This is a genomic window from Sulfitobacter sp. HI0027, from assembly GCF_001634775.1.
Lineage (GTDB): Bacteria > Pseudomonadota > Alphaproteobacteria > Rhodobacterales > Rhodobacteraceae > Sulfitobacter.
In genome coordinates this window covers 1-50,668 of record NZ_LWER01000264.1, presented here as the reverse complement: position 1 = coordinate 50,668, position 50,668 = coordinate 1, and the positions used below count along the sequence as shown (strand labels likewise).

Sequence of the window (50,668 nt, the reverse complement as noted above, 5' to 3'; positions counted from 1 at the left end):
GATCAGCCGCTCGTTATCCTCGGTGATTTTGAGCGCCCGTATCGCCCCGCTTGCCCCTTTGTCGGCCTGCGCGCGCAGCTTCCCGCGCGAGGCGGCGGTCAATGCGGTCTCGGACCCCGAAAAGAAGCCCGACAGGACGAGGAGTTTCCATCTCTACATCGGCGATTAGGAAATGTTCGTCAAAGGTCTGGCCCTCGAAAGGCAGGTTCATGCGTTTGCGGGTGGCGGACCCCGCGCCGTCGCAGGCGATGTACCAGTCTGTTTCCAGTAGGTACGGCCCGTCCGGCGTCTCAACCGTCAGTTCGACGTGATCGGCGTGGCCTTTGTGATCGGTCACCTTGTTGAGAAACCGCAGGTCGATCAGGTCGGGGAAATCTTGTGCGCGTTCAACAAGGTACTCTTCGACATAGTATTGCTGGAGGTTCACGAAGGCCGGGTATTTATGCCCCGGTTCGGGCAGCAGATCGAAATTATAGACCTCCCTCTCGCCGTGAAACTGGCGGCCCACTTTCCATGTCACCCCCTTATCCAGCATCCGCTCGCCGATGCCCAGCCTGTCGAAAATCTCCAACGTTCGTTTCGCCCAGCAGATCGCGCGAGAGCCGAGCGAGACGACATTGTTGTCATCCAGCACGACCGATTTGACCCCGCGCAGGGCCAAGTCCACCGCCATAGACAGCCCGATGGGGCCGGCGCCCACGATCACCACCGGGTGCCGTGGCTCGGGCGCGGTGAGGCCGGGCGGGGGGTTGTAGGGAAAGGGGGTGTAGGCATAGGCCATGGCGGTTTCCTCAGACAAGAGCGCGCAAAAGCAGCAGGACAAGCAAGGCCAGTGTGGTCAGCGTCACCCGTCGGCGCGACTTGCGGTGCTCTGGCGCGCGGAGCATCTTTGACCAAACCTGTGCCGTATCGCGCAGCCCGGCGTAGGGCTGCCCGCTCCGGCGCGCAGCTTGGCGGCGGTGATCCATCACCAGTGCAAAGACCAGATAGAACCAGAGCGCCAGCGCCAGTATGATCAGGCCGGTAAGGAGCGCGGGCAGCGGCATCAGTCCGACAGCGCCTCCCACATCTCTTTGTCGCGCTTAGCCGTCCAGATGCGCGGCGTGTCGATGTCGAGCGCCTCGTCATAGGCGCGGGCGACGTTGAAGGGCAGGCAGTGCTCATAGATTGCATAGTCGCCGAACTTAGGGTCGCATTCGGCGCGCACGGCGTCCCATGCCTCTTTCAAGGTGCCGCCACGCAGGGCCACACGGGCCGCCGGACGGTAGGTTGAGCGCACGAAGTCAGCGGTGCTGTCAATTGCGGCATTAACCATATCGCGGCCAATCAGCGCGTCGCCGCGACCGGGTGCAATGGCATCAAGGTCAAAGGCGCGGATGCGCTCCAGCGTGTCGGGCCAGTCGTGGAAATGCCCATCGCCGCAGTAGCAGGCGGAGTGGTATTCGACGATGTCACCGGTGAACATGACGTTCTGATCGGGCACATAGACCACCGCATCCCCCGCCGTATGGGCGCGGCCCAACTGCATGATATCGACCCGGCGCTTGCCGAGATAGACGCTCATCCGGCCGTTAAAGGTGGTGGTGGGATAGGTCAGGCCGGGGATGCTCTCGTGGCCTTCAAACAGGCGGGGGAAGCGTTCAAATTCGCTGTTCCAATCTTCTTGGCCGCGCTCGGCGACCATGGCGCGGGCTTTCTCGGACATGATGATTTGCTGCGCGCCAAAGGCCGATGCCCCCAACACGCGCACGGCGTGGTAGTGGGTCAGCACCACATGGCTGATCGGTTTGTCGGTGACCGAGCGGACGCATTCGATGACCTTATTCGCCAGACGCGGTGTGGCCTGCGCTTCGATGATCATCACGCTGTCGTCGCCGATGATGACGCCAGAGTTCGGATCGCCCTCGGCGGTGAAGGCGTAAAGTCCCTCGCCCACCTCGGTGAAGGAGATTTCCTTTTCGGTCATGTCGCCTTGGGATGCGAATTGCTTGGCCATGTGATGTCCTTCTGTCTTGGTTTGTCTGCGCGGTTGCGCGGCCTGTTCAGGAAAAGTCGATTGCCGGGCGGATTTTGCCGGTGCAGCTGCCGAAACCCACGCGGAAGCCGTCGCCCTGCGCGTGCCCGGTGAGGGTCAGCGTGTCGCCGTCTTCGACAAAGCTGCGGCTGCTGCCGTCTGCGAGGGTGATCGGCTCTTTGCCGCCCCATGACAGTTCCAGCAGTGACCCGCGTTGTGATTTTTCGGGGCCGGAGATGGTGCCGGAGCCCAGCAGATCGCCCGCGTTCATCGCGCAGCCCGAAGAGGCGTGATGGGTCAACTGCTGCGCGGCGGAGTAATACATTTCGCGGTAGTTGGTGCGGGCGATTTCTTCGGCTCCGCCCCCCTCGGGCTGGAGCAGCACCGACAGGTCAATGTCATAGAGGCCGGGTTTGGTTTCGCGCAGGTAGGGCAAGAGGTCCTTTTCGCGCTCAGGTGTCGAGGTGCGGAACGGCTCAAGCGCGTCGCGGGTCACGATCCAAGGAGAGATCGACGTGGCAAATGCCTTGGCCTGAAACGGGCCGAGGGGTTGGTATTCCCACGCCTGAATATCCCGCGCTGACCAGTCGTTGAGCAGCACATAGCCAAAGATCATCTCATCCGCCTCGTCGATGCTGACGGGCTGGCCCATCTCGGTCGAAGTGCCGACGATCGCGCCCATCTCAAGCTCGATATCCAGCCGCTGGCAGGGGCCGAAATGCGGCGCATCGGCGTCTGGGGCTTTTAGCTGGCCATTGGGGCGGGTGATCTCGGTCCCCGAAACGACGACGGTAGAGGCGCGGCCATTGTAGCCAATGGGAATGTGCAGCCAGTTCGGCGGCAGGGCATTCTCGGCCCCGCGAAACATCGTGCCGACATTGGTCGCGTGATGCTTGCTCGCGTAGAAATCCGTGTATTCCGAGACCATCATCGGCATGTGCAGCCGCGCTTCGTCCATCGGCACCAGATGCGGCGCGACGGCGGCCTGATCCGGGGCATCGGCGCAGAGCAATTCCACCAGCCGCGCCCGCAGGGAGGCCCATGCCGCAGGGCCGAGGTCCATCACATCGTTCCAATAGGGCACATCGAACACCGGCTCTTCGGCGAGGGTGATTAGCCCCTCTTCCTCCAAAGCGGCCATGTCGAGGATTTGATCGCCAATCGCCACGCCACAGCGCGCTTCCAGCCGATTGGTCGTGAAAACACCGTAGGGCAGATTGTTGAGGGGGAAATCGGTATCGGCGCTGTTGGCGCTTTCCACCCAAGAGGTCATCAGGGTCATGTCGGTCCTTTCAGGGGGCAGGCGGGCTTACTTCTTGCCAGGTGTGCCGTCGAATTTCTTCTCAAGGCTCTCCCAGCAGTCGATGTAATCGTCCTGCAGGGGTGCTTCTTTGGCGGCGAATTCGGTCAGATGCTGCGGGAAGCGGGTCTCGAACATGAAGGACATTGTGTTGTCGAGCTTATGCGGCGCAAGCTCGGCGTTTGACGCCCCTTCGAACGCATTCCGGTCCGGCCCATGCGGCAGCATCATGTTGTGCAGGGACATCCCGCCGGGGATGAACCCCTTGGGCTTGGCGTCATACTGACCGTGGATATTGCCCATCAGCTCAGACATGATGTTTTTATGATACCACGGCGGGCGGAAGGTATCTTCGGCCACCATCCAGCGGTCGCGGAACAGCACGAAGTCGATGTTGGCGGTGCCTTCGACGCCCGAAGGCGCGGTCAGAACGGTAAAGATCGACGGGTCCGGGTGGTCGAACAGCACCGCGCCCACGGGGCAATAGGTGTTGAGGTCGTATTTCACCGGGGCGTAGTTGCCGTGCCAAGCCACCACGTCGAGCGGCGAATGCCCGATCTTGGTCTCATGGAACTGGCCGCACCATTTGATCGTCACGGTCGAGGGCGCCTCGCGGTCTTCAAACGCCGCCACGGGCGTCTTAAAATCACGCGGGTTCGCCATGCAGTTGGCGCCAATCGGGCCGCGGCCGGGCAGGTGGAACTTCTGGCCATAGTTCTCACAAACAAACCCCCGCGCCGGCCCCTCCAGCACTTCGACACGGTAGACCAGCCCACGCGGGATGATGGCGATCTCTTGGGGGGCGATGTCCATCACGCCCAACTCGGTGCAAAAGCGCAGCATGCCTTCCTGCGGGACGATCAGCAGCTCGCTGTCGGCGGAATAAAAATAGCTGTCCACCATGCTCTCGGTGACCAGATAGATATGGCTCGCCATGCCGATCTGCGTGTTCACATCCCCCGCCGTGGTCATGGTGCGCATGCCGGTAAGCCACGTCAGCGGCGCGTCGGAATGCGGCACCGGATCCCAGCGGTATTGGCCAAGGCTGGTCACGTCCTGCGGCTGATGCGGGGCGGATTTCCAATAGGGCAGGTCGATCCGCTCATACCGCGATGAATGTTTGACCGAAGGCCGGATGCGGTAGCACCACGTGCGCTCGTTCTGATGAGACGGCGCGGTAAAAGCGGTGCCTGAAAGCTGTTCGCCATAGAGGCCGTAGTTGCATTTCTGCGGGGAGTTCATGCCCTGCGGCAGCGCACCGGGCAGGGCCTCCGTCTCGAAATCATTGCCAAAACCGGGCATATAGCCCGGATGCGTGCCCGAGGTGGTGGCCGCGGTTGTCATCGTTGATGGCTTTGATTGGCTGGTCATCTGTGCCCCCTTGCAGAATCTGTTGCAACGGTAATAGTTGTATTTGTAACTAACAAGCGGCGTGATATGGAAACCGACAAATTCGATTTGCAACAGTTCCTGCCCTATCTTCTGAACCAAGCGGCAGAAGCGTCTTCGCTGGAGTTTCAGCAGATCTATAAAGACCGCTACGGGATGTTGCGCACAGAGTGGCGGGTGCTGTTTCATCTTGGCCTTTATGGCCGTCTCACCGCGAGTGACATCGGCCAGCGGGCGCGGATGCATAAAACCAAAATCAGCCGCGCTGTGCATCGTTTGAATGAGCGCCGCTTTGTTGACCGCACCCGCAATGAGGATGACCGCCGGGTCGAATATCTATCGCTGACCCGGCAGGGCCAAGCGGCCTATGACGATCTGCGCGCCGTGGCACGGCGCTATGATGCGGCATTGATGGATGCGCTTGACCCCGCCGAGGCCGATGTGCTGCGTCGGGCGTTGCTCAAGCTGTCAGGAGCGGGACCGGGGGGCTTTACTTAAGCAGCGGAAAGCGCCACCGATGGCGCATGACTGATCAAACCAAAGGCCTCCTGCTCACCTTTTTCGGGGTGATGTGCATCGTTCCCGAAGCGCTTTTCGTGCGCGTCATCGACGCGCCGATGCTGACGCTGGCGTTCTGGAAAGTGACCCTCGTTGGATTGGCGATTGGCACGGGGTTGCTACTGGCCCAAGGCACCGCGCCCTTCCGCGCCCTGCGCCGCGCAGGGTGGGCCAGCGCGATTTACGTCGGCGGCGTGGCCTGCGCCGGGGTCGGCTTTGTGCTGGCGGTGCGCCTGACTTCGGTGGCGAATGTGGTCTTTATCCTCGCCTCTTTGCCCGTCTTCGCGGCGATCTACAGCAAGGTCTTTCTGGGTGAGCCGATCAGCCGACGCATGTTCTTTACCATCGCGGCGGTGCTGGCCGGGCTTGCCGTGATCGCCTTTGGCTCGGGCGAGACCGAAAATGCCTCGCGCGCGGGGGACCTGTTGGCGCTGTCGATCTCGGCGATCTTTGCCGGTGCGCTGACTGCGGCGCGCCACGCGCGCGCGGTGTCGATGGTGCCGGCGGTTGCGCTGGCCTATCTGCTGGCCGGGGCGGTCCTGCTGCCGGTGGCGCAGCCCCTGCAAATGCCCGCCGCAGAACTGCCGCAGATGCTGCTCTACGCGGTCTTTATGGCCGCCAGCGCGGGGCTCATCGCGCTCGGGCCGCGCTATATCTCAAGCGCGGAAGTCGGTCTGCTGGTCTTGTTGGAATCCGTGCTTGCCCCGCTGCTGGTCTGGGCGGTGCTGGGCGAAGATCCGGGCATCTACGCGCTGATCGGCGGCGGCATCGTCGTGGGCGCGCTGTTCCTGTCGAACCTCATTGCCCTGTCACGCCGCCGCCGTGTCGTGCCGCCGCTGCCTCATCACTAACTTCAAAAGTCGGGGGTGACGCCCGGCAGGTCCAACGCCTTGATCAATTCGCGCAGTTCCTGCCGCGCAGCGATGTTGGAGATATTGAGCTGTTTCACCCCGATATCTTTGAGGTCCAGCAGCGTTAGGCCGCGCGGAAAAAGCTCCCGAAAGATCACCCGCTCATTGAACCCCGGTGCGGTGCGAAAGCCGATCCGCTTGCTGAGATTGCCAATCGCCCGCTCCATCTTTTCTTTGTTCACCATCCGCTGCGCACCCAGACGGTTGCGCACCACGACCCAGTCAATCGCCGAAAGCCCGGCCTGTGCGCGCAGCTGCCGCGCATTCCAAACCATCTCGGAATAGACCGACGGCCCGGTGATTTTTTCCCCATTGGCATCGATATGGGCCAAGAGGTCAAAGTCGATGAAACTGTCGTTAAGCGGGGTGATCAGCGTGTCCGCCAGCGAATGCGCGACCTGGCTTAACCGGGTATGAGAGCCGGGACAGTCGATCAGAATGAAATCATTATCCGGCTCTAACTCCGCCACCGCCGCGCTGATGCGGTGGTCATACATGTTCTCGCCGGGGCGCAGGCTGCTGGCCTCCACATCCGGCAATTCGCAAAGCGTCGGACTGGCAAGCGTCAGACCGGACTCGCGCATGAAATCACGGCGGTTCTCGATATAGCGGCCAAAGGTCCGCTGCCGCAGGTCGAGGTCCAGCCCGCTGACCTTATGGCCAAGGCGCGCCAAGGCCGTCGCCACATGCATGGAAACGGTCGATTTGCCCGCGCCGCCTTTTTCGTTACCGACGACGATTATATGCGCCATACTGCTGTCCCTTCGCGCCTGCCCTTCAAAGCAGGATATTGTTGAGCCGCACTATATGTAGGGTTCTCCGCTTTGGAAAGTGGCGAGGCGGCTTGTTCAGCCCGACCGTGGCAGCGCTGCCGCGTTTGGACAACAGAGGGATTTGCCTTATTTTCACCATCTAAGGCGCAGTGTAACACCGCGCCTTACCGCCCTGACTGGCGGTCCAAGTAACCGTTCAATCAAGGCCCCCTTATGGCAGATCACAACCCCGGCACATCCAGCAGTTCAAAACCGACGACCGCGCGCGGCGTGCTGCCCTCTTTGGGCGCAGTGATCGCGGAATTCGCGCTTGTCTGCCTGCTGGTGGCTCTGGTGCCGGTCACGGTTTACCTTGATACAGCCGTTCTGGGCGATGGCGTCTCCGAAGACTCGCTGACAGAACATCTGCACAATACTTTCCTCGCTATTGCGGCTGCCATCTTCATGCTGGGCGCTTACAAACATGTGGGCATGCGGGGGTACCTCACACTGGTGGCCACGCTCTTCGCCTGCATGTTCCTGCGCGAATATGACGCCGCGCTCGACCGTATCCAGCACGGGTTCTGGATTTACCCCGCCCTCGTGACACTCGCCGTGGGCAGCTTCATCGCATGGCGCAACCGCGGTACAACGCTCCTGCCGATGCTGCACCATCTGCAAACCCGCTCTGCCACCTTTGTCTATATCGGTGTGGTGCTGCTGCTCTTTTTCTCGCGGACCTTCGGCACCGGCTCCCTGTGGGAGGCCGTTATGGGCGCCGCCTATGACCCCCAAGTCAAAACCACCGTCCAAGAAGGCACCGAGCTGCTCGCCTACCTGCTGATCGCCTACGGTGCGGTGCTTTCGCACCTGCACGGCTACGGCACCCAAGCCGCCCTCCAAGAGCGCCGCCTCTAACCCCATCAGCCTATCTGCGCGCCGGCGTCCACCGATGCGCAGCCCTCCCTCATTTCATCCTTTTAAAAATACCGCCGCACCGCCTGCCAAATACGCCCGGTCCCGGCCCCATCACCCCCAAACGCAAAAGGCGCGACCCATAGGGGCCGCGCCTTTGCATTCGCAATGTAGGGTAGGCTTAGAAGCCCAGACCTGCATATTTGTTCTTGAACTTCGACACACGGCCGCCGGTGTCCATGATGCGGCCAGTGCCGCCGGTCCACGCGGGGTGCACGGAAGGGTCGATGTCGAGCGACAGCTGGTCGCCTTCTTTGCCCCATGTCGATTTCATTTCCACAACGGTGCCGTCGGTCATCTTGACGTTGATGATGTGGTATTCGGGATGTGTATCGGTTTTCATCGACCAGTCCTTTATGCGTTCGCGCGGGGCTTGTAGTGAGCGTTTTCGACGATCCGTGCGGATTTACCCCGACGGCTGCGCAGGTAGTAAAGCTTGGCGCGACGGACGCGGCCACGACGCACAACGGTGATGCTGTCGATGTTGGTCGAATGCAGCGGGAACACACGTTCCACGCCTTCGCCAAAGGAAATCTTGCGCACGGTGAAAGACCCGGCAATGCCGTGGCCGTTCTTGCGCGAAATGCAGACGCCTTCGTAGTTCTGCACACGGGTGCGGGTGCCTTCGGTGACTTTAAAGCCAACGCGAACGGTATCACCAGCACGGAAGTCGGGGATCTCTTTCCCCAGCTCGGCGACTTGTTCCGCCTCGATCTCTGCGATCAGGTTCATCTGACCTATCTCCTATGATGTTCGCGGTATTCCACGAAATTATGTCGCGACCCAGAGCTTCGGGTTCTATCGGGCAGCGCCGGGATCATTCTCGATCATGGCCCCCCGCCGGAGGTATCGTCGTCATTGCTTTATTCGCTTGCGCCGTAACGCAAAGCACCGGAGCCGCCAAAGCGATTCCGGATGTGCGGGGTATAGGGGGCAATCGTTAAAGGATCAAGGGGGCTTTCGCCGCCTTGATCCCCAGTTTTGTAGCTCAGCGCGTCAGGCCAGCGCAATCACGCCCAAGACAACGAGCAGGAAAAGCACCAGCACGATGCCGATCAGCACTTTTGCCCCGGTCATCGCAGCCCCCGACACGCGACCAAAGCCCAAGAGAGCCGCCACAGCGGCGACGATCAGCAGAATGAGAATCAGTTCAAGCATTTGGTTTCTCCCTCCAATATGGGGGATCAACGCGCCGCGCGAGGGCGGGTTCCCTAGGGGTGGCTTGCTTAGTCTTTGCCCTCAAACGCGGCCCACATGTCGGGGCGGCGTTTGCGGGTCAGGTCTTCGGCCTGCGCTTGCCGCCATTTTGCAATCTCGCCATGGTTGCCCGACATCAGCACAGGGGGGATGTCGCGCCCCTCCCATGTGGCGGGGCGGGTGTATTGCGGGTGTTCCAACAGCCCCGAGGCGTGGCTTTCCTCTTCGATGCTGTCGGCATTGCCCAGCACGCCGGGCAGAAGGCGCACGGTGGCGTCGATCATCGCTTGGGCCGCCAGTTCGCCGCCCGTCATGACGAAATCGCCCAAGCTGACCTCGGTGATGCCGAAATGTTCGATCACCCGCTCATCGACCCCTTCAAACCGCCCGCAGAGCATCGTCACCCCTGCGCAGCTTGCCAGATCGCGCGCCATGGCCTGATCGAACCGACGCCCGCGCGGCGACATATAAAGGATCGGCCAGCGCCCATGTGCATGGCTTTGCGCGCGGGCAAGTGCGGGGCCGACAACATCGGCGCGCATCACCATGCCCGCCCCGCCGCCCGCGGGCGTGTCGTCGACATTGCGGTGTTTGCCAATGCCAAAATCGCGCAGGTCGTGGGTGTGCAGCTGCCAGCGGCCTTCGTGCAGTGCCTTTCCGGTCAGGCTCGCCCCCAGCACGCCGGGGAATAGATCGGGAAACAGCGTAACGATCCGCGCCTGCCAGACATCAGCGTAATCGGGCGTATCTTGCATCAGGGCACGAGGTTTCAGACTGGGGCGTGCGCTTTGGCGTCCGTGGGAGCGGGTGGGTTTCATGCGGTTCCTGCCTGTGTCAGTAGGGCGGTCTTGGCGCGGCGGCGCGCCTGAGGGTCATCGGCGTGTCGGCGGTTGGCGTCAAGCAGAGCCTGCAAAAGATCCGCAGGCAATCGTTGGTTTGCGGGCGGTGGCAGGGTTAACTGCTTCAAAAGGTCTTGCGGTAGCTCACATAGGTCGAGGAGCGGAGTCGCAGGCCCGAGCGGCAGATCGCGGCAATCCTCCAGCCGTGTATGGTGCACCGGGCAGGGTAGGCGGTGGGTGATCTCTTGAACCATCGCGTTCAAGTCCGACGAAGGGGCATAGCGGGCAGTAAAGTCAGCAAGGTCGAGCGTCATCGACGAGGCTTTGACATGCTCCCAATAGGCCGAGGCGATCCACTCCGCCGGGGCTCTGGTGGAGAGGTAGACCATGATATCTGCCCGGGGAAAGCGCTGGCGCAGGCTGCGGGTGAAGCTGTCCAACAACTCGGGCGCGGCGCTGTAATCGGCCAGATCGCCCCGGCCCGGCAGGTGACCGGCCAGTTCCTCAGCCGAGAGGATCAGCGTGCGGCGCGGCATCTGGGGCAGGCCGTCGAGCAGGGTCTCGAACCGATGTTCGGCTTTCAACAGCGTGAGCGGATCGCGCCATGTGGAATAGCCGCGCGTGGCGTGCAGCAGGTCTTTCATATGCCAGCGCAAGCGCAGCGCGACATGGGGTTTCAAGGCGGTGCGGTTGGCGCGCAATGTGGCTTGAAGGGAACTGGTCCCGGTCTTGTGAAAGCCGGGATGCAGGATGATCCGGCGGGGCATCATCCGGCTCCGGTCTCAGCCATCCTTGCCATCCGGCAGCACGCCCAAGGGCGGGTCGGCGACGATCCGGCCCGAGGCAAGATCGACGGTCGGCACGGCGGCCTTGGTGAAGGGCAGGAAGGTGGTGGCCGAGGTGCCCGCCAATTGCAGTTCCAGCAGGTCGTCCGCCCCGTGGTTCTGCACCGTTTTCACGCGGCCCAGCAGCGCGCCACCGGTGTCATAGACCTCAAGCCCGATGAGATCGGCGTGGTAGAACTCATCATCCGGCAGGCCGGGCAGTTGGTCGCGCGCGGCAAAGAGAGAGACACCGCGCATGTCGTCGGCCTCTTCCTTGGTGGTGATCTCGGCGATGCGGGCGGCAAAGCCGTTCTTGACCGGGTGCAGCAGAGCAAGGGTGAAGGTCCGGCTGCCATCCTCGGTGCTTAGCGGGCGGTAGTCTTCAATGTCTTCGGGCACGGCACAGTAGCTTTTCACGCGCACTTCGCCGCGCACGCCGTAAGCGCCCGCGATGGCGCCGACGCAGATCAGGTCTTGGTCACTCATTGCAACAACTCCGAATTGACACAGATCGTCCCGGTCCATCCTCCGGCCCCGGCCTTGCATTCGTCCTGCATTAACTGCCGATCATAACGGATGCCAAGGACAAAGCCGAGCACCAGCACGGCCAGAAGGAACAGTAGTTTTCTCATTAACGGGTCTCGATCTTCAGGCTTGGGGCGCGGGTCTCCCAGCCCTTGGTTTCCAGTTCCGGCGTCAGGCTGTTGTCTTCGGGCCAGCCCATGCAAAGATAGGCCACCAGCGACCAGTCCCTTGGAACGGCAAGATCACGGTTCAGCCGCGCAGGGTCAAGCACGGAAACCCAGCCCAGCCCAAGGCCATGGGCGCGGGCGGTGAGCCATAGATAGTTGATCGCACCCACCACGGAATAGCGGCGCATCTCGGGCATTGTCCCGGCACCAAGGCCACTGCCCTTGTCGGTGCTCTCATCACAGTAAATCGCCAATTGCTCCGGCGCGTCGCTCATGCCCGAAAGCTTGAGCCCGGCATAGAGCGCGGCCTTCTCGCCGTCATATCCGGCAAGGGCGCGGGCATTGGCTGTTTCGAAATTCTCAAGCGCGGCTCGGCGCGCGGTGTCAGATTGCACGCGGATGATCCGCCATGGTTCCGACAGGCCCACAGAAGGGGCGAGGGTAAAGCTGTCGAGGCAGGTTTGCACCAGTGCCTCGTCCAGCGGGTCTGTGCGAAAGCGGCGCACATCGCGCCGCCATCGCATCAGGTCGTGCAGCCCGGCACGGAAGTCTTCAGAGAATGCATCCATGCCGGGCGCTCGCGGCTTATTCTGCGGAAGCTTCTTCGGCAGGGGCGTTGGCAGCTTCGGCAGCGGCAGCGGCTTTGTCGGCCTTTTCCTGCACGCGCTCTTGAGCTTTCTTGCCCGGTGCGCCCTTCTTGGGGTTGTTACGCTCGGTCTTTTCGCGAACGCCAGCGGCTTCCAGCATACGTGTCACGCGCTCGGTCGGCTGGGCGCCTTTGGCGATCCATGCTTCGATCTTTTCAACGTCCATTTTCACGCGGTCTTCGCTGTCTTTCGGCAGCAGCGGGTTGTATGTGCCCAGCTTCTCGATGAAGCGGCCGTCGCGCGGCATGCGGCTGTCGGCTGCAACGATACGGTAGAAGGGGCGCTTTTTGGAGCCGCCGCGGGCGAGACGAATTTTCATGGCCATGATGAGTAGTCCTTTGAGTTGGTGTGCAGGGTGGGGGTGACCCCCGCCTTACGTTTGGTGGCTTTTGTGGTGCTGAATGACTTCAGCGATGATGAAGTTCAGGAACTTCTTGGCGAATTCGGGGTCGAGGTCGGCCTCTTTCGCCAAATCTTCGAGCCGTGCGATCTGGGCCGCTTCGCGGGCTGGATCGGACGGGGGAAGGTCGTGTGTGGCCTTGAGTTTCCCCACGGCCTGTGTGTGTTTGAACCGCTCGCCCAGCGTATAGACGAGGATCGCGTCGAGCCGGTCGATCGAGGCGCGATGCCCCTTCAACAGCTCGGCGGCGCGGCTGGCGGTATCTGTGGTGGTGTCGGTCATTTCTTTTTCCCGAAACCGCTGAGGCCGCCGGGCAGGCCCATGCCGCCGCCGCCCATGCCGCCCAGACCGCCGGGCAGCTTGCCGCCCATCTGCTTGGCCGCCGCTTCCAGCGCCTTGGGGTCCATCTGGCTTGGGTCCATGCCGCCGGGCATCCCGCCCTTGCCCATCATGCCTTTCATGGCCTGCTTGAGCATGCCGCCTTTGCCCATTTTGCCCATCTTTTTCATCATGTCGGACATCTGGCGGTGCATCTTCATCAGCTTGTTGAGGTCAGAGACCTCCATGCCGGCACCGCGTGCGATGCGCTTTTTGCGGCTGGCTTGCAGCAGGGCAGGGTTGGCGCGCTCTTTCTTGGTCATCGACTGAATGAGGGCGATCTGCTGCTTGAGGATCTTATCGTCGAAACCGGCGTCTTCGACCTGTTTCGCCATTTTCCCCATGCCGGGCATCATGCCCATCATGCCCTGCATGCCGCCCATCTTGATCATCTGTTCAAGCTGCATCTTGAGGTCGTTCATATTGAACTGACCCTTCGCCATGCGCTTCATCATCTTCTCGGCCTGTTCGGCCTCGATGGTTTCTTGGGCCTTCTCGACCAGCGCGACGATGTCGCCCATGCCGAGGATACGGCCCGCGATGCGCTCAGGCTCGAAAGTCTCAAGCGCGTCCATCTTTTCGCCGAGACCGACAAATTTGATCGGCTGGCCGGTCACGGCACGCATCGACAGCGCCGCACCACCACGGCCATCGCCGTCCATCCGGGTCAGGACGACACCGGTGATGCCGATACGCTCGTCAAAGTTCTCGGCGGTGTGCACGGCGTCTTGGCCGGTCAGGCCGTCGACGACCAGCAATGTTTCACGTGGATTGGCCACGTCGCGCACGGCTTTGACCTGCTGCATCAACTCTTCGTCGATGGACAGGCGGCCCGCGGTGTCGAGCATATAGACGTCATAGCCGCCCAAGCCCGCCTGCGTTTTGGCGCGTTTTGCGATTTGCACGGGGCTTTCGCCTTTGACGATCGGCAGCGTGTCGACGCCGATCTGCGTGCCGAGGATGGCAAGCTGCTCCATCGCCGCGGGGCGGTTCACGTCGAGCGAGGCCATCAGCACGCGCTTGCCGTCACGCTCCTTCAAGCGTTTGGCGAGCTTCGCGGTGGAGGTGGTTTTACCGCCGCCCTGTAGACCGACCATCAGGATCGGGGCGGGCGGGCTGTCGATTTTCAGCGCGCCGGGCTCGCCTTCGCCTTTCAGCACGTCGATCAGCGCGTCATGGACGATCTTGACGACCTGCTGGCCGGGCGTGACCGATTTGGTCACCGCTTGGCCGGTCGCCTTGTCCTGCACTGCTTTAACAAAATCGCGCGCCACGGGCAGCGAAACGTCAGCCTCCAGCAGGGCGACGCGCACTTCACGCAGGGCGGTTTTGACATCTTCGTCGCTGAGCGCGCCTTGTTTGGTCAGGCGGTCAAAGACACCAGAGAGCCGTTCGCTGAGATTTTCAAACATGGGCACAGGGCCTTTCGGGTCGGTTGCACTTGCCCCTACTTAAGGACGCGCGCGAAAATGCACAAATGCCCCAGTGGGCGCAACGCGCTGACTGGGGGCGATCCCGACGCCATGCCGGGACCGGAAGGCAATGCTTCCGGAGATTGAGGGGCGTTTACGCGCTGGCGCGGCGCGAGTCAAGCCGGGCAGGGCGGGCGGCAAAGCACCGCCATGCAAAAGCCGCGCCCCGGTGACGGGATGCGGCTGTTTCTGAGCGTGAGGCTGCTTAGGCCGCGTCGCGCAGCGCGTCGATCTGGGCGTTGGCGCGGGCGATGGTGCCTTCGGCGTCCATGGCCAATTGGTCCGCCGCGACAAAGGTCACATCGGTGATGCCCAAGAACCCCAGCACAAAGCGCAGGTAGCCGCTGGCGAAATCGGCGGCGGAATCGATGCCGGTGCCGCCAGAGGCGAAGGCGACGATGACGCGCTTGTTCTCAAGCAGGCCAACGGGGCCGTCTGCCGTGTAGTTAAAGGTCACCCCGACGCGGGCGATCAGGTCAATCCACGCTTTCAACGATGCGGGAATGGTGAAGTTGTAGATCGGCGCGCTGATGACGATTGTATCGGCGGCTTGGACCTCGGCGACCAGCGCGTCGGACAGGGCGAGGGCTTCTTGATCCAAGGTGCTGCGCTCGTCGGCGGGTTTCACGCGGGCGCTGGCCCATGTGGAATCGATCAGCGGCAGGGGCTCAATGGCGATGTCGCGGGTAACCACATCGCTGTCACCAAGGGTTGAGATGATGCGGTCTGTCAGCTTACGGGTGACAGAGTTCTCGCGGTTCACGGATGTTTCGATACGCAGGGTGGCCATTTGGCGGCTCCTTGTTCCAAGGGTCAATCTGATGACATGGAATTGGGCATTGTGCTCCCGAACGCAACTGCCAGAATGAACGTGACCATGTTCGTAAATGCACAAGTCAGGAAGGCAGGGTGAACCATGGACAATTGGGATGAGATCAGGACGGCCTATCAGGTCGCGCAACTTGGCACCGTCAGCGGCGCGGCAGAGGTGTTGGGCGTGCATCATGCCACCGTTATCCGACATATTGATGCCTTGGAGGGGCGGCTTGGCGTGAAGTTGTTCCAGCGTCACGCGCGCGGTTATACGGCGACCGAGGCGGGCGAGGATCTGCTGCGGGTGGCGCGGGCCACGGATGATCAGTTCAGCCAATTGGCCGGGCGGATCAAGGGGCGCGGCAGTGACGTGTCAGGCGAATTGGTGATCACGTCGCTTGATTTCCTTGCCCCGCAACTGGCGCCATTGCTAAGCGAATTTCAGCGCCAGAACCCCGAATTGGTCGTGCGTTACCTGATCGGGGATCGCCTGTTTCGGCTGGAGTATGGCGAGGCCCATGTCGCCATCCGCGCCGGGGCCGCGCCGGACCAGCCCGACAATGTGGTGCAGCCCTATGCGCAACTTGCGGTCGGGGCCTATGCGAGCCGGGATTACGTGGCGCAATTCGGCATTCCGCAGGGGCCGGAGGACTACCACAAACACCGTTTCATCGCCGCCGATAACCGCGACAGCCGCGCGCCCTATCACAAGTGGCTTTGGGCCACGGTACCAGAGGAAAGCGTGACGTGGCGCAGCACCAGCGGCGCGGCGATGGAGGCGGCACTGCGGGCCGGGGCAGGAATCGGTGGCCTGCCCGCTGCCATGGGGCGCAATGATCCGCAGTTGGTCGAGATTCACGCCCCCCGTCCCGATTGGAGCAGTGCCCTGTGGTTGGTCACCCATGTTGATCTGCACCGGACCAGTAAGGTGCAGGCGGTGCTGCGGTTCCTGAAGGAACATGCCGAGGATGCGGTCACATGTCCCGAATAAGCGCTTCGGCGCAGGGGCATCTAGCGATGCTCTGTTTCTCGGCGCTGGTGGCGGGGTCATTCTCGCTTGGGGCGCAGGTTGCGAATGAGATCACGCCCACGGCCCTCAATGCCGTTCGGTTCGCCTTGGCCACGGTATTGGTCGGAGCTTTGGCTTGGGGACGGGGCGATATCAACCGGGCAGGCTTTGCAGCACCTTGGCGCTATTTCGTGTTGGCGGGGCTCTTTACACTTTATTTCGTGCTCATGTTCGAAGGGCTCAAGACCGCGCCGCCGGTGGCTGCGGCGGCTGTCTTTACCCTCGTCCCGGTCATGGCGGCCGGCTTCGCTTGGGTTTTGATGCGGCAGATTATGACGCCGCGCATGGCGCTGGCATTGGCGATCGGCGGGGCCGGGGCGCTGTGGGTGATCTTTCGCGGCGACCTCGCGGCTCTGTTGGCGTTCGACATCGGCCGGGGGGAGGCGATTTATTTCATCGGCTGCATCAGTCACGCACTTTATACGCCCATGGTGCGGCGGCTGAACCGAGGCGAGAGCGCGGTGATGTTCACCTTTGGCACCTTGCTGGCGGGAACGGTGCTGTTGGGGCTGTACGGCTGGCAGGATATCCGCGCGACGGACTGGGGTGCGCTTCGGCCCTTGGTCTGGATCACGATCCTATACGTTGCGGTCTTTGCCACGGCGGCCACGGTGGTTCTGTTGCAATTCGCGGCGCTGCGGCTGCCCTCGGCGAAAGTGATGGCCTATACCTATCTTACGCCAAGCTGGGTGATCCTTTGGGAGCTGGGTTTTGGCAATGCCCTGCCGGGCGGGCTGATTTGGGGTGGCGTCCTACTGACCATTCTGGCGCTTTACCTGCTGCTGCGCGACGACAGCGCGGAAAAAACACAAAAATTCAAAAAGATGCAGATTTGATGGAACCGGACCGCGTGATCCCGCGTTGGGGCGTGAAATCAAAGTGAAGGACACAACCATGCGTAGTATTATTTACCTGATCGGGTTGATCGTAGTGGTATTGGCTATTTTGCGTTTTGCATTCGGCGTCATCTGACCGTCGATTGATCCTCCCCTTGTCTTATTTACCTCGTGGCGAGGGGGGATCACTCTCTCTACTCAGACCCTGAGCGCGTCACGCCTTCCGCAGTCTCAGGCAGTTCGATTTCCAAAAATCGCTCGAAGGCATCAAGGTTCACCGGCTCAAACTGCCCGAACCCCTGCATCCAGACCGACGCATTCCGCAAAGCATCCGGTTCCAGTTTGCACCACTTCACACGGCCCCGCTTTTCCTGACTGATCAGCCCTGCCGCCGTCAGCACGCCCAAATGTTTCGAGATCGCGGCCAGCGACATCTCGAACGGCTCGGCCACGTCGGTCACGGCCATATCATCCTCCAGCAGCATCGCGAGGATGGCGCGGCGGGTGGGGTCCGCAAGGGCGGCAAACACCTGATCTAGGTCTTGGGTCATGTGCCTGCATAGCGCGGGGCGCGGGGGTGGGAAAGCAGCCATTGCGGCTAACTTAACCACCGGGTTGAATAAGCATCCGGCGCGGTTTCACTGGGATTTGCTTGCGCTGTTTCAAGGGTGCCACCGTCTCGCTCCGGCTAACCTACTGTAAAGACCCGAAAACCTGCGATGCCCAAGGTTGTTGACTCTAACCCGCCCTGACAGTAGCACCGCAGCAGATATTCCTAAGGGGATTTTGGTGTGACCAGCCCGGACCAACGGCAGCAGATGGAGCAGCTTGAGGCCAAACTGGCGGCTGCGAAACAACGCGGCGCACCCAAGCCCCGAGCGGATGAGCATTATTCTCAGGCCAATATGGCATGGCGGATGGTGATCGAACTTGTGGCCGGTCTTGGGATCGGTTTCGGCATCGGATACGGGCTTGATGTGCTCTTTGGCACGCTACCCATTTTCATGGTGCTCTTTGTAATGCTGGGCCTTGCGGCGGGGGTGAAGACGATGCTCCGCACCGCTGAGGAAATCCAGGGCAAACAACAGGCCGAACCGGCCGAACAGGATACGCCCCATTCGGGCAAGGACGAGGGAGCCTGAGATGGCAACAGAGACAAACGGCGCTGAAACAGGCGGTCTGGAATTCCACCCGATGGACCAGTTCATCGTATCGCCGCTTTTCAGCGATGATGCTTCCGTTGCTTGGTACACCATCACCAACGCCACCTTCTGGATGGCGCTGGCGGTTCTGGCCACTTTCGCGATGCTAGTTCTGGGCAGCGCGCGCCGCTCGGTCGTTCCGGGCCGGATGCAATCGGTTGCTGAGCTGGCCTACGGCTTCATCCACAAGATGGTCGAAGACATTTGCGGCAAGGAAGGGCTGAAGTTCTTCCCCTATATCATGACCCTGTTCATGTTTATCGTCATGGCCAACTTCCTCGGCCTGATCCCAACAGCCTTTACCCCCACCGCGCATTTTTCGGTGACCGTGGTGCTGGCGCTGGCCGTGTTCATCACCGTAACCGTCGTGGGCTTCGTCAAAAATGGCGCAGCTTTCCTGAGCCTCTTCTGGGTTTCCTCGGCCCCTCTGGCGCTGCGCCCGGTGCTGGCAATCATCGAATTGATCAGCTACTTCGTGCGCCCTGTTAGCCACTCCATTCGTCTGGCTGGTAACGTCATGGCGGGCCACGCGGTTATCAAAGTTTTCGCCGGTTTTGCTGCCATCGCAGTGATCTCTCCGGTGTCGGTACTCGCGATCACCGCGATGTACGGTCTCGAAGTGCTGGTGGCCTTTATCCAGGCCTATGTCTTTACCATCCTGACATGCGTGTACCTCAAGGACGCGCTGCACCCCGCACACTAACAACCCCAACAACGGCGGGGCTTCCCGTCAAAGTTTTAACTTCCAATCGTAAGGAGATACCCCAATGGAAGGTCAACTCGCACATATCGGCGCAGGCATCGCAGGTCTCGGCACAGGCATCGCAGCCCTGGGTGTCGGCAACGTTGCCGCCAACTTCCTGTCCGGCGCACTGCGCAACCCATCGGCAGCCGCAAGCCAGACAGCGACCCTGTTCATCGGCATCGCGTTTGCAGAAGCTCTGGGGATCTTCTCGTTCCTCGTCGCTCTGCTGCTGATGTTCGCTGTCTAAGCTCTCGGAACTGTAATCCTTACGAGCGGGCAGGCGCGCATCGCCGTGTCTGCCCGGCTGTAACGGCAAAGTTTCCAAGGAGAAGCCACGATGGCAACTGTAACAACCAGCGACGGGCTGGCCGACGCGACCGGCATTGCGACCCATGCTGCCGAAACGCCAGGCATGCCGCAGCTGAACTTTGATCACTGGGGCAACCAGATTTTCTGGCTGATCCTCGCGCTGATCGCCACCTACCTGATCCTGTCGCGCGTGGCTCTGCCTCGTATCGGTGCGGTTCTGGCTGAACGCCAAGGGACCATCACCAATGACATCGCGGCTGCCGAAGACCTTAAGGTCAAGGCACAGGAAGCCGAAGCCGCCTATGACAAGGCCCTGATCGACGCCCGTGCCGAGGCACAGCAGATCGTGGCCCAAGCCAAAGCGGACATGCAGGCTGATCTGGATGCCGAAATGGCCAAGGCCGATGCCGAGATTGCCGCGCAAGTGGCGGAATCGGAAAAAGCCATCGCCGAAATTCGCGCGGGCGCCATGGACAACGTACAAGCCGTTGCCAAGGACACCGCAGAAGCGCTTGTTGCCGCCCTTGGTGGCACGGCAGATGCTACAACCGTTGATGCCGCCGTCGACGCGCGGATGAAAGGATAAGCCATGACCAAATCCATGCGCCTGACACTTTCGACCCTGCTCGCTGGCATGGTGGCTTCGCCTGCTTTTGCGGCCACCGGACCTTTCTTCTCGCTGCGCAACACGGACTTCATCGTGCTGCTGGCCTTCCTGCTGTTCCTCGGTATCTTGATCTATTTCAAGGTTCCGACGCTGTTGATCGGCATGCTCGACAAACGCGCCGATGGCATCAAGACCGAGCTGGAAGAAGCCCGCGCCCTGCGTGAAGAAGCGCAGACTTTGCTCGCCTCCTATGAGCGCAAGCAGAAAGAGGTGCAGGACCAAGCGGATCGCATCGTGTCTTCCGCCAAGGAAGATGCCCGTCTTGCTGCCGAACAGGCACGGGCGGATATGGCCAAGTCGCTTGACCGTCGCATGGCTGCCGCGAAGGACCAGATCAGCTCGGCCGAGGCCGCCGCTGTGAAGGAAGTCCGCGACCAAGCCGTGACGATCGCTGTGGCCGCTGCGCGCGATGTGATCGCCAAGCAGATGACCGCTGCACAGGGCAACAAGCTGATCGACGATGGCATCGCCCAAGTCGAAGCCAAGCTGCACTAAGCCAGCGCCCCATCGAATTTTGAAAGCCCCGGTTTCGCCGGGGCTTTTTCTTTTGGGTTAGGCTTTTATTAACCCAACCGCGACAGGCTCAAACCATGCGTTTGCTCCTTATCATTGCGGTGGTGATCGGCCTTGCGGCCTGTACGGCGCCTAGTCGGGACTTCAGGGGCATTCCGGCCCAACGCATTACCGTGGAGGGTTCGGTGTTCGATGTGCGTGTCCGGGGGGAGCGGGCGGAAGCGGTGCGGGTGAACACCCAATACGCGCCGCGCTTTGGCCCCATCCGCGGGCGGGCGGGGCGTGCGATGGCACAGTCGAGCGGCTGCGAGGTGAAAGAGGTCTTGGGCGATCAGGCGCTGGCCGTTGGCGTGTTGGATTGCGACTAGAGGGCGCTTGCTGTGGTTGAGGCGGAACACCGGGCTGTGACTTGGACGGCGTCAGAATGACGACACGCGCCGATCCGGCGGGGCTGGCGGAGGCCAGTCTCGGAAATGGCCGAGAGACGACAATATCTTGTGGATAACCGCCGACCGCCCCCTGTCCCTTGGGGCTTTTGATTGACTCGGACCCGTGCCAAACGGCAAGTTCGCCGCTCAGGCAAGAATCAATCACGGCAGGGCAAACTTGCGTTTTTCCAAACTCAGATTAACCGGCTTCAAAAGCTTCGTGGACCCGACTGACCTCGTCATTTCAGACGGGCTGACCGGGGTCGTGGGGCCGAACGGCTGTGGCAAATCCAACCTGCTCGAAGCCTTGCGGTGGGTCATGGGCGAAAACCGCCCGACCGCCATGCGGGGCGGCGGCATGGAAGACGTGATCTTTGCCGGGGCCGCCTCGCGCCCGGCGCGTAACTTTGCCGAAGTGGCGCTGCATCTCGACAACAGCGACCGGCTGGCACCTGCGGGCTTTAACGAACAAGACGCGCTTGAGATCGTGCGCCGCATCACCCGCGATGTCGGCAGCGCCTACAAGGTGAACGGCAAGGATGTCCGGGCGCGGGATGTGCAGATGCTCTTCGCCGATGCCTCCACCGGGGCGCATAGCCCGGCGCTGGTCCGGCAAGGGCAGATTGCAGAGCTGATCAACGCCAAGCCGAAAAGCCGCCGCCGCATTCTGGAAGAGGCTGCGGGCATTTCCGGGCTCTACCAGCGCCGCCATGAGGCCGAATTGAAACTTAACGGGGCCGAACAGAACCTCGCCCGTGTTGATGATGTGGTTGAACAATTGGCCGCTCAATTGGCCACGCTGGCCCGGCAAGCGCGGCAGGCCGCGAAGTACCGCGAGATTGGCGAAGCGCTGCGCCGCGCCGAGGGCTCGTTGCTCTACCGCCGCTGGCGCGAAGCAGACGAGGCGCGCGGCAAGGCCGAGGATGACCTGCGCGCCCGTGTTGCCGCAACGGCAGAGGCCGAAGCGCAGGTGCGGCGCGTGGCGGAAGGGCGGGAGGAGGCCGAGGCCGCCTTGCCCGCCTTACGCGAGGAAGAAGCGATTGCGAGTGCGATTCTGCAACGTCTGACCACACAGCGCGACACGCTGGCCGATCAAGAAACCCGTGCCGCGTCATTGATCGACACCCTGACCAGCCGCATCACCCAGTTGACCCGCGATATCGAGCGGGAAGGCGGGCTGAACCGCGACGCGGAAGAAACGATCGAGCGCCTCGAAAGGGAAGCGTCCGAGCTTGCCACAGCCGATGAGGGGCACGACAGCGCGCTTGAGGCGGCGGCAGAGGCCGCGCGCGAGGCGGCGGAAGTCTTGCAGACCCGCGAGGCGGACCTTTCCCAGCAGACCGAAGATGTCGCCCGTTTGGCGGCGCGGCACAGCTCGGCCGAACGTCTGCTTCAAGACAGCCGCAAAACGCTAGAGAAGTCGGAAGCCGAAGCCCGCAAGGCCCGCGCTGCAGTCGCTCAAAGCCAAGCGACCCTCGACAAAGCTGGTGTGGATTTCGCAGCGGCCCAGCAGGCCGAGGCGAGCGCCGTTAGTGCCTCAGCCGCGGCGGATGCGGCTCTTTTGGCTGCGGAAGAAACCCGCGCCGACACGCAGTCGCGCGAAGCCGATGCCCGTGCAGAGCGGTCCGAGGCCGAGGGCGAGGCCAATGCGCTGCGCGCAGAGGTGGGCGCGCTGGCAAAGCTGGTCGAACGCGACACGGCGGAAGGCGGGCAGATCCTCGACCGGTTGCAGGTCGAACATGGGTTTGAAAAGGCGCTTGGCGCGGCTTTGGCCGATGACCTGCGCGCGCCGGAAGTTGCTACCGATCGACCCTCCGGTTGGTCGATCTTGGCGGGCTACCTAGAGGCGCAGCCGCTGCCCGAAGGGGCGACGCCGCTGACGCAGCATGTCACGGTCCCGAAGGTGCTGGAACGCCGCATGAGCCAGATTGGGCTGGTGGATCCTGAGGCGGGCGCGCGGCTTCAGGCGCAGTTGCTGCCCGGGCAACGGCTGGTCTCGGCAGAGGGTGATCTTTGGCGGTGGGACGGGTTCCGAGCCATGGCCGAGGATGCGCCATCGGCTGCGGCCCTGCGCCTGCAGCAGTTGAACCGGTTGGAAGTTCTGAAACAGGCGCTGGAACAGGTGAGCGAACGTGCCGATGCGGCACGGGCCACGCATGAAACCCTGCAGCAGCAGTTGGCCGAGCAGGCCGAGGCCGACAAACGTGCCCGCGAAGCGCGGCGCGACGCGGATCGACAGGTGGCCGAAGCGGGGCGCGCCCTGAGCCGGGCGGAGGCGGATCGCAACCTTGTTCAAAGCCGTCTGGAATCCCTTGGCCTTGCCGTGAAGCGCCATGAGGAGGCCGCGATTACCGCGCGGGCCGAGGTGATGGACGCCGAACGTACCTTGGCGGGCTTGGACGATCTTGCCGCTGCCCGTGCGACTGTCGACGATATCCGCATGACGGTCGAAGCGTCCCGGATCACGATGATGTCGCGCCGCTCGGCCCATGACGAATTGCGCCGCGAAGGCGAAGCCCGCAGACGCCGGGTGCAAGAGGTCTCGAAAGAGGCCAGCGGCTGGCGGCACCGGTTGGAGACAGCGGGCAAGCGCACCGCCGAATTGGTTGAACGCAAAGCCGCCTCCGAGGCGGAGTTGGCCGAGGCGGGTGCCGTGCCGGCGGAAATCGCGGCGAAGCGGGAAGAATTGTCAGGTGCGATCACCGCAGCCGAAACGCGACGCACCCATGCGACCGACACGCTGGCCGCCGCCGAAGCTGCGCTGAAGGCGGCGACGGATGCCGAACGCGACGCGGAACGGCAGGCCTCGGACGCGCGGGAAGCCCGCGCCCGGGCCGAGGCGCGCAGCGATGCCGCGCGTGAGACGGTGACCCATGCGGCGGACCGTATTCAAGACGAGCGGCAAGTCACGCCCGAGGTCCTGCGCGATGCGCTGGACATCGAGGCGGATCAGACCCCGCCGGTGGACGCGCTGGAAGAGGACGTAAATCGTTACAAAAGGCAGCGGGATTCCTTGGGCGCGGTGAACCTGCGCGCCGAGGATGACGCCAAAGAGATACGCGAAGAGCACGGCGCGCTGCTGACCGAGAAGGCCGATTTGGAAGAGGCAATCAAGACCCTGCGCAGCGGGATCGCGGGCCTCAACCGCGAGGGGCGGGAGCGGCTGCTTACGGCCTTTGAACAGGTGAACGCGAACTTCTCTATGCTGTTTACCCACCTCTTTGGTGGCGGCGAGGCGAACCTCGTGATGGTCGAAAGCGATGATCCATTGGAAGCCGGGTTGGAGATCCTGTGCCAACCGCCGGGCAAGAAGCTGAGCACCCTGAGCCTGCTGTCGGGCGGGGAGCAGACCTTGACCGCGATGGCGCTGATCTTTGCCGTGTTCTTGGCCAATCCGGCGCCGATCTGTGTGCTGGACGAGGTCGACGCGCCGCTTGATGACGCAAATGTGACCAGGTTCTGCGATCTGCTGGATGAGATGTGTCGTCAAACCGATACGCGGTTCCTGATCATCACGCACCATGCGGTGACGATGGCTCGGATGGACCGGCTCTTTGGGGTGACCATGGCGGAGCAGGGGGTCAGCCAGTTGGTTTCTGTCGATCTTAAGAAAGCGGAAACCCTGGTCGCGTAAAGGTGGGAGACGCCGGTTGCGAGGACCGGCCCTTAAAGCGTGCGCGCATCAGGTTGCCGCGGGGTTGCGTGCTGCCGTGAAGCTGTTGCAAGCCGCGTGGCCGAGGCCGTAGTTAGCGTGGACAGAGAGCCGCGATCAGCTTTTGCGCGACACTGTGACGCCAGAGACGTCCTCAATAAACGTTAGAATTCGGGCCTTTACCGCATCGTCCTTGATGGAGCCGATGGCATTCACGATCTCAAGGGAGGGGTCATTGCTGTTCTCGGGGTGGTCGTCATCCAGCCCTTCGAAGAAATAGCCGGGGGTCACATTCAGTATCCGGGCAAGCTCATGCAGGCGGCTGGCGGCAATCCGGTTGGAGCCGATTTCATACTTCTGGATCTGCTGAAACGACAGCTTGAGTTCACGCGCCACATCGGTCTGGGATTGCCTTCGCAGGGTGCGGGCCTGCTTGAGTCGGCGACCGACGTGAACGTCTACAGGGTGGGACATAGTTCAATACCTCAGGTTGAGTACAATACATTCACTACCCGCAATGTGTTGAGGATCAATTGCCTAGATATGGCCCCTTTGGGTTAACCGATTTACCTTGGCTGGATGGATTATGTTGCGTTACCGGATGATTCATGTACCATCCGTTGCCTATGAACCAACATATGTCCGATATTGAGCCGGTCGCACCCGTGCCCCCGACTCCGCAAAAGGACCCTGCGCCGGCCCTTTTGTTCGAGATGATACGCTCATTCGTGACTTTGGCGCAAACGCTGAACCTCAGCCATGCGGTTGCTCAACTGGCAAGCACGCGGCAAACGGTTCGGCGGCATATCCAGCAATTGGAAAAGGCGATGGGCGCGCCGCTGTTCACGATTGAGAACCGGCGCTATTCCCTGACTAAGGCTGGCGTGGAGGCCTTGCCCGAAGCGCGCGATATCATTGACCGGGGCAAGCTGTGGCTGGATGGCAAGACGCGCCACGCCGACGGGATGCTGCGCCTTTCGCACGAAGAGCCGAACGGGTGGAGTTTTCACCAGCAGCAGCAGCCCTTGTCGCTGATCTGGGATGGGGGCTCCGCGATGATGCAGGCCGCGCTTCAGGCGTGGTGCATGAGCCGGGGAGAGTTGGAGAGCGAAGCCTTTCGCGCCATGCGCCCCTATGTGCTGGTGTATCGCGACTCGCCCAATGGATGGATCTGTACCGAAGTGGGGGAGAAATCGTTCTACACGCAGTGGTGGGGCTGGACCAACGCGCGCAGCAGCATCGGACGGCCACTGAAGCTGTTTCCGGGCGGGCCCGAGTTTGAGAATATGCTGAACTTCCCCTTTCGAGAGGTGGAGGCGACCTGTGGCGTTCGGTTGGACGAGGTGGTTACCCAAATCCCACGCGAAGAGGGTGGCGAGCCGGTGCCCTTGGCCTACAAACGCCTGCTGATGGCCGGGCGGTATCCGGACAAAAGCTTTGCCCTGATCGCGGCGGTGGACCGGTCGACCTCAGTGAATATCGCCGGTGTTGATGACAGCTTCCTGCGCGAGATGCCTTTGGACGCAAAAGTAACATTCGCAGGCTGACGAACGTTGAGGGCAAGATGCAAAAAGGGCCGCCCATCAAGGCGGCCCTTTCTGTTTTGGATGCTAACGCAAAGGCTTAGCTGATCGCTGCGGCTTTCACATCATCGTCGATATAGGGCAGGTATTGTTCAAAGTTGTCCGAGAACATCTTGACCAGTTTGGCCGCCTGACGGTCATAGGATTCCGGATCGTCCCATGTGCGGCGCGGGTCGAGCAGGATGTCGGCGACGCCGTTGACCGAAACCGGAACGTCGAAGCCAAAGTTCGGGTCTTTGCGGTATTCAGCCTCTGCCAGACGCCCCTCAAGCGCGGCACTCAGCAAAGCGCGGGTGGCTTTGATCGGCATCCGCGAGCCGGTGCCGTAGGCGCCGCCGGTCCAGCCGGTGTTGACCAGCCAGCAGGTGGCACCATGCTGGGCGATCTTCTCGCGCAGGAGGTTGCCGTAGACCTCGGGGCGGCGCGGCATGAAGGGCGCGCCGAAACAGGTGGAGAATGTGGGCTCAGGCTCGGTCACGCCACGCTCGGTGCCCGCCACCTTGGAGGTGAAGCCCGACAGGAAGTGGTACATCGCCTGCGCCGGGCTGAGCCGCGCGATCGGAGGCAGCACACCGAAGGCGTCGCAGGTCAGCATGATGATGTTCTTGGGGTGGCCGCCGACGGCCTTCTCGCTGGCGTTGGAAATATAGTGCAGCGGGTAGGCGGCGCGCATGTTGGCCGTGAGCGAGTCGTCATCGAAGTCCAGCTCGAAGGTATCGGGATCGAAGACCATATTTTCGATCACGGTGCCGAATTTAGAGGTCGTCGCGTAGATTTCCGGCTCTGCCTCGGGGTTGAGGTTGATGGTCTTGGCATAGCAGCCGCCTTCGAAGTTGAAGGTGCCGTTGTCGGACCAGCCGTGCTCATCGTCGCCGATCAACGTGCGCTCAGGGTCAGCCGAGAGGGTGGTTTTGCCGGTGCCCGACAGGCCGAAGAAAACGGCCGTATCAACGGGGTTTCCGGTGGCATGGTTGGCCGAGCAGTGCATCGGCATGATGCCTTTCTCAGGCAGCAGGTAGTTCAGCAGGGTGAAGACCGACTTTTTGTTCTCGCCCGCGTATTCAGTGCCGCCGATGAGGATCATCTTGCGGTCGAAGTTCATCGCGATCACTGTCTCGCTGCGGCAGTTGTGCTTGGCCGGATCAGCCTGGAAGCTGGGGCAGTTGATCACGGTGAAATCGGCGGTGAAGTCCTGCAGCGCTTCGGCATCGGGGCGGCGCAGCATGGTGCGGATGAAAAGCCCGTGCCATGCCAGTTCCGTTACCATCCGTACGTTGATCGCATGCTTGGGGTCTGCTCCGCCAACGAGGTCTTGGACGAAGTAGTCTTTGCCCTGCATATGGCCGATCATGTCTTGATAGAGCGCGTCAAACCCTTCGGGCGACATCTCGGCGTTGTTTTCCCACCAGATGCTGTCGGCCACGCTGTCGGTTTTGACCACATGTTTATCTTTGGGCGACCGGCCTGTGAACTTGCCGGTGGTCACCAGAAAGGCACCGCCTTTGCCAAGGCTGCCTTCGCCCCGTTTCAATGCCGCCTCGACCAGCGCAGGCTCGGTCAGGTTGTAATAGACATCGCCGAGCCCGCTGATCTGTTGATCTTCGAGGCTGAACTGCGGGTTTACCCGTCCAAATGTCATGTGATGTCTCCTGTGGTAGCGCGTGAGCAGCGCAGTACGTGTCCGAGCGGGCGCAATTGCCCTGGGCATCGGGGGCCTTGAGAGCCTCTTAACACGGGCGTTTTCAGGTTGAACAGGCAGCTTTGTCACAGTTAGCGCCATCATGTAAAACTTTGTTTCGAAGCGCTTAGATCCCGGCCCAAAGCGATGCGCACCGCCCTAGTCTTATCTTGGGTAAGAGTAATTAAAGTGCGGCAATTTAGCCATTCCTAACCAAATTATGACCGAATTGGTGCATCTCAAAGGCACGATTCGCACTTAAGGATTGATTCGATCTGTAATATTGGAGATCACTGACTCCAAAAATAAGAACGAATTGAGCAGCATAAGGAAGCAGGCAATGTCAAAGATTGCATTGGTAGACGATGACAGGAACATCCTGACATCTGTTTCGATGACTCTTGAAGCTGAAGGCTTCGAAGTGGAGACCTACAACGACGGTCAAGCCGCGTTGGACGCCTTCAACAAGAAACTGCCGGATATGGCAGTGCTGGACATCAAGATGCCCCGCATGGACGGCATGGATCTGCTGCAACGTTTGCGTCAGAAAACCGCGATGCCGGTGATCTTTTTGACCTCCAAAGATGATGAGATCGACGAGGTGCTGGGCCTGCGCATGGGGGCCGACGACTACGTCAAAAAGCCGTTCAGCCAGCGCCTGCTGGTCGAGCGTATTCGCGCCCTTTTGCGCCGCCAAGACGCGGTGGAGACGAATGAGGTCGGCGATACCGAAGAGACCAAAGTGATGGAACGTGGCGATCTGCGGATGGACCCGTTACGCCACGCGGTCAGCTGGAAGGGCAAGGACGTGTCTCTGACCGTGACCGAATTCCTGCTGTTGCAGGCTCTCGCACAGCGCCCAGGTTTCGTGAAATCGCGCGACCAACTGATGGACGTGGCCTATGACGATCAGGTCTATGTGGATGACCGGACGATCGATAGCCACATCAAGCGCCTGCGCAAAAAGATGCGCAGCGCAGATGATGAATTTTCGGCGATCGAGACGCTTTACGGCATCGGCTATAGATATAACGAAGAGTAAACCCGGCGCTTAACGCGGGTCGAAAGGAAGCTTGTGCGGGACATGGCTGCTGGCAGGGACGGTGATGTTGTACTGGGGGACGATTGGGTCACTCCTGACAGTGCCGCGCCGGATGAAATTCGGGTCAAGCGCGAACGGCGGGGGCTGTTCTCGCTCCGCTCCTCGCCGCTGACACGCAAGATCATTACCTTTAATCTCATCGCGCTCAGCGTTCTGGTGGCGGGGATCCTCTACCTCAATTCCTCGCGCGACAGTCTGGCGCTACAACGCGCCGCGGCGCTGGTGTCCGAGACGGAGCTGATCGCCGATGTGATCGAAGCGCAGCTTCCCGCAGGCGCGCCTGTGAACCTGACCACCGGCGACGGTGTCGACGTGGCCGCCACGCTTGAGGGGCTGGACCTGCGCGGCGGCATCGAAGTTTTCGTCTATGACCCGGCGGAAACGCTGGTGGCCCGCACCGCTGGCAGCCTGACCGTCGCCGAAGCCCTCGCCGCTTCCGAGGCGGGCGAGCGGACGCTGTTGAACGACGGGTTGAACTGGCTTTGGGAGCGTGTCTCGGCCCCCTTCGGCACGGATGAGGTCACCGCCTCCCCACCGCTCGAAGAACAGTTGCGCGGCATGGTCGGCACCAGCGTGACCGGCGGCACCCGGCTGGAAGGCACGCTTGCCATCGAAGGAGGCACGCTGTTCAGCGTGGTGACCCCCATCATGCAGGGCGACACCCCCGTCGGCGTGGTCGCCGTGGCCAGCGCGGCGGGAGAGATTGACCGCCTTGTGCGCAGCGAACGTGAGCGCGTTTTGCAGATGTTCGTCATCGCCACACTGGTCTCTATCGGGCTCAGCCTCGTGCTGGCCTCGACCATTGCCAACCCGCTGGCCGAACTGTCCACTGCCGCCGAACTTGGCCGCGACAAGGATGCGCGCAAGATGAACCCCGGCCGCATCCGCATCCCCGACCTGACCGCGCGCCCCGACGAGATCGGCCGCCTGTCAGGCGCACTGCGCGGGATGGTCTCGGCGCTTTACAACAGGATCGACGGTAACGAACAATTCGCCGCCGATGTGGCCCATGAGATCAAGAACCCGCTCGCCTCTCTGCGGTCTGCTGTCGGCACCCTGCGCATGGTCAAACGCGACGACCAACGCGAGAAGCTGCTGGATGTGATTGAGCATGACGTGCGCCGCCTCGACCGGCTGGTCAGCGACATCTCCAACGCCTCGCGGCTTGATTCCGAACTGGTCAAGGAAGAGGAAGAGCCCTTCGACCTGCTGCAAATGCTGGGCAATCTGGGCCAGTATCTGGGCGAGGATGCGAAATCCAAGGGCATCGACTTTATCACCGATCTGCCCGCCGCGCCGATCACCGTACATGGGCTTGAGGCCCGCTTGGCGCAGGTGTTTGTGAACCTTATCACCAACGCGATCTCTTTTTGCGAAGATGGAGATGCGATCCGGGTCTGGGCGCGCAAGCGTGCCAACCGCGTGCTGATCGTGGTCGAGGACACCGGCCCCGGCATTCCCGAACAGGCGCTTGGCAAGATTTTCAAACGCTTCTATTCGCAGCGCCCGGAAGAGCATTTCGGCAATAACTCCGGCCTGGGCCTCGCGATCTCGAAACAGATCGTCGAAGCCCACGGCGGGGTGATCTGGGCCGAGAATATTCGCCCAACTGAGGCCGACATCACCTCCGAACCGCTCGGCGCGCGTTTCGTCGTGGGGCTGCCTACATAAAGCACGGGCGCGGGGCCTGATATGACAGTCGAGCGCGAAAACCTCCACGCCAGCTGCGTGGCGATCAACGGGCGTGGGGTGCTGATCCTCGGCCCCTCCGGCGCGGGCAAATCGGCCCTTGCCTTGCAATTGATCGCCCTCGGCGCCACGCTGGTGGCAGATGACCGAACCGATGTCACCCGCCATGGCGAGCAGGTGATCGCCAGCGTTCCTGACACGATCCGCGGCCTGATCGAGGCGCGTTACGTGGGCATCTTGCGGGTCGCAGATCACGGCCCCGTGCCCTTGGGCCTTGTCGTCGATCTGGCCTATACCGAACACCAGCGCCTTCCAGAGCGCCACAGCCATCTGATACAGGGTGTCACGTTGCCCTGTTTTCACAAATGCGATAGCGCTCATTTTGCGGCAACAATTCATCTGTATATAGCAGGTGTGAAAGAACCGAATTGATCAGTCAGACCTCATCAACAGACCCCGCCACTCGGCGGTTGGTCCTTGTCACCGGCCCTTCGGGCGCCGGACGTTCCTCTGCGCTTAACGTGCTGGAGGATGCGGGCTTTGAGGCGATCGACAATCTGCCGCTGCGTTTGCTGCCCGCGCTGCTTGACCGTCCCGGTGATGCGCAATCGGTGGCCTTGGGCATCGACGCGCGCAACCGCGACTTCTCAACCGAAGGTGTGCTGGAACTGATGGGCCGCCTGTCGGCCGAGCAGGGGTGGAGCGCAGAGCTGCTTTATCTCGACTGTGCTCCCGATGTGCTGTTGCAGCGGTTTTCCGAAACCCGCCGCCGCCACCCGCTGGCCCCCGCCGACCGCCCAGTTGACGGCATCACCCGCGAGCAAGAGCTGCTACACCCGATCCGCGCCCGCGCCGATGTGTTGATCGACACGACCACGCTCAACGTCCACGAGCTGCGCGCCGAGGTGGAGCAGTGGTTCGCCCCCGGCGGCCAGCGTCACCTCACGGTCTCGGTGCAGAGCTTCTCCTACAAACGCGGCCTGCCGCGCGGCGTCGATGTGGTGCATGACTGCCGTTTCCTTAGAAACCCCTATTGGGTGCCTGAATTGCGCAGTAGCAACGGGCGGGATGCGGCTGTCGCGGCCCATGTGGCAGGCGATAAGCGCTACACAGATTTCGCCGATAAGGTGCTCGACCTTAGCCTGCTGTTGCTGCCCGCCTACCGCGAAGAGGGCAAATCGCATATCTCCATCGCATTTGGCTGCACGGGTGGCCAACACCGTTCCGTCGCCATGGCGGAAGATCACGCTTTGCGCCTTGCAGAGCAGGGCTGGCAGGTGTCAATTAGGCACCGTGAGCTGGACCGTCAGCATCGTGAGGAAAACAAGCCGTGATCGGGATCGTCATCGTCGCACATGGGGGGCTGGCGCAAGAGTATCTTGCCGCGATCGAACATGTCGTGGGATCCCAATTCGGCGTACGCGCCATCGCGATTGAGCCCGACCACGACCGCGCCGACAAAGAACGCGAGATCTGCACCGCCGCCGATGCGGTGGACCAAGGCGCCGGCGTTGTGGTCGTCACCGATCTTTTCGGCGGATCACCCTCAAACCTCAGCCTCTTGGCGTGCCGCCCGGAAAACCGCCGGATCATCTACGGCGCGAACTTGCCAATGTTGATCAAACTCGCCAAATCGAGGCATATGGATGTGCCCGATGCCGTGCGTGCCGCACTCGAAGCTGGTAAGAAGTATATTGACAGCCAGAATGTCAGCGCAGGTTAGAAGGCCCCAGTACGTCATGCCCGAATTTTCTTTAAAGATCGTAAACGAAAAAGGCCTGCACGCGCGCGCCTCCGCCAAATTGGTAGAAGTGGTCGAGGCTTTCGATGCCCGCGCCGAAGTCAGCAAGGATGGCATGTCGGCCTCAGGCGACAGTATCATGGGGCTCTTGATGCTCGGCGCGTCCCGCGGCACCTCGATTGATGTCCAAACTTCCGGCCCCGATGCCGATGCCTTGGCCGACGCTTTGACCGCCCTCGTGGCGGATAAGTTCGGCGAAGGGTACTAGGCCCGCCGGGCGGGAAAAAGGATCCTCCGACCCCATGGATGACGCGCAAAAGCAGGCGGCCAAACCGGCCCAGACAGGTGACGGTACGGTGACCTTCACCAAATACGACCGCCGCAGCCTGTCTTATGCCTCGACTTTCGATGACCCATGGAAGGCGCGTGTGATCTCCGCGATGGAGCTTTTCACAGGCAAGCTCAAAATCCTGCGCCTGATCCGCAAGTTTGAGCAACGCGGCACCCCCTCGGGCCAAGCCTTCTGGCGCGCCGCACTCGACACGATGGGCATCGATCTCACCACCCCGCAAGAGCAGCTTGACCGCATCCCCAAAGAAGGGCCGGCCGTGGTTGTGGCGAACCACCCCCACGGCATGGTCGACGGCATGATTTTCGCCGATCTCATCGGCCGTGTGCGCCCCGACTACCGTATCCTCACCCGGTCACTGCTCACGTCGATCGACGAGGTGGCCGGCAGCTACATGATCCCGGTGCCTTTCCCGCACGACCCGGATGCGCAGCGTAAAGGCGTTGAAATGCGCGCCAAAGCCATGGCCCACCTCAAAGACGGCGGCGTTGTGGCGCTATTCCCCTCCGGCGTCGTTGCCGCATCAGAAAGCTGGTGGGGCCCGGCGGTCGAAGCAGAATGGAACGTTTTCACCGCCAAGATGATCCGCCGCTCTGGTGCGCAGGTGGTCCCGATGCGCTTCCCCGGTCAGAACAGCCGCGCCTATCAGATCGCGAACAAACTCAGCCCGATGCTGCGCCAAGGGTTGTTGCTGCATGAAATCGCCCACGCCTGCGACAAGCCCCAAGGACCGATCGTCGGCCATCCGCTTGCCCAAGAAGAGATCGACCGCTGGACCGACGACCCGCGCGGCTTCATGGCTTGGCTCCGCGCCCACACTTTGGCGCTGACCAACTGATCTTCATCCTTTTAAAAATACCCGCGGGGGAATCGCGCCATTGGCGCGATGGGGGCAGGGCCCCCAACACCCTTACGGCTTAGCGCGTCGGTACCGGTGTCTCGCCCCGGTAATCATAGAACCCGCGCTGCGTTTTGCGGCCCAACCACCCGGCTTCGACATATTTGGTCAGCAGCGGGCAGGGGCGGTATTTCGTATCGGCCAGCCCATCATGCAGCACGTTCATGATCGCCAGACAGGTGTCCAGACCGATGAAATCCGCCAGTTCCAGAGGGCCCATCGGATGGTTGGCCCCCAGCTTCATCGAACTGTCGATCGACTCGACGTTGCCGACCCCTTCATAAAGCGTATAGACCGCCTCGTTGATCATCGGCATCAGGATGCGGTTCACGATAAAGGCTGGGAAATCCTCGGCCGATGCGGCGGTCTTGCCCAAGCGGTCCACCACGGCTTTGCAGGCGTCATAGGTCTCCTTATCCGTGGCGATGCCGCGGATCAGTTCGACCAATTGCATCACCGGCACAGGGTTCATGAAATGAAAGCCCATGAATTTCTCGGGGCGGTCGGTGCGGCTGGCCAGACGGGTGATCGAGATCGAAGAGGTGTTCGAGGTCAGGATCGTCGTCGGTTTCAGATGCGGGATCAGATCTTCGAAAATCGCCTGTTTCACCGTTTCCCGTTCCGTGGCGGCTTCGATCACCAGATCGCTCTGGCCCAGATCGCTCAGCGTCTGGGTCGTGGTGATGCGCGCCATGGCGGCGTCGCGCTCGGCGGCGGTGATCTTTTCGCGGCTGACTTGACGGTCCATATTGCCGGTCACGGTTTTCATCGCTTTGGCCAGCGCATCGGCGCTGACATCGTTCAGCAGCACGTCGTAGCCCGCCAGCGCCATGACATGGGCGATCCCGTTGCCCATTTGCCCTGCTCCCACGATACCGATTTTCTGGATGTCCATGGCCTGTCCTTTGCTTGAGTTCGGCGCACAATAGGGCGCGTGGCGGGGGTGCCGCAAGGGCAGCTGTTTACGAAAACTCACGGCAAATTCGCCCTTTAACAGAATCGCAGCCCCTACCGTGCAATCTGGCTTTGGGTGAACAACAAAGGTGGGTTCAATGACCTATGACGCAGTGGGGCCAGCGCCTCTGGACTATTTGCCATGCCGCTATGGCACCTCAAAGCTGATGTTTCGCGGCCCCCGCCGCAGGCTGGAGGCGCCCTATATCGCCTTTCTCGGCGGGACGGAGACCTATGGCAAATTCATTGAGGAGCCGTTTCCCGCGCGGGTCGAAGCCGAGATCGGCAAGACCTGCGTGAATTTCGGCTTTCCCAACGCGGGGATCGACGCCTTTGCGCATGATCCTTTCGTCGCGCAGGCCGCTTCGCAGGCGGATGTGACGGTAGTTCAGGTCATGGGCGCGCAGAACATGACCAACCGTTTCTATTCGGTCCACCGGCGCCGGAACGACCGGTTTGTCGGGGCCTCCGCGCTGTTGCAGACGATCTACCGCGAGGTCGATTTTTCCCAGTTCCACTTCAACCGCCACATGCTGACCCACCTCATGCAAGTCTCGCCCGAGCGGTTTGAGGCTGTGCGCGCAGAGCTGCAGCAGGCCTGGCTGGCGCGCATGCGCTTGATGCTAGGGCAGATACAGGGGCGCACGCTTTTGCTTTGGCTGGCCGACCGCCCGCCGGTCGCGGAGGCAGAGCAGCCGGTGGGGGAGTTGGGCCATGATCCGCTGTTCGTGACCCGCGAAATGTTGGACGCGGTGGCCCTACATGCCACGGCCAAGATCGAGGTCGTCTCTCCCAAAGACCCCTTTGCCGGGCCGACCGCTGGCATGGTGGTCAGCGAATTCGAGGCGCAGGCTGCGTCGGAAATGCTGGGCCCCATGGCCCATGCCAATGCCGCCGCCGCCCTGACCGATGCGCTGCAAAGCATGTCCTGACGCTCCCGGTACAGGCGCATGCAATGAAAAAGGCCCGCCGAGAACGGCGGGCCTTTGGTGTTTCACGTGAAGAGCTTTACAGCTTTTCGATCAGTTCCGGCACCGCGTCGAAAAGGTCCGCCACAAGGCCATAGTCGGCAACTTGGAAGATCGGCGATTCTTCGTCTTTGTTGATCGCGACGATGATCTTGGAGTCCTTCATCCCCGCAAGGTGCTGGATCGCACCGGAGATGCCGACCGCGATATAGAGGTCAGGAGCCACGACTTTGCCGGTCTGACCAACCTGCCAATCGTTCGGCGCATAGCCCGAATCGACCGCCGCACGCGACGCGCCAACAGCCGCGCCAAGTTTGTCGGCCAGTTTTTCGATCAGGGCGAAGTCCTCTTCGGAGCCGACGCCACGACCACCGGAAACCACGACGCCTGCGCTTGTCAGTTCGGGGCGGTCCGATTCGGCGACCTTGTCTTCGACCCATGTGGACAGGCCGGGGTTGTCGGCAGCCGAGATGGTCTCGACCGAAGCAGAGCCGCCTTCACCTGCGGCATCGAAGGTCGATGTACGGAAGGTGATGACTTTCTTGGCGTCGTTGGATTTTACGGTCTGCACCGCGTTGCCGGCGTAGATCGGGCGCTCGAATGTGTCGGCATCGACAACGCCCGAAGCATCCGAAATCACCATGACATCAAGCAGGGCCGCGACGCGGGGCATGATGTTCTTGGCATCCGTGGTGGCAGGGGCAACGATGTGGTCGTAGTCACCAGCCAGCGACACGATCAGTGCTGCGGTGGCTTCGGCCAGACGGTGGCCCAGCATCTCGTCTTCGGCGACCAGCACCTTGGAGACGCCATCGATCTTGGCCGCCGCTTCGCCTGCCGCCGCGGCAGAGCTGCCCGCCGCCAGAACGGTCACGTCGCCCAGTTTCTTGGCCGCGGATACCGCCTTGGCGGTTGCGTCCATCGACAGTTCGCCGTCGGAAATCTCTGCAATCAGAAGAACAGCCATTACACAGCCCCCGCTTCTTTGAGTTTCGCCACAAGCTCGTCAACCGAACCGACCTTGATGCCAGCGGCACGCTCGGCGGGTTCCACGGTTTTGACGATTTCCAAGCGGTTGGAGACATCGACGCCGTAGTCTTCGGCGGTCTTTTCATCCAGCGGCTTTTTCTTGGCCTTCATGATGTTCGGCAGCGAGGCATAGCGCGGCTCGTTCAGGCGCAGGTCCACGGTGACGACTGTGGGCATGGAGACTTCGATGGTCTGCAAGCCGCCGTCGACTTCGCGGGTGACTTTTGCCTTGTCGCCTTCGATGGCGATTTCCGAGGCGAATGTTGCCTGCGACCAGCCCATCAACGCCGAGAGCATCTGCCCGGTGGCGTTCATGTCATTGTCGATCGCCTGTTTGCCGCAGAGCACGAGGCCCGGCTGCTCTTCGTCGACAATGGCTTTGAGGATCTTTGCCACGGCCAGCGGCTCGATGTCCTTGTGGACATCGTCCGATGCGACCACGAGGATCGCGCGATCCGCACCCATGGCGAGCGCGGTACGCAGCGTTTCCTGCGCTTGCTTCACACCGATGGAGACAGCGACGACCTCTTCAGCCTGACCGGCTTCTTTCAGACGAATCGCTTGTTCAACGGCGATTTCGTCGAAGGGGTTCATCGACATTTTCACATTGGCAAGATCAACACCCGATCCGTCCGCTTTGACACGAACTTTCACGTTATAGTCGATCACGCGTTTGACAGGCACCAATACCTTCATGAGCGGTCTCTCTCCTCAGTTTGCGACGCGGGCTGGTGGCCCGGTCTCCCTAATTCTCCACACGGGTGTAACGAAGCGGATCGGATCAAAACAGGCCAAAATCGGCAGGTCTGCAGTTTTGAACGCGGCGTTTTCCCCGATTTTCGACTGTTAGCGCTATTTTATGCGCGGTTCGCGCCCGGCACCCAGAGCACGTCTTCCTTGCCCGCGTTATTGGCCATACGCGCGGCAACGAAGAACCAGTCGCTGAGACGGTTCAGATAGGTGACACAGGCCGGGTTGATCGCCGTTTGCTCTGACAGCAGCACTGCCAGCCGTTCGGCGCGGCGCGCCACGGTGCGGCAGACATGCAGATGTGCGGCCAGCGCGCGGCCACCGGGCAGGATAAAGCTGCGCAGCGGCTCCAACTCGGAGTTCATCACGTCGATCTCGCGTTCAAGCCGGTCAACCTGTTCTTGCGTGACCCGCAGGGGCGGGTACTCTGCATCGCGGTCGGCCGCCATATCGGGGCGGCAAAGGTCGGCGCCCAGATCAAAAAGGTCGTTCTGGATGCGGGCCAGTGCTTCGTCCGTCGCGCCGGTGGCTTCAAGCCGGGCAACGCCGACAAAACAGTTCAACTCATCCGAGGTGCCATAGGCCTCGACCCGCGCGTCATGTTTGGCAACCCGGTCGCCATTGCCAAGAGCGGTCGTACCCTTGTCCCCGGTGCGGGTATAAATCTTGTTCAGTACAACCATCAGATCGTGCCCCCTCGGAAATAGACATAGGCAAGGATCAGCAGCACGGCGATGAACTGCGCGATAATCCGCCAGCGCATCAGCTTGTTGGCGTTGCGTTTGTTGAACTTGCCCCCCGTGGCAAAGCCGCCCAGCCCCATCAGGAGCACAACGGCGACCGCCACGACGGAAAGCAGGACGATCACGAAAAACGGATCATTTGGCATGGGCTGTCCTTTCGTTGCCCCGAGATGTAGCGGCGCGGGGCAGTCGCGCAACCAAAATCAGCGGCTGGTGACCCAGTCCAGCGCCCGCGTCGGCAGGATACGCCGCAAAACACCGGCGATGTGGGTTGGGGTTGTGACGAAATAGCGCGGGTGGGGTCGGGGGGATTCGACGGCATGGGCCAGTTTCTCGACCACCGCCTCGGGCGGAAGTTCGAAACGGTCCTTTTTGCCGCTGTCATCATAAAGCCGGGGGCGCATGGTGGCCTCATACTCCGCCGCGCGGGGGCTGTTTTTCCAGTCGATCCAACGCTCGAAGCGTGGGATCGCCTTGGTCCGCAGCTTTGAGGTGACGGGGCCGGGTTCGATCAGGATCAACTCAACCCCCGTGCCGCGCATTTCAAGCCGCAGGGTGTCGGTCAGCCCCTCCAGCGCGAATTTCGTGGAGTTATACGCCCCGCGCCATGGCATCGCCACCATGCCAAGCACCGAAGAACATTGCACGATCCGCCCATGCCCCTGTTTGCGCATCACCGGGATCACCGCGCGGGTCAGGCTGTGCCAGCCAAAGAAATTCGCCTCGAATATCTCGCGCAGGGCATCGGTGGGAAGGTCTTCGACCAGTCCGGGCGTGGCGTGGGCGCCGTTGTTAAAGACAGCATCCAAGGTGCCGCCGGTTTGCTCTAGTACTTGGGCGAGGGCCGACTGGATGCTGGCCTCATCGGTATAATCGAGACGGGGCGCATCGAACCCTTCGGCGCTCAGCCGGTCGCAATCCGCTTGTTGGCGGCAGGCGGCAAAGACGCGCCAGCCGCGGGCGCGCATGCCATGGGCGGCGGCATAGCCGATGCCGCTGGAACAACCGGTAATGAGGATGGAACGGGTCGCAGACATGCAAAGGGCCCTTCATTTGAAAGGCCCTTCATCGCGCGATGCTGTAAGATTGGCAAGTTAGCCGTTGTTGAGCAGGAAGTCTGCCATCCAGCCGGATGCCGTGCCGTCGACGCTGCGAAAGCGCACCCAACCGGCACCGTTATCTTCGACCACCTCTACGGCGTCACCTTTGCCCAGTTTCCCGACCACACCGAAATTGGTGCCCGGCCCACCGCGGACATTGACGCGGGTGCCATTCACTTTGCGGATGTCGGCCTGCGTCGTGCTGACATAGGTCGTGCCGTTGTCGGTGGCGTTGATCAGGCTTGGAATGACGACCGGCGCATTGGCGCTTGTGGTCGAATAGGCGGCCTTTTCTACTTTGGGGGTGCTGGTGCTGACGGCTTTCACGACTTTCGCGCCAGCGCGGTCCGCGGGGGTGGCCACGGCCTTTTGCACCATCGCGTCATTGGCCTGCGGCAAGTCGCTGAGGGTCGTAAGGTTCAGCGCCACGCGGGTCGCAGTCACATCCCGTGCCGGTGCGCGCTCGGCGAAGGGGGTGATGGGGCTTTCGGCCTTGCGGGCTGCATTTGCCGCGGCGGCGGTGACAAGGGTGGACGAGGTTGTGCCAGCTTCTGCGCTGGCGATCAGCGCCGAGGCTGCCGTCTCAGAGCTGGCCATCTGCGGGCCTGCTGGCACGAAATCCGCCCCGCCGCTCATCTCGTAGAATGCCCAGCCCATGAAACTAAATGTCAAAAAGATGAACCGTTTCATTTTGCTGTTCCTTGTCCCGTGTCAAAACCATGTTGCTGTTGAGAGACCAACGCGAAACTTCGCGAATGGTTCAATTCCGATTGGCAAGAATTCGCATATCCGGAAAGTATTGCTTTTTTCTCACTTGAAACCGTGTTGGCGACCTTTTTCCCGAGTCGACTGCGGGCAAACGGCGGGCAATCTGTCGCTTGCCCGCTCTGCCGTGCTTGGCTAAAAGACCCGTCATGTCAGACATAAGCACACCCCCAGAACTCGACCCGAATGACCTGTCCGAGCCGCTGCGCCGCGCCTTGGGAGAGCGGTATCTGACCTATGCCTTGAGCACGATCATGCACCGGGCGCTGCCGGATGCGCGCGATGGGTTGAAACCGGTGCACCGCCGGATCCTTTATGCCATGCGCGAGTTGCGGCTGTCCTCGACGGGCGGCTTCCGTAAATCGGCAAAGATTTCGGGCGACGTAATGGGGAACTACCACCCGCACGGCGATGCCGCGATCTATGACGCGATGGCGCGGTTGGCGCAGGATTTCAACGTGCGCTATCCGCTGGTCGACGGGCAGGGCAACTTTGGCAACATCGACGGCGATAACCCGGCGGCCTCGCGCTATACCGAGGCGCGGATGACCGCCGTGGCCGAAGCCATGCTGGAAGGGCTGAACGAGAACGCCGTCGATTTCCGTGAGAACTACGACGGCACATTGACCGAGCCGGTGGTGCTGCCGGCGCAGTTTCCGAACCTTCTGGCCAATGGCTCTTCGGGCATCGCCGTGGGCATGGCGACAAACATTCCGCCGCATAACATTGCCGAGCTGTGTGACGCCTGTATTCACCTGATCAAGACGCCCGACGCCCGCGACGAGACGTTGTTGAACTACGTCCCCGGCCCGGATTTCCCCACCGGTGGCGTGATCGTCGAGCCGCCTGAGAATATCGCCAATGCCTACCGCACGGGGCGTGGCTCCTTCCGGCTGCGCTGTCGTTGGGAGGTTGAGGACCTTGGCCGGGGCGCTTGGCAGATTGTCGTTACCGAGATTCCCTATCAGGTTCAGAAATCCAAGCTGATCGAAAAGATCGCCGAACTGATCCAGACCAAGAAGATCCCGATTCTTGCCGATGTCCGCGACGAATCCGCCGAAGACATTCGCATGATCATCGAGCCGCGCTCGAAGAACGTCGATCCGAACGTGCTGATGGGGATGCTGTTTCGCAACTCGGACCTTGAGGTGCGCTTCTCGCTCAACATGAACGTGTTGATCGATGGCCAAACGCCCAAGGTCTGCTCGCTCAAGGAAGTGCTGCGCGCTTTCCTTGACCACCGGCGCGAAGTGCTGCAACGTCGCTCGCGGCACCGGATGGACAAGATCGACCACCGGCTTGAGGTGCTGCAGGGCCTGATCACGGCTTTCCTGAACCTTGACCGGGTGATCGAGATCATCCGCTACGACGACGACCCCAAAGCCGCCTTGATGTACGAGGATTGGAGCCGTGCGCATCAGGATACGCTGAGCCGCGCGATGGACGAATCCGCCTATGTCTCGCCCTTGGCGGGGGTCGATGTGTCGAAACTGGCGGTCATCGCGGATGCCGAGGCCGAAGCCACCGGCGTGCTGACTGAGAGCGGTGACACCCGCGCCATCCCGCACAGCTATGCAGGCCGCGAGAATGGCCTGTCGGATGTGCAGGCCGAGGCGATCCTCAACATGCGCCTGCGGTCCTTGCGGCGTTTGGAAGAAGACGCGCTGGTGAAAGAGCGTGACACGCTGATGACCGAACGCGCGGGTCTCGAAGACCTGCTGGAAAGCGACGACCTGCAATGGTCCACCATCGCCGACCAGCTGCGCGCGACGAAAAAGCAGTTCGGCAAGGACTGGGTGATCGACGGCATCAAACGCGGCCAGCGCCTGACCGAATTCGACACCGCCGGAGAGGTTGAGGATGTCCCGATCGAGGCGATGATCGACCGCGAACCGATCACCGTGGTCTGCTCCCAGATGGGCTGGATCCGCGCCATGACCGGCCATATCGACCTGAACCGCGAGCTGAAGTTCAAAGACGGCGACGGCCCGCGCTTTATCTTCCATGCCGAAACGACGGACCGGTTGCTGGTCTTCGGCTCGAACGGGCGTTTCTACACCGTCTCTGCCGCCAACCTGCCCGGCGGGCGCGGCATGGGCGAGCCTTTGCGTCTGATGGTTGATCTGCCTAACGAAGTGCAGATCGTGTCACTCTTTATCCACCAGCCGGGGCGCAAGCTGTTGGTTGCCTCAACGGCAGGCGACGGTTTCGTGGTGCCCGAGGATGACGTCGTGGCCCAGACCCGCAGCGGCAAACAGGTGCTCAATGTGCGTGGCGAAGGCGTCTCGGCGCTGGTCTGTCATCCGGTGTCGGGCGACAGCGTCGCCACCGTGGGTGAGAACCGCAAGGTGCTGATCTTTGGCCTTGATGAATTGCCCGAGATGGGCCGGGGCAAGGGCGTGCGCCTGCAGAAGTACAAGGATGGCGGCCTGTCGGACGCCACGACTTTCACACGGGAAGCGGGCCTCAGCTGGCAAGACCCGGCGGGCCGGACACGTACCGAGGCCGATCTGGCCGAATGGACCGGCAAGCGCGCAAGCTCGGGCCGGATGGCGCCGCGCGGCTTCCCGCGCGACAACAAGTTCACGTGAAACAGCCGCGCCTTTCGGGGCGCGGTCAGTCCAGCGGCTCGGCGGTCATCCAGACGCCGCCTTCGGGGCGCAGGGTCAGGATCATCACCGGCTCCGGGTCCTTGCCCGGCACAGGCGTGAACTTGAACCGCCCCAGCAGGGTGGCGAGAATGATCACCGCCTCCTGCAACGCAAAGCTCGCCCCAATGCAGATGCGCGGTCCGTCCCCGAAGGGCAGATAGGCATAGCGGTCAATCGCCTTGCGGTCGGCAAAGCGCTCGGGCCGGAAAGCATCGGGATCGTCCCAAAGCAGTTCATTCCGGCCTAGCGCGTAGATCGGGATCATCACCGTGTCGCCGGGGCGGATTTCGCGGTCGCAGAGCCTGTCGTGCTTTTGCGCCGTGCGCGAAATGATCCCGGCGGCGGGGTAGAGCCGCAGCGCCTCGTCAATGATCATCCGCACCAAGGGCAGCTTGTCCACATCGTCGCCGGTGCAGGCACGGCCTTGCAGCACATCGCGCACCTCTGCGCGGGCGCGCGCCTGCATCTCGGGGTCGAACCCCATGAGGTACATCGACCAAGCCAGCGTCAGCGCCGTTGTCTCATGCCCCGCGACGATGAAGGTCAAAAGGTTGTCGCGTAACTCTCCGGTGTTCATCTGGCGCTTGGTCTTGGGGTCTTCGCCCTCCAGCAGCAGGTCCAGCAGATCGGGCGTGCCGTCATGGCCGCGCGCCACCCGCGCTTCGATCGCCTGATCGGCCATCGCCTTCATCTGCTTCAGCGCCTGACCGGACATCATCCGCCCCGGACGCGGCAGCCAATCGGGCAGGCCGAGGATATCGAAGAGGCTGATCTTACCCGCCTCGGCGATATAGTCGTCGATGGCGCCATGCACTTTGTCGCGGTCAAAGGTGCCATCGCCTGAGAAGGTCACGTCGCCAATCACCTCGAAAGTCGTCGTCACCATCTCATCGAGCATATTGACCGCGCGCGGCCCCGCAGCGGCGATGCGCTTGGCCGAGCGGTCAGCGGCGGCGCTCATCACCGGGGCAAGGTTGCGCACGTTGCGCTGCGAAAAGGCAGGGGCCGCCGCCCGACGCTGCCAGCGCCAATGCGCCCCTTCTGCAATGAAAAGCGATTCCCCGATGGCCGGGCGTAGCAGGTTCTTGGTGACATCGGACTTCGGGTAGTCCTCCAGCCGGTCGAGCAGGATTTCCCGGATCGCACCCGGGTCCATCACCATATGCCAGCGCTTGCCGGTCTTACCCGAAACCATGGGCTGGGTGGTGGCGATCTTGGGGATGATGCTCAGCACGTTGCGCCGGGCCATCTGCAAACTGCCGAGCATTCCTACAGGCTCGGTCACCAGCGGTACGCGCACGGGCAGGGGGGATGGTTGGGTCATGATGCTGTCCTCACTCATATCCAAGATAGACCGGACCGGCAGGCGCGCAACTGCGGCAAATGATTGCGCCCCTCCCGGCCATCGGCTACCCCTTTTCGAAATCTTAACGCCCCCGAAGGATTGCCCATGTTCCGAGTTCTTGCCCTGTTGACCTTCGTCGCGACGCTGGCCGCCTGCAACGGGGCCTCCGACCTCGACAAAGCGCCGACCCCCCTGGGGGACTTCAATCTGCACCACAATATCGTCGTGGCGCCCAAAGCGCAGAAGGGGCCGCTGAGCCGCGAGGTCAGCAAAGAAGAATTGGCCGAGGCCGTGCGCGCCGCCACCGCCGAACGCTTCGACCGCTACGATGGGGAGCGCCTCTATCACTTCGGCATCAGCGTCGAAGGCTACGTGCTGGCACAGCCGGGCATCCCACTGGTCTTTGCCCCGAAGTCGATCCTGATCCTTAACCTCACGGTCTGGGATGACGCGAAGAACATGAAGCTGAACCCCGAGCCGCATCAGATCACTGTCTTCGAATCCCTCGATCAGGGCCCGGTTGTTGGCTCGGGCTATACCAAATCCGCCGAAGAGCAGCTCAAGAACCTCAGCCAGAACGCGGCCAAGTCGATCGAGACCTATCTGGTCAAGCAAAACCGCGAAGAGGGTTGGTTCAGCGGTGGTGTGGCATCGTCGCCTGCCGGGGAGCCGGAGGATAAATAACCCCCGTCGGGGCGCGCCGAACCGCTGCCGCATGGGCCCGATGGGCTTTAAGTGGCCCCAAGACGCAAGTCACGCTTGATTTTACCGCCCGAACCCAATACATCGCCCGCCAGATAGGGTTCGGGTCCCCGTTGGGGCCCCTCAATTAAAAGGGCGCCACCATGGCAAAGGCAAAGTTTGAACGTAACAAGCCACACGTCAACATCGGCACAATCGGCCACGTTGACCACGGTAAAACCACGCTGACCGCGGCGATCACCAAATACTTCGGTGACTTCCAAGCGTACGACCAGATCGACGGCGCGCCCGAAGAGAAGGCCCGCGGCATCACCATCTCGACCGCGCACGTTGAGTATGAGACCGAAGCACGTCACTACGCCCACGTCGACTGCCCCGGCCACGCTGACTATGTGAAAAACATGATCACCGGTGCCGCTCAGATGGACGGCGCGATCCTGGTTGTGAACGCGGCCGACGGCCCGATGCCCCAGACCCGCGAGCACATCCTGCTCGGCCGTCAGGTTGGCATCCCCGCCATGGTCGTCTTCATGAACAAAGTTGACCAGGTTGACGACGAAGAGCTGCTTGAGCTGGTTGAGATGGAAATCCGCGAGCTGCTGTCTTCCTACGACTACCCCGGCGACGACATCCCCGTTGTGCCCGGTTCCGCTCTGGCGGCGATGGAAGGCCGTGACGAAAACATCGGCGAGAACGCGATCCGCAAGCTGATGGAAGAAGTCGACAACTACATCCCGACACCTGAGCGTGCTGTTGACCAGCCGTTCCTGATGCCCGTCGAAGACGTGTTCTCGATCTCTGGTCGTGGTACCGTTGTGACTGGCCGTGTTGAGCGTGGCGTGATCAACGTTGGCGACGAAATCGAAATCGTCGGCATCCGCGACACCAAGAAAACCACCTGCACCGGTGTGGAAATGTTCCGCAAGCTGCTGGACCGTGGTGAAGCTGGCGACAACATCGGCGCGCTGCTGCGTGGCGTTGAGCGTGACGGCGTTGAGCGCGGTCAGGTTCTCTGCAAGCCCGGTTCCGTGAACCCGCACACCAAGTTCGAAGCCGAAGCCTACATCCTCACCAAAGAGGAAGGTGGCCGTCACACGCCGTTCTTCGCGAACTACCGTCCGCAGTTCTACTTCCGTACAACTGACGTGACTGGCACCGTTCAGCTGGCAGAAGGCACCGAGATGGTCATGCCCGGCGACAACGTGTCCTTCGGCGTTGAGCTGATTGCACCGATCGCCATGGAAAACGGCCTGCGCTTCGCGATCCGCGAAGGTGGCCGTACGGTTGGCGCGGGCGTCGTTTCCAAAATCACCGAGTGATTTTGGGCGGGGCCTTCGGGCCTGACGTCTGAGAGATTTGAAAGGCCGCAGCGTTTGCTGCGGCCTTTTGCATTTAGGGGGGGGCACCTACGGCCCTTGAAACGAAAAAAGGCCGGCTCCTGTAAGAGCCAGCCTTTCTCATTCATATCTATCGCTTTCACGCGGCGTCTGCGTTCACACCGCCCTTGGTCGCGATCTCTGTCATGCGGCGGTCGCCGTCATAGGTGTGATTAAGCTGTTCTTGCAGCTGCGCGCCGTCTTCGTCCTCGCCCAAGCGGTTGGCAAAGGCCACAACGCAGCCGTATCCGGCCAATGCGTAATGCACCATGCGCTGATACTGCGTGATGATCATCGCATCGCGGGCGTCGTTGTCGCCGAAGTCTTCTTCCAGCACATGTTTATGCGCCTCTTTCACAAGGCCCTCCATGCCGTGGCAGTGCTCTGCCTCGGGATCGAGGTCATGTTTCGCGCAAATGGACTTCAGCACATCCATCCCCTTGGCGATTCCGTTGCTGCCATCGATCAGCGCTTCCGACAGCTCCTTGTCCTCCGCCGCGCGACCCAGAGCGTTGGTCGCTTCAAGCGACTGCTTGCAGGCAGAGTAGAGGTCTTGCAGTTGGTCGGTGTAGACGTCTTTGAGATTGTTCATAGTCATCGGTCGTCCTCCAATTTCGGGCTTGGTTCGACGAGAAAACGTAAGCTGGCCGTGCAATGTTCCCCAAAGAAGAGAATATCACCGGAAAGGTCAGATCTGCTCTTGATCCGCCGCCCGTTTGCGACTACCCAAACCCCCGGCATAGGGGTTTAGCTCAGTTGGTAGAGCATCGGTCTCCAAAACCGAGGGTCGTGGGTTCGAGTCCCTCAGCCCCTGCCACATCTCTTCAAATCTGCAATGATGACCTGCGCTTCTAGCGGGGCGGTTGGTTTGTTTTCGCCGCTTGGTGTCTCATCGGCGTGGGACGCGCCGCCTGAAGGGCTGTTGTGGGTCGCCGCATTTCTTACACTTTAAACTGCTCCCCTGCTGTAGCGCGAAGAAAATGTTGGCATAAAAACGAAGTTTAATTGTCAGCACTTTTGTCAGCCGGTGGCATGCCGGGTAAAACGGGCGGTGAACTTAGCCGTTAAAGCGCTTTGCCAGCACCTCTTCAGCGATATTGTATGTTCGACGAGCACATTGCAGACTGGGGTAGTTTCTCTTTGAGTGCTGACAACATCTGGGTGTGGAGATCAGAATGGCGAAAATTCCAGCTATCTGCAAAAATTGCGGATTGATGTTTCCGTCTGATTTCGACGCACTACCAGGCATGAGGGTCCAAGACTGCGCTAGCGATTGTCCGCGATGCCGCAAAATGGCACCCGTTTTGAATGGCTACGTTGCTATGATCAATGGAATCGTCACATTCATCACAGCGCCCGAGAATACCCGCGAGGAAAAGCAAGCCCTAATTGATGCTGCTAAATGAGTGGCAAGTGGCAAAGTCAAAGTAACCGATGCTATTCAAGATCTTGGTGGGACCAGCACAAAAGGCGGCATGCTTTTGCGCGATTGGGTCACTGTAGGCTCGCTGTTCGTTTCGGCTATGGCGACGGTGGGCATGTTCCTCCTTGACTATATCGACAACAGAGGCAACGAACCCCCTGAACGGCTAGCCACGGAGGTTGTGGACAAATTCTTACGATCTGAGCCACAACCAGATAGAAGAGTGAGGCGCGCGCAACTTACTTCATCAAGGCCACCTTTCTTCTTAGGAGCTCAACCAGAACTGAAACATGGTCAAACTAACCGTGCCAGCGCCGAACCCCCAAAGGAAAACCGTCACACGCGTCGGGCGCGCATTAAAAAAGAGACGTCTAAAGCCAGAAAAAGATAACACTATCACTCCTCGTCTGTCATTCGGTCAGGCTTAGCGAGATTGATAGAACTGCGCTTTGACCGTTTGCCACCGGCGACGAGAACTGCACATCAAGCGTGTTTGTCCCTCGGTTTATATGAAATGGCGAAGCCGTTCTCGCAAACCCGTTCAGTGCAGTTGCGTCCACAAAGTAAGGAGCGTCTCCAATGCCATGAGGGACGGCATACGAGCTTATGGAACCGTTTCCTGCAAGGGTTGCAATGATCTTCTGTTCTGTTGGTGAAATTCCTGTACCATAGAAACTATTCCTCCACTTCACGTTGCGCTCTGAGGGACGCCCGCAGCGCAACCATGAGTCCTCGACACCGACGCGATCAAACTGTCCAGTGACCGAAGCCCACTGCGTCGAACCGTCACCCTGCGCCCAATCAACCCCATTCACTTGGAAAGACCTTAGGTCACCAACGCGGTTGATTGTGCCTCCTGAGACATAGGCAGTGTATCCGCTGCTGTTGATTGCTGCGGACGGCGTGGTGGCAGTTCTAAGCTGGAAGGTGTCAGCCGTTTTATCACTGACTATATGCCTCTTGCCGTTGAGCTCCGTTGTACCGACTATATCGGTGATGACGATGACATCGCCGTCCTGGAACCCGTGGCCCGTGGCAGTGACTGTCGTCGTTGCGCCCAGTGTGATTGCAGAGATGGATGCTGTACCGCTCTTATCGCAGGCAACGATTTGTTTAAGACCTGTGCCCTGCATAGGGCCGTCGAAGAGCACAGCATCAATGTTTCCTCGGTCGATCTCTCCTGCGAGCATAAGCGCGCCCGGCTGGCTTGTCGCACCCTCCATGTATCTCCACAGGCCCCCTTTCCAGCGGATGTTGGTCACGTCAATCTGAGATGCGTAGATCAAGCGAGCCTCGCTAGACATACCAAGAAAATGAACGCCATCAAATTCCGGTACCTGATAGGTAATCGCCTCGTTGCCCGCAGTTGCCCAGATCGCAAAAGGAACGTCGTCGCCAGTGTGCTCAATCGAACCACCGACCGCACGCAGCCTGTGCTTTGCCTGTGAAAGCAAGACACTTCGACGCGTGGCGTCATCCGGGTTCAGTTTCTCAAGATCGGCGCGGATACGTGGGTTGTCGATAATGGTCGCTGCTTCAACGTCAGCCCGATCAGCGAATACAGAACCTGTGTTCAACCCAGTAACAGGGTTCTGCTCGATATTGCTGACCACTGGCCTCGTGACAGTCACACCACTTAGTGCGAACATTCCGCTCTCGGCGTAGCCAGCGCCTTCGGGGTCTTCCAATACACTATCGGGGTTTACATCCCCGTAGTACAGATGGTCGATCAGGCTGTTTTTCCCGAAGGGCCGTTTAAGGTAGACTTTACTAGCCCGATTAAAAACGTAACAATTCCTGGGGCAGTTCACGGAGCTAGGGTCAATAAGGGTCACTTTCTCCGGCGCGCGGACCCACGTATTGGCAACTGCGAGCGCATCCTCAGCAAACGAAAAGCCATTCGCTGCCATCAGGAATTTATTAAGGCCCCCGCTACCATTTTTAAATCTGTTCATATCGTCTACGATGAAATCCCAATGTTCTTCACATCTCAGATCAACACCGACATTCGACCACTGAATGTGCTCCAGTCCGGTTGTGGGTGTAGGACCGGGCCCGTTTGTCACACCGAAAAGGCGCGGATTGCCCCAGTAATTGAGCGCAGGGTCCGGGTCGAGGCCATCCATCGTTTTGGTCTGCACTTTGAGCGACAAGATTGCCCGGCCGCCAACTGCCTTTGACGAATATACATGACCCCCTTGGTCAAAAATCGCGGTGAACTGGTAGTCACCATCGATCCCTTTCCTCAGTGCCCCGCTGTTCATAAGGCACTGCAGATGCGGGCTGTTGTCGTCGTTATCCAATGACGCCCCGAACCAAGCGGCATGGGCTTCGGTTTGTGTGCGCAAGCCTCCATTCATGGTCCAAGACGAATAGTGGGCGTTCTTTGCTTGGCCTTGCACTGGTGTAAGCGCAGAAATGTCAAAGACCCGCACGCCTGGTGGTGCTTGGATGTCAGCGGTCAGAAAAACGCCGTCGTCCAGCTTGATGATGCCGCCCTGCCAGATGATGGGAATATCCAGCGTCAGAGAAGACCGCAGGCGGTAGATTTGACCCGCTTTCAGGCAAATCGAGCGCCCGGTGGCCTTGATGGCCAGAAAGGCAAAGGCGGCATCGGCGATCCCGTTTCCGACGCCGTCTCCGGTTCCGAAGCTGGCGGGATCCACGGCATCCTCAAGGAACGTCAACTTCACGCCACCCAGTGTAGTGATGTGCCCAGTTCCCGTCTGTGCCAGATCGAGCTGAAACCGCTGGCCTCGGTATGCAACTGTAATCAAACCTGCACTGCCGTAAAAACTTCTAAACAGCGCGGCATCCCTGGGGTCTTCTTCCGGGGCAACCTCAAGAGAAAGGGCTGGACTGACAGCCTGCCCAAGGATCCCTTCAAGGTCGATTACTGCACGGCCGTCGGCGAGATAGGTTTCAGCGGGTACAATCTCATACTCGCCTTGACCGGCAACTTGGGCGCGTTGCCCGACCGCAATGAAGCTTGATGCTACAAGGTCAGCCAACGTCTTGAACGGTTGCAGCGTCAACGCCGCCAACAATTCCGTTAAATCACCTTTTTGCCAGTTCCCTTCGTAGATAAGGGTCGAAGGACTGTTGATCAGCGAAACAAGGGTTTGCCCAACAGCAAAATTAACCCCGCCAACGGTGCCTGTGTTGATTGTCACTGAGAACTGACCCGGTATTTTCACCGAGATTTGACCCACCCTCAGTTATGCGTCGTGGTCTATGATG

The 50,668-nt window shown here is 61.1% G+C and carries 55 protein-coding genes, 1 tRNA gene and 1 pseudogene; 25 read left to right on the top strand and 32 right to left on the bottom strand.

Annotated features, from left to right (window positions below):
- From A3722_RS23475 to hmgA, 6 genes and pseudogenes are all read right to left on the bottom strand, one after another.
- The coding region (locus A3722_RS23475; RefSeq protein WP_150120512.1) for a CNNM domain-containing protein at nucleotides 1-135 on the bottom strand (135 nt) is incomplete at its 3' end.
- Nucleotides 136-199: 64 nt separating this feature from the next.
- A pseudogene (locus tag A3722_RS15495) lies at nucleotides 200-673 on the bottom strand (FAD-dependent monooxygenase); the annotation flags it as partial.
- A 118-nt stretch (nucleotides 674-791) separates the two neighbouring features.
- A complete protein-coding gene (locus tag A3722_RS15490) occupies nucleotides 792-1,046 on the bottom strand; it encodes a hypothetical protein (protein ID WP_067627169.1) in 255 nt (84 codons plus the stop codon).
- A complete protein-coding gene (locus A3722_RS15485; RefSeq protein ID WP_067627171.1) occupies nucleotides 1,046-1,996 on the bottom strand; it encodes an MBL fold metallo-hydrolase in 951 nt (316 codons plus the stop codon). Before A3722_RS15485 ends, A3722_RS15490 begins: the two co-directional genes overlap by 1 nt.
- A 46-nt stretch (nucleotides 1,997-2,042) precedes the next feature.
- Nucleotides 2,043-3,296, bottom strand: a complete 1,254-nt coding sequence (gene fahA, locus A3722_RS15480; RefSeq protein WP_067627173.1) for a fumarylacetoacetase — start codon at nucleotides 3,294-3,296, stop codon at nucleotides 2,043-2,045.
- Nucleotides 3,297-3,323: 27 nt separating this feature from the next.
- Entirely contained in the window at nucleotides 3,324-4,685 is a 1,362-nt protein-coding gene (hmgA, locus tag A3722_RS15475) for a homogentisate 1,2-dioxygenase (protein WP_067627175.1), read from the bottom strand.
- A gap of 66 nt (nucleotides 4,686-4,751) precedes the next feature.
- Between hmgA and A3722_RS15470 the strand changes: the two genes are divergently transcribed.
- Entirely contained in the window at nucleotides 4,752-5,201 is a 450-nt protein-coding gene (locus tag A3722_RS15470; protein ID WP_067627177.1) for a MarR family winged helix-turn-helix transcriptional regulator, read from the top strand.
- Between the two features lie 26 nt (nucleotides 5,202-5,227).
- Nucleotides 5,228-6,112, top strand: coding sequence for a DMT family transporter (locus A3722_RS15465; protein WP_067627178.1), 885 nt, complete (start codon nucleotides 5,228-5,230; stop codon nucleotides 6,110-6,112).
- Between the two features lie 2 nt (nucleotides 6,113-6,114).
- Here the strand turns inward: A3722_RS15465 and A3722_RS15460 are convergent, their stop codons facing one another.
- Nucleotides 6,115-6,924, bottom strand: a complete 810-nt coding sequence (locus A3722_RS15460; protein WP_067627180.1) for a division plane positioning ATPase MipZ — start codon at nucleotides 6,922-6,924, stop codon at nucleotides 6,115-6,117.
- A 234-nt stretch (nucleotides 6,925-7,158) separates the two neighbouring features.
- On the opposite strand from A3722_RS15460, the gene A3722_RS15455 reads away from it, so the two are divergent.
- A complete protein-coding gene (locus A3722_RS15455) occupies nucleotides 7,159-7,842 on the top strand; it encodes a hypothetical protein (RefSeq protein WP_082849513.1) in 684 nt (227 codons plus the stop codon).
- A 178-nt stretch (nucleotides 7,843-8,020) separates the two neighbouring features.
- Here the strand turns inward: A3722_RS15455 and rpmE are convergent, their stop codons facing one another.
- From rpmE to A3722_RS15405, 12 genes are all read right to left on the bottom strand, one after another.
- On the bottom strand, nucleotides 8,021-8,242 hold the full coding sequence (gene rpmE, locus A3722_RS15450; protein WP_067262252.1) for a 50S ribosomal protein L31: 222 nt from the start codon (nucleotides 8,240-8,242) through the stop codon (nucleotides 8,021-8,023).
- Nucleotides 8,243-8,253: 11 nt separating this feature from the next.
- On the bottom strand, nucleotides 8,254-8,631 hold the full coding sequence (gene rplS, locus A3722_RS15445; protein ID WP_067627182.1) for a 50S ribosomal protein L19: 378 nt from the start codon (nucleotides 8,629-8,631) through the stop codon (nucleotides 8,254-8,256).
- A 264-nt stretch (nucleotides 8,632-8,895) separates the two neighbouring features.
- Entirely contained in the window at nucleotides 8,896-9,057 is a 162-nt protein-coding gene (locus A3722_RS23470) for a DUF1328 family protein (RefSeq protein WP_082849512.1), read from the bottom strand.
- Nucleotides 9,058-9,125: 68 nt separating this feature from the next.
- Complete coding sequence (gene trmD, locus A3722_RS15440) at nucleotides 9,126-9,914, bottom strand: tRNA (guanosine(37)-N1)-methyltransferase TrmD (protein ID WP_067627184.1); 789 nt, start codon at nucleotides 9,912-9,914, stop codon at nucleotides 9,126-9,128.
- Complete coding sequence (locus A3722_RS15435) at nucleotides 9,911-10,702, bottom strand: hypothetical protein (protein WP_067627211.1); 792 nt, start codon at nucleotides 10,700-10,702, stop codon at nucleotides 9,911-9,913. Before A3722_RS15435 ends, trmD begins: the two co-directional genes overlap by 4 nt.
- Before the next feature lie 15 nt (nucleotides 10,703-10,717).
- Nucleotides 10,718-11,245, bottom strand: coding sequence for a ribosome maturation factor RimM (rimM, locus tag A3722_RS15430; RefSeq protein WP_067627186.1), 528 nt, complete (start codon nucleotides 11,243-11,245; stop codon nucleotides 10,718-10,720).
- Nucleotides 11,242-11,391: a hypothetical protein gene (locus tag A3722_RS24585; RefSeq protein ID WP_201722045.1), complete on the bottom strand. Its 150-nt coding sequence runs from the start codon at nucleotides 11,389-11,391 to the stop codon at nucleotides 11,242-11,244. The genes rimM and A3722_RS24585 overlap by 4 nt, the downstream gene beginning before the upstream one ends.
- A complete protein-coding gene (gene bluB, locus A3722_RS15425) occupies nucleotides 11,391-12,020 on the bottom strand; it encodes a 5,6-dimethylbenzimidazole synthase (RefSeq protein WP_067627187.1) in 630 nt (209 codons plus the stop codon). Before bluB ends, A3722_RS24585 begins: the two co-directional genes overlap by 1 nt.
- 16 nt (nucleotides 12,021-12,036) lie before the next feature.
- Nucleotides 12,037-12,423: a 30S ribosomal protein S16 gene (rpsP, locus tag A3722_RS15420; protein WP_067627189.1), complete on the bottom strand. Its 387-nt coding sequence runs from the start codon at nucleotides 12,421-12,423 to the stop codon at nucleotides 12,037-12,039.
- Between the two features lie 48 nt (nucleotides 12,424-12,471).
- Nucleotides 12,472-12,780 (bottom strand): chorismate mutase, encoded by a 309-nt coding sequence (locus A3722_RS15415; protein WP_067627191.1) that lies wholly within the window; start codon nucleotides 12,778-12,780, stop codon nucleotides 12,472-12,474.
- On the bottom strand, nucleotides 12,777-14,288 hold the full coding sequence (gene ffh, locus A3722_RS15410) for a signal recognition particle protein (protein ID WP_067627192.1): 1,512 nt from the start codon (nucleotides 14,286-14,288) through the stop codon (nucleotides 12,777-12,779). Before ffh ends, A3722_RS15415 begins: the two co-directional genes overlap by 4 nt.
- Nucleotides 14,289-14,553: 265 nt before the next feature.
- Nucleotides 14,554-15,138, bottom strand: coding sequence for an FMN-dependent NADH-azoreductase (locus A3722_RS15405; protein WP_067627194.1), 585 nt, complete (start codon nucleotides 15,136-15,138; stop codon nucleotides 14,554-14,556).
- 126 nt (nucleotides 15,139-15,264) lie between these two features.
- Here A3722_RS15405 and A3722_RS15400 point away from each other — a divergent pair, with 126 nt between their 5' ends.
- Together A3722_RS15400 and A3722_RS15395 are read left to right on the top strand one after the other, a co-directional pair.
- A complete protein-coding gene (locus A3722_RS15400) occupies nucleotides 15,265-16,152 on the top strand; it encodes a LysR family transcriptional regulator (RefSeq protein WP_067627196.1) in 888 nt (295 codons plus the stop codon).
- Nucleotides 16,140-17,066: a DMT family transporter gene (locus A3722_RS15395; RefSeq protein ID WP_201722044.1), complete on the top strand. Its 927-nt coding sequence runs from the start codon at nucleotides 16,140-16,142 to the stop codon at nucleotides 17,064-17,066. The genes A3722_RS15400 and A3722_RS15395 overlap by 13 nt, the downstream gene beginning before the upstream one ends.
- Before the next feature lie 194 nt (nucleotides 17,067-17,260).
- Here the strand turns inward: A3722_RS15395 and A3722_RS15390 are convergent, their stop codons facing one another.
- Nucleotides 17,261-17,617, bottom strand: a complete 357-nt coding sequence (locus A3722_RS15390) for an ArsR/SmtB family transcription factor (protein ID WP_067627198.1) — start codon at nucleotides 17,615-17,617, stop codon at nucleotides 17,261-17,263.
- Nucleotides 17,618-17,857: 240 nt separating this feature from the next.
- Here A3722_RS15390 and A3722_RS15385 point away from each other — a divergent pair, with 240 nt between their 5' ends.
- The 7 genes from A3722_RS15385 to smc all read left to right on the top strand — a co-directional run bounded on the left by A3722_RS15385 (nucleotide 17,858) and on the right by smc (nucleotide 24,564).
- Complete coding sequence (locus tag A3722_RS15385; RefSeq protein ID WP_067627199.1) at nucleotides 17,858-18,208, top strand: AtpZ/AtpI family protein; 351 nt, start codon at nucleotides 17,858-17,860, stop codon at nucleotides 18,206-18,208.
- 1 nt (nucleotide 18,209) lies between these two features.
- On the top strand, nucleotides 18,210-18,971 hold the full coding sequence (locus tag A3722_RS15380; RefSeq protein WP_067627201.1) for a F0F1 ATP synthase subunit A: 762 nt from the start codon (nucleotides 18,210-18,212) through the stop codon (nucleotides 18,969-18,971).
- Nucleotides 18,972-19,035: 64 nt separating this feature from the next.
- The gene (locus A3722_RS15375) at nucleotides 19,036-19,260 is read left to right on the top strand and encodes a F0F1 ATP synthase subunit C (protein WP_007118046.1); all 225 of its coding nucleotides are present in this window, start codon (nucleotides 19,036-19,038) and stop codon (nucleotides 19,258-19,260) included.
- 90 nt (nucleotides 19,261-19,350) lie between these two features.
- Complete coding sequence (locus A3722_RS15370) at nucleotides 19,351-19,908, top strand: F0F1 ATP synthase subunit B' (protein WP_120351898.1); 558 nt, start codon at nucleotides 19,351-19,353, stop codon at nucleotides 19,906-19,908.
- Nucleotides 19,909-19,923: 15 nt separating this feature from the next.
- Nucleotides 19,924-20,484 (top strand): F0F1 ATP synthase subunit B, encoded by a 561-nt coding sequence (locus A3722_RS15365; protein ID WP_067627217.1) that lies wholly within the window; start codon nucleotides 19,924-19,926, stop codon nucleotides 20,482-20,484.
- Nucleotides 20,485-20,579: 95 nt separating this feature from the next.
- Entirely contained in the window at nucleotides 20,580-20,870 is a 291-nt protein-coding gene (locus tag A3722_RS15360; RefSeq protein WP_067627203.1) for a hypothetical protein, read from the top strand.
- A 238-nt stretch (nucleotides 20,871-21,108) separates the two neighbouring features.
- Nucleotides 21,109-24,564, top strand: coding sequence for a chromosome segregation protein SMC (smc, locus tag A3722_RS15355; RefSeq protein ID WP_067627205.1), 3,456 nt, complete (start codon nucleotides 21,109-21,111; stop codon nucleotides 24,562-24,564).
- A gap of 135 nt (nucleotides 24,565-24,699) precedes the next feature.
- Here smc and A3722_RS15350 read toward each other — a convergent pair whose 3' ends face one another.
- Nucleotides 24,700-25,056: a helix-turn-helix domain-containing protein gene (locus A3722_RS15350; RefSeq protein ID WP_067627207.1), complete on the bottom strand. Its 357-nt coding sequence runs from the start codon at nucleotides 25,054-25,056 to the stop codon at nucleotides 24,700-24,702.
- Nucleotides 25,057-25,220: 164 nt separating this feature from the next.
- Between A3722_RS15350 and A3722_RS15345 the strand changes: the two genes are divergently transcribed.
- Nucleotides 25,221-26,129, top strand: coding sequence for a LysR family transcriptional regulator (locus tag A3722_RS15345; RefSeq protein WP_236627437.1), 909 nt, complete (start codon nucleotides 25,221-25,223; stop codon nucleotides 26,127-26,129).
- Nucleotides 26,130-26,205: 76 nt separating this feature from the next.
- Here A3722_RS15345 and A3722_RS15340 read toward each other — a convergent pair whose 3' ends face one another.
- Nucleotides 26,206-27,804: a phosphoenolpyruvate carboxykinase gene (locus tag A3722_RS15340; protein ID WP_067916280.1), complete on the bottom strand. Its 1,599-nt coding sequence runs from the start codon at nucleotides 27,802-27,804 to the stop codon at nucleotides 26,206-26,208.
- A gap of 379 nt (nucleotides 27,805-28,183) precedes the next feature.
- On the opposite strand from A3722_RS15340, the gene A3722_RS15335 reads away from it, so the two are divergent.
- The 7 genes from A3722_RS15335 to A3722_RS15305 are packed head-to-tail and all read left to right on the top strand — an operon-like array spanning nucleotide 28,184 to nucleotide 33,562.
- Nucleotides 28,184-28,885 (top strand): response regulator transcription factor, encoded by a 702-nt coding sequence (locus tag A3722_RS15335; protein WP_067260621.1) that lies wholly within the window; start codon nucleotides 28,184-28,186, stop codon nucleotides 28,883-28,885.
- A 42-nt stretch (nucleotides 28,886-28,927) separates the two neighbouring features.
- Nucleotides 28,928-30,616 (top strand): sensor histidine kinase, encoded by a 1,689-nt coding sequence (locus tag A3722_RS15330; protein WP_067623972.1) that lies wholly within the window; start codon nucleotides 28,928-28,930, stop codon nucleotides 30,614-30,616.
- Between the two features lie 21 nt (nucleotides 30,617-30,637).
- A complete protein-coding gene (locus A3722_RS15325) occupies nucleotides 30,638-31,066 on the top strand; it encodes an HPr kinase/phosphorylase (RefSeq protein ID WP_067623969.1) in 429 nt (142 codons plus the stop codon).
- Nucleotides 31,063-31,968, top strand: coding sequence for an RNase adapter RapZ (gene rapZ / locus A3722_RS15320; protein WP_082849510.1), 906 nt, complete (start codon nucleotides 31,063-31,065; stop codon nucleotides 31,966-31,968). Before A3722_RS15325 ends, rapZ begins: the two co-directional genes overlap by 4 nt.
- Complete coding sequence (locus tag A3722_RS15315; protein WP_067623967.1) at nucleotides 31,965-32,357, top strand: PTS sugar transporter subunit IIA; 393 nt, start codon at nucleotides 31,965-31,967, stop codon at nucleotides 32,355-32,357. The genes rapZ and A3722_RS15315 overlap by 4 nt, the downstream gene beginning before the upstream one ends.
- Before the next feature lie 16 nt (nucleotides 32,358-32,373).
- Nucleotides 32,374-32,643 carry an HPr family phosphocarrier protein gene (locus tag A3722_RS15310; protein WP_067623964.1) on the top strand — a complete coding sequence of 90 codons (270 nt, stop codon included), beginning with the start codon at nucleotides 32,374-32,376 and terminating at the stop codon, nucleotides 32,641-32,643.
- A gap of 34 nt (nucleotides 32,644-32,677) precedes the next feature.
- Nucleotides 32,678-33,562 (top strand): lysophospholipid acyltransferase family protein, encoded by an 885-nt coding sequence (locus A3722_RS15305; protein ID WP_067623962.1) that lies wholly within the window; start codon nucleotides 32,678-32,680, stop codon nucleotides 33,560-33,562.
- Nucleotides 33,563-33,641: 79 nt separating this feature from the next.
- On the opposite strand, the gene A3722_RS15300 is transcribed toward A3722_RS15305, so the two are convergent.
- Complete coding sequence (locus A3722_RS15300) at nucleotides 33,642-34,517, bottom strand: 3-hydroxybutyryl-CoA dehydrogenase (RefSeq protein WP_067623959.1); 876 nt, start codon at nucleotides 34,515-34,517, stop codon at nucleotides 33,642-33,644.
- A gap of 157 nt (nucleotides 34,518-34,674) precedes the next feature.
- Here A3722_RS15300 and A3722_RS15295 point away from each other — a divergent pair, with 157 nt between their 5' ends.
- Nucleotides 34,675-35,508: a DUF6473 family protein gene (locus A3722_RS15295; RefSeq protein WP_067623957.1), complete on the top strand. Its 834-nt coding sequence runs from the start codon at nucleotides 34,675-34,677 to the stop codon at nucleotides 35,506-35,508.
- A gap of 76 nt (nucleotides 35,509-35,584) precedes the next feature.
- Here the strand turns inward: A3722_RS15295 and A3722_RS15290 are convergent, their stop codons facing one another.
- From A3722_RS15290 to A3722_RS15265, 6 genes are all read right to left on the bottom strand, one after another.
- Nucleotides 35,585-36,511 (bottom strand): electron transfer flavoprotein subunit alpha/FixB family protein, encoded by a 927-nt coding sequence (locus A3722_RS15290; RefSeq protein WP_067623955.1) that lies wholly within the window; start codon nucleotides 36,509-36,511, stop codon nucleotides 35,585-35,587.
- The gene (locus A3722_RS15285) at nucleotides 36,511-37,269 is read right to left on the bottom strand and encodes an electron transfer flavoprotein subunit beta/FixA family protein (protein WP_067623952.1); all 759 of its coding nucleotides are present in this window, start codon (nucleotides 37,267-37,269) and stop codon (nucleotides 36,511-36,513) included. The genes A3722_RS15290 and A3722_RS15285 overlap by 1 nt, the downstream gene beginning before the upstream one ends.
- Nucleotides 37,270-37,430: 161 nt before the next feature.
- Nucleotides 37,431-38,006, bottom strand: a complete 576-nt coding sequence (locus A3722_RS15280) for a cob(I)yrinic acid a,c-diamide adenosyltransferase (protein WP_067623950.1) — start codon at nucleotides 38,004-38,006, stop codon at nucleotides 37,431-37,433.
- Nucleotides 38,006-38,212 carry a twin transmembrane helix small protein gene (locus A3722_RS15275; protein WP_067623948.1) on the bottom strand — a complete coding sequence of 69 codons (207 nt, stop codon included), beginning with the start codon at nucleotides 38,210-38,212 and terminating at the stop codon, nucleotides 38,006-38,008. Before A3722_RS15275 ends, A3722_RS15280 begins: the two co-directional genes overlap by 1 nt.
- Before the next feature lie 57 nt (nucleotides 38,213-38,269).
- Nucleotides 38,270-39,103: an SDR family NAD(P)-dependent oxidoreductase gene (locus tag A3722_RS15270; RefSeq protein ID WP_067623946.1), complete on the bottom strand. Its 834-nt coding sequence runs from the start codon at nucleotides 39,101-39,103 to the stop codon at nucleotides 38,270-38,272.
- 57 nt (nucleotides 39,104-39,160) lie between these two features.
- Entirely contained in the window at nucleotides 39,161-39,856 is a 696-nt protein-coding gene (locus A3722_RS15265) for an SH3 domain-containing protein (RefSeq protein ID WP_067623943.1), read from the bottom strand.
- Between the two features lie 224 nt (nucleotides 39,857-40,080).
- On the opposite strand from A3722_RS15265, the gene A3722_RS15260 reads away from it, so the two are divergent.
- Nucleotides 40,081-42,522 carry a DNA topoisomerase IV subunit A gene (locus A3722_RS15260; protein WP_067623942.1) on the top strand — a complete coding sequence of 814 codons (2,442 nt, stop codon included), beginning with the start codon at nucleotides 40,081-40,083 and terminating at the stop codon, nucleotides 42,520-42,522.
- 25 nt (nucleotides 42,523-42,547) lie between these two features.
- Here the strand turns inward: A3722_RS15260 and A3722_RS15255 are convergent, their stop codons facing one another.
- Nucleotides 42,548-43,906, bottom strand: coding sequence for a cytochrome P450 (locus A3722_RS15255; protein WP_201722043.1), 1,359 nt, complete (start codon nucleotides 43,904-43,906; stop codon nucleotides 42,548-42,550).
- Between the two features lie 126 nt (nucleotides 43,907-44,032).
- Here A3722_RS15255 and A3722_RS15250 point away from each other — a divergent pair, with 126 nt between their 5' ends.
- Nucleotides 44,033-44,611, top strand: coding sequence for a hypothetical protein (locus A3722_RS15250; protein ID WP_067623938.1), 579 nt, complete (start codon nucleotides 44,033-44,035; stop codon nucleotides 44,609-44,611).
- A gap of 161 nt (nucleotides 44,612-44,772) precedes the next feature.
- A complete protein-coding gene (gene tuf, locus A3722_RS15245; RefSeq protein ID WP_067622157.1) occupies nucleotides 44,773-45,948 on the top strand; it encodes an elongation factor Tu in 1,176 nt (391 codons plus the stop codon).
- Between the two features lie 157 nt (nucleotides 45,949-46,105).
- On the opposite strand, the gene A3722_RS15240 is transcribed toward tuf, so the two are convergent.
- Entirely contained in the window at nucleotides 46,106-46,603 is a 498-nt protein-coding gene (locus tag A3722_RS15240; RefSeq protein ID WP_067623936.1) for a DUF892 family protein, read from the bottom strand.
- A 143-nt stretch (nucleotides 46,604-46,746) separates the two neighbouring features.
- Here A3722_RS15240 and A3722_RS15235 point away from each other — a divergent pair.
- Nucleotides 46,747-46,822: transfer RNA gene (locus tag A3722_RS15235), tRNA-Trp, on the top strand.
- 1,016 nt (nucleotides 46,823-47,838) lie between these two features.
- On the opposite strand, the gene A3722_RS15230 is transcribed toward A3722_RS15235, so the two are convergent.
- Nucleotides 47,839-50,601, bottom strand: coding sequence for a ubiquitin-activating E1 FCCH domain-containing protein (locus tag A3722_RS15230; RefSeq protein WP_150120115.1), 2,763 nt, complete (start codon nucleotides 50,599-50,601; stop codon nucleotides 47,839-47,841).
- Nucleotides 50,602-50,668: the final 67 nt, after the last annotated feature.

What these genes read in the sequence shown, in the direction of transcription:
- A3722_RS15275 (WP_067623948.1), bottom strand. Translation starts at nt 38,212, where the DNA reads ATGCCAAATGATCCGTTTTTCGTGATCGTCCTGCTTTCCGTCGTGGCG.
- A3722_RS15305 (WP_067623962.1), top strand. Translation starts at nt 32,678, where the DNA reads ATGGATGACGCGCAAAAGCAGGCGGCCAAACCGGCCCAGACAGGTGAC.
- A3722_RS15455 (WP_082849513.1), top strand. Translation starts at nt 7,159, where the DNA reads ATGGCAGATCACAACCCCGGCACATCCAGCAGTTCAAAACCGACGACC.
- A3722_RS15260 (WP_067623942.1), top strand. Translation starts at nt 40,081, where the DNA reads ATGTCAGACATAAGCACACCCCCAGAACTCGACCCGAATGACCTGTCC.
- A3722_RS15310 (WP_067623964.1), top strand. Translation starts at nt 32,374, where the DNA reads ATGCCCGAATTTTCTTTAAAGATCGTAAACGAAAAAGGCCTGCACGCG.
- A3722_RS15350 (WP_067627207.1), bottom strand. Translation starts at nt 25,056, where the DNA reads ATGTCCCACCCTGTAGACGTTCACGTCGGTCGCCGACTCAAGCAGGCC.
- A3722_RS23470 (WP_082849512.1), bottom strand. Translation starts at nt 9,057, where the DNA reads ATGCTTGAACTGATTCTCATTCTGCTGATCGTCGCCGCTGTGGCGGCT.
- A3722_RS15250 (WP_067623938.1), top strand. Translation starts at nt 44,033, where the DNA reads ATGTTCCGAGTTCTTGCCCTGTTGACCTTCGTCGCGACGCTGGCCGCC.
- A3722_RS15345 (WP_236627437.1), top strand. Translation starts at nt 25,221, where the DNA reads ATGTCCGATATTGAGCCGGTCGCACCCGTGCCCCCGACTCCGCAAAAG.
- A3722_RS15470 (WP_067627177.1), top strand. Translation starts at nt 4,752, where the DNA reads ATGGAAACCGACAAATTCGATTTGCAACAGTTCCTGCCCTATCTTCTG.
- A3722_RS15360 (WP_067627203.1), top strand. Translation starts at nt 20,580, where the DNA reads ATGCGTTTGCTCCTTATCATTGCGGTGGTGATCGGCCTTGCGGCCTGT.
- A3722_RS15405 (WP_067627194.1), bottom strand. Translation starts at nt 15,138, where the DNA reads ATGGCCACCCTGCGTATCGAAACATCCGTGAACCGCGAGAACTCTGTC.
- A3722_RS15380 (WP_067627201.1), top strand. Translation starts at nt 18,210, where the DNA reads ATGGCAACAGAGACAAACGGCGCTGAAACAGGCGGTCTGGAATTCCAC.
- A3722_RS15265 (WP_067623943.1), bottom strand. Translation starts at nt 39,856, where the DNA reads ATGAAACGGTTCATCTTTTTGACATTTAGTTTCATGGGCTGGGCATTC.
- A3722_RS15490 (WP_067627169.1), bottom strand. Translation starts at nt 1,046, where the DNA reads ATGCCGCTGCCCGCGCTCCTTACCGGCCTGATCATACTGGCGCTGGCG.
- A3722_RS24585 (WP_201722045.1), bottom strand. Translation starts at nt 11,391, where the DNA reads ATGAGAAAACTACTGTTCCTTCTGGCCGTGCTGGTGCTCGGCTTTGTC.
- bluB (WP_067627187.1), bottom strand. Translation starts at nt 12,020, where the DNA reads ATGGATGCATTCTCTGAAGACTTCCGTGCCGGGCTGCACGACCTGATG.
- A3722_RS15290 (WP_067623955.1), bottom strand. Translation starts at nt 36,511, where the DNA reads ATGGCTGTTCTTCTGATTGCAGAGATTTCCGACGGCGAACTGTCGATG.
- A3722_RS15435 (WP_067627211.1), bottom strand. Translation starts at nt 10,702, where the DNA reads ATGCCCCGCCGGATCATCCTGCATCCCGGCTTTCACAAGACCGGGACC.
- rplS (WP_067627182.1), bottom strand. Translation starts at nt 8,631, where the DNA reads ATGAACCTGATCGCAGAGATCGAGGCGGAACAAGTCGCCGAGCTGGGG.
- hmgA (WP_067627175.1), bottom strand. Translation starts at nt 4,685, where the DNA reads ATGACCAGCCAATCAAAGCCATCAACGATGACAACCGCGGCCACCACC.
- A3722_RS15370 (WP_120351898.1), top strand. Translation starts at nt 19,351, where the DNA reads ATGGCAACTGTAACAACCAGCGACGGGCTGGCCGACGCGACCGGCATT.
- rpsP (WP_067627189.1), bottom strand. Translation starts at nt 12,423, where the DNA reads ATGGCCATGAAAATTCGTCTCGCCCGCGGCGGCTCCAAAAAGCGCCCC.
- rimM (WP_067627186.1), bottom strand. Translation starts at nt 11,245, where the DNA reads ATGAGTGACCAAGACCTGATCTGCGTCGGCGCCATCGCGGGCGCTTAC.
- A3722_RS15295 (WP_067623957.1), top strand. Translation starts at nt 34,675, where the DNA reads ATGACCTATGACGCAGTGGGGCCAGCGCCTCTGGACTATTTGCCATGC.
- A3722_RS15400 (WP_067627196.1), top strand. Translation starts at nt 15,265, where the DNA reads ATGGACAATTGGGATGAGATCAGGACGGCCTATCAGGTCGCGCAACTT.
- A3722_RS15330 (WP_067623972.1), top strand. Translation starts at nt 28,928, where the DNA reads ATGGCTGCTGGCAGGGACGGTGATGTTGTACTGGGGGACGATTGGGTC.
- A3722_RS15270 (WP_067623946.1), bottom strand. Translation starts at nt 39,103, where the DNA reads ATGTCTGCGACCCGTTCCATCCTCATTACCGGTTGTTCCAGCGGCATC.
- A3722_RS15255 (WP_201722043.1), bottom strand. Translation starts at nt 43,906, where the DNA reads ATGACCCAACCATCCCCCCTGCCCGTGCGCGTACCGCTGGTGACCGAG.
- fahA (WP_067627173.1), bottom strand. Translation starts at nt 3,296, where the DNA reads ATGACCCTGATGACCTCTTGGGTGGAAAGCGCCAACAGCGCCGATACC.
- A3722_RS15335 (WP_067260621.1), top strand. Translation starts at nt 28,184, where the DNA reads ATGTCAAAGATTGCATTGGTAGACGATGACAGGAACATCCTGACATCT.
- A3722_RS15395 (WP_201722044.1), top strand. Translation starts at nt 16,140, where the DNA reads ATGTCCCGAATAAGCGCTTCGGCGCAGGGGCATCTAGCGATGCTCTGT.
- A3722_RS15280 (WP_067623950.1), bottom strand. Translation starts at nt 38,006, where the DNA reads ATGGTTGTACTGAACAAGATTTATACCCGCACCGGGGACAAGGGTACG.
- ffh (WP_067627192.1), bottom strand. Translation starts at nt 14,288, where the DNA reads ATGTTTGAAAATCTCAGCGAACGGCTCTCTGGTGTCTTTGACCGCCTG.
- A3722_RS15365 (WP_067627217.1), top strand. Translation starts at nt 19,924, where the DNA reads ATGCGCCTGACACTTTCGACCCTGCTCGCTGGCATGGTGGCTTCGCCT.
- trmD (WP_067627184.1), bottom strand. Translation starts at nt 9,914, where the DNA reads ATGAAACCCACCCGCTCCCACGGACGCCAAAGCGCACGCCCCAGTCTG.
- A3722_RS15485 (WP_067627171.1), bottom strand. Translation starts at nt 1,996, where the DNA reads ATGGCCAAGCAATTCGCATCCCAAGGCGACATGACCGAAAAGGAAATC.
- A3722_RS15300 (WP_067623959.1), bottom strand. Translation starts at nt 34,517, where the DNA reads ATGGACATCCAGAAAATCGGTATCGTGGGAGCAGGGCAAATGGGCAAC.
- A3722_RS15340 (WP_067916280.1), bottom strand. Translation starts at nt 27,804, where the DNA reads ATGACATTTGGACGGGTAAACCCGCAGTTCAGCCTCGAAGATCAACAG.
- A3722_RS15415 (WP_067627191.1), bottom strand. Translation starts at nt 12,780, where the DNA reads ATGACCGACACCACCACAGATACCGCCAGCCGCGCCGCCGAGCTGTTG.
- A3722_RS15240 (WP_067623936.1), bottom strand. Translation starts at nt 46,603, where the DNA reads ATGACTATGAACAATCTCAAAGACGTCTACACCGACCAACTGCAAGAC.
- tuf (WP_067622157.1), top strand. Translation starts at nt 44,773, where the DNA reads ATGGCAAAGGCAAAGTTTGAACGTAACAAGCCACACGTCAACATCGGC.
- rpmE (WP_067262252.1), bottom strand. Translation starts at nt 8,242, where the DNA reads ATGAAAACCGATACACATCCCGAATACCACATCATCAACGTCAAGATG.
- A3722_RS15325 (WP_067623969.1), top strand. Translation starts at nt 30,638, where the DNA reads ATGACAGTCGAGCGCGAAAACCTCCACGCCAGCTGCGTGGCGATCAAC.
- A3722_RS15390 (WP_067627198.1), bottom strand. Translation starts at nt 17,617, where the DNA reads ATGACCCAAGACCTAGATCAGGTGTTTGCCGCCCTTGCGGACCCCACC.
- A3722_RS15460 (WP_067627180.1), bottom strand. Translation starts at nt 6,924, where the DNA reads ATGGCGCATATAATCGTCGTCGGTAACGAAAAAGGCGGCGCGGGCAAA.
- A3722_RS15375 (WP_007118046.1), top strand. Translation starts at nt 19,036, where the DNA reads ATGGAAGGTCAACTCGCACATATCGGCGCAGGCATCGCAGGTCTCGGC.
- A3722_RS15465 (WP_067627178.1), top strand. Translation starts at nt 5,228, where the DNA reads ATGACTGATCAAACCAAAGGCCTCCTGCTCACCTTTTTCGGGGTGATG.
- A3722_RS15285 (WP_067623952.1), bottom strand. Translation starts at nt 37,269, where the DNA reads ATGAAGGTATTGGTGCCTGTCAAACGCGTGATCGACTATAACGTGAAA.